This window comes from Janthinobacterium rivuli, assembly GCF_009208735.1.
Classification (GTDB): Bacteria; Pseudomonadota; Gammaproteobacteria; order Burkholderiales; family Burkholderiaceae_D; genus Janthinobacterium.
The window spans coordinates 1-57,671 of the sequence record NZ_WFLJ01000027.1 but is presented as its reverse complement, the minus strand read 5'-3'; the positions used below and the strand labels follow the sequence as shown (position 1 = coordinate 57,671).

Annotated in this window: 39 protein-coding genes, 1 tRNA gene and 1 riboswitch (1 of these 41 running past the window's edge); of the genes, 19 read left to right on the top strand and 21 right to left on the bottom strand. The window is 62.9% G+C overall.

The genetic code is table 11. The features are described from left to right. On the top strand, positions 1 to 1,683 hold the 3' portion of the coding sequence (locus GCN78_RS27275) for a phosphoethanolamine transferase (RefSeq protein WP_152254491.1). Its footprint begins 243 nt before the window's first position; 1,683 of the gene's 1,926 nt are visible here — the last part of the coding sequence; its start codon lies beyond the left edge, outside the window; its stop codon occupies positions 1,681 to 1,683. A gap of 9 nt (positions 1,684 to 1,692) precedes the next feature. On the opposite strand, the gene GCN78_RS27270 is transcribed toward GCN78_RS27275, so the two are convergent. Further along, the gene (locus GCN78_RS27270) at positions 1,693 to 3,285 is read right to left on the bottom strand and encodes a MutS-related protein (RefSeq protein WP_152254490.1); all 1,593 of its coding nucleotides are present in this window, start codon (positions 3,283 to 3,285) and stop codon (positions 1,693 to 1,695) included. A gap of 235 nt (positions 3,286 to 3,520) precedes the next feature. Between GCN78_RS27270 and GCN78_RS27265 the strand changes: the two genes are divergently transcribed. The 8 genes from GCN78_RS27265 (at position 3,521) to GCN78_RS27230 (ending at position 12,460) form a co-directional block, all read left to right on the top strand. Beyond that, on the top strand, positions 3,521 to 4,795 hold the full coding sequence (locus GCN78_RS27265) for an efflux RND transporter periplasmic adaptor subunit (protein WP_226939849.1): 1,275 nt from the start codon (positions 3,521 to 3,523) through the stop codon (positions 4,793 to 4,795). A 37-nt stretch (positions 4,796 to 4,832) separates the two neighbouring features. Continuing rightward, positions 4,833 to 5,561: an ABC transporter ATP-binding protein gene (locus GCN78_RS27260; protein ID WP_152254489.1), complete on the top strand. Its 729-nt coding sequence runs from the start codon at positions 4,833 to 4,835 to the stop codon at positions 5,559 to 5,561. A gap of 9 nt (positions 5,562 to 5,570) precedes the next feature. Beyond that, positions 5,571 to 6,881 carry an ABC transporter permease gene (locus GCN78_RS27255; protein WP_152254488.1) on the top strand — a complete coding sequence of 437 codons (1,311 nt, stop codon included), beginning with the start codon at positions 5,571 to 5,573 and terminating at the stop codon, positions 6,879 to 6,881. Positions 6,882 to 6,911: 30 nt separating this feature from the next. Then, positions 6,912 to 8,147, top strand: a complete 1,236-nt coding sequence (locus GCN78_RS27250; RefSeq protein ID WP_152254487.1) for an ABC transporter permease — start codon at positions 6,912 to 6,914, stop codon at positions 8,145 to 8,147. A 28-nt stretch (positions 8,148 to 8,175) separates the two neighbouring features. After that, positions 8,176 to 9,528: a sigma-54-dependent transcriptional regulator gene (locus GCN78_RS27245; RefSeq protein WP_152254486.1), complete on the top strand. Its 1,353-nt coding sequence runs from the start codon at positions 8,176 to 8,178 to the stop codon at positions 9,526 to 9,528. Next, the gene (locus GCN78_RS27240; RefSeq protein WP_152254485.1) at positions 9,528 to 10,859 is read left to right on the top strand and encodes a sensor histidine kinase; all 1,332 of its coding nucleotides are present in this window, start codon (positions 9,528 to 9,530) and stop codon (positions 10,857 to 10,859) included. The genes GCN78_RS27245 and GCN78_RS27240 overlap by 1 nt, the downstream gene beginning before the upstream one ends. A 238-nt stretch (positions 10,860 to 11,097) precedes the next feature. Continuing rightward, positions 11,098 to 11,622 (top strand): FxDxF family PEP-CTERM protein, encoded by a 525-nt coding sequence (locus tag GCN78_RS27235; protein WP_152254484.1) that lies wholly within the window; start codon positions 11,098 to 11,100, stop codon positions 11,620 to 11,622. Positions 11,623 to 11,680: 58 nt separating this feature from the next. Beyond that, positions 11,681 to 12,460 carry a spermine/spermidine synthase domain-containing protein gene (locus tag GCN78_RS27230; protein ID WP_152254483.1) on the top strand — a complete coding sequence of 260 codons (780 nt, stop codon included), beginning with the start codon at positions 11,681 to 11,683 and terminating at the stop codon, positions 12,458 to 12,460. Between the two features lie 11 nt (positions 12,461 to 12,471). On the opposite strand, the gene GCN78_RS27225 is transcribed toward GCN78_RS27230, so the two are convergent. Together GCN78_RS27225 and pdxR are read right to left on the bottom strand one after the other, a co-directional pair. After that, positions 12,472 to 13,077 carry a hypothetical protein gene (locus GCN78_RS27225; RefSeq protein ID WP_152254482.1) on the bottom strand — a complete coding sequence of 202 codons (606 nt, stop codon included), beginning with the start codon at positions 13,075 to 13,077 and terminating at the stop codon, positions 12,472 to 12,474. A 31-nt stretch (positions 13,078 to 13,108) separates the two neighbouring features. After that, positions 13,109 to 14,614 carry a MocR-like pyridoxine biosynthesis transcription factor PdxR gene (gene pdxR / locus GCN78_RS27220; protein ID WP_152254481.1) on the bottom strand — a complete coding sequence of 502 codons (1,506 nt, stop codon included), beginning with the start codon at positions 14,612 to 14,614 and terminating at the stop codon, positions 13,109 to 13,111. 109 nt (positions 14,615 to 14,723) lie between these two features. Between pdxR and GCN78_RS27215 the strand changes: the two genes are divergently transcribed. After that, positions 14,724 to 15,383: a pyridoxamine 5'-phosphate oxidase family protein gene (locus tag GCN78_RS27215; protein WP_152254480.1), complete on the top strand. Its 660-nt coding sequence runs from the start codon at positions 14,724 to 14,726 to the stop codon at positions 15,381 to 15,383. 85 nt (positions 15,384 to 15,468) lie between these two features. After that, complete coding sequence (locus GCN78_RS27210) at positions 15,469 to 16,299, top strand: class I SAM-dependent methyltransferase (RefSeq protein WP_152254479.1); 831 nt, start codon at positions 15,469 to 15,471, stop codon at positions 16,297 to 16,299. 41 nt (positions 16,300 to 16,340) lie between these two features. Here GCN78_RS27210 and GCN78_RS27205 read toward each other — a convergent pair whose 3' ends face one another. From GCN78_RS27205 to GCN78_RS27195, 3 genes are all read right to left on the bottom strand, one after another. After that, positions 16,341 to 17,978 (bottom strand): serine hydrolase, encoded by a 1,638-nt coding sequence (locus GCN78_RS27205; RefSeq protein WP_152254478.1) that lies wholly within the window; start codon positions 17,976 to 17,978, stop codon positions 16,341 to 16,343. 22 nt (positions 17,979 to 18,000) lie between these two features. After that, positions 18,001 to 19,860 carry a M1 family metallopeptidase gene (locus GCN78_RS27200; RefSeq protein ID WP_152254477.1) on the bottom strand — a complete coding sequence of 620 codons (1,860 nt, stop codon included), beginning with the start codon at positions 19,858 to 19,860 and terminating at the stop codon, positions 18,001 to 18,003. Between the two features lie 118 nt (positions 19,861 to 19,978). Continuing rightward, positions 19,979 to 22,372 (bottom strand): M1 family aminopeptidase, encoded by a 2,394-nt coding sequence (locus tag GCN78_RS27195; RefSeq protein ID WP_152254476.1) that lies wholly within the window; start codon positions 22,370 to 22,372, stop codon positions 19,979 to 19,981. A gap of 145 nt (positions 22,373 to 22,517) precedes the next feature. Then, positions 22,518 to 22,687: riboswitch (yybP-ykoY riboswitch) on the top strand. A gap of 21 nt (positions 22,688 to 22,708) precedes the next feature. Between GCN78_RS27195 and GCN78_RS27190 the strand changes: the two genes are divergently transcribed. Both GCN78_RS27190 and GCN78_RS27185 read left to right on the top strand, forming a co-directional pair. Beyond that, on the top strand, positions 22,709 to 23,284 hold the full coding sequence (locus tag GCN78_RS27190) for a TMEM165/GDT1 family protein (protein WP_152254475.1): 576 nt from the start codon (positions 22,709 to 22,711) through the stop codon (positions 23,282 to 23,284). A 113-nt stretch (positions 23,285 to 23,397) separates the two neighbouring features. Then, positions 23,398 to 23,628 carry a hypothetical protein gene (locus tag GCN78_RS27185; protein ID WP_152254474.1) on the top strand — a complete coding sequence of 77 codons (231 nt, stop codon included), beginning with the start codon at positions 23,398 to 23,400 and terminating at the stop codon, positions 23,626 to 23,628. On the opposite strand, the gene GCN78_RS27180 is transcribed toward GCN78_RS27185, so the two are convergent. Both GCN78_RS27180 and GCN78_RS27175 read right to left on the bottom strand, forming a co-directional pair. Next, positions 23,614 to 32,241 (bottom strand): GH36-type glycosyl hydrolase domain-containing protein, encoded by an 8,628-nt coding sequence (locus tag GCN78_RS27180; RefSeq protein ID WP_193316888.1) that lies wholly within the window; start codon positions 32,239 to 32,241, stop codon positions 23,614 to 23,616. The two genes, GCN78_RS27185 and GCN78_RS27180, sit on opposite strands and share 15 nt — an antisense overlap. A gap of 404 nt (positions 32,242 to 32,645) precedes the next feature. Next, entirely contained in the window at positions 32,646 to 34,673 is a 2,028-nt protein-coding gene (locus tag GCN78_RS27175) for an aminotransferase class V-fold PLP-dependent enzyme (RefSeq protein WP_152254473.1), read from the bottom strand. Positions 34,674 to 34,826: 153 nt separating this feature from the next. Here GCN78_RS27175 and GCN78_RS27170 point away from each other — a divergent pair, with 153 nt between their 5' ends. Both GCN78_RS27170 and GCN78_RS27165 read left to right on the top strand, forming a co-directional pair. Then, complete coding sequence (locus GCN78_RS27170; protein ID WP_046682091.1) at positions 34,827 to 35,324, top strand: Lrp/AsnC family transcriptional regulator; 498 nt, start codon at positions 34,827 to 34,829, stop codon at positions 35,322 to 35,324. 196 nt (positions 35,325 to 35,520) lie between these two features. Then, positions 35,521 to 37,428, top strand: coding sequence for a methyl-accepting chemotaxis protein (locus GCN78_RS27165; RefSeq protein WP_152254472.1), 1,908 nt, complete (start codon positions 35,521 to 35,523; stop codon positions 37,426 to 37,428). Here the strand turns inward: GCN78_RS27165 and GCN78_RS27160 are convergent. Beyond that, the gene (locus GCN78_RS27160) at positions 37,391 to 37,903 is read right to left on the bottom strand and encodes a thioredoxin family protein (protein WP_226939847.1); all 513 of its coding nucleotides are present in this window, start codon (positions 37,901 to 37,903) and stop codon (positions 37,391 to 37,393) included. The genes GCN78_RS27165 and GCN78_RS27160 overlap by 38 nt on opposite strands. Positions 37,904 to 38,080: 177 nt before the next feature. Here GCN78_RS27160 and GCN78_RS27155 point away from each other — a divergent pair, with 177 nt between their 5' ends. The 4 genes from GCN78_RS27155 (at position 38,081) to GCN78_RS27140 (ending at position 42,797) form a co-directional block, all read left to right on the top strand. Continuing rightward, the gene (locus tag GCN78_RS27155) at positions 38,081 to 38,371 is read left to right on the top strand and encodes a DUF3349 domain-containing protein (RefSeq protein WP_152254471.1); all 291 of its coding nucleotides are present in this window, start codon (positions 38,081 to 38,083) and stop codon (positions 38,369 to 38,371) included. A gap of 80 nt (positions 38,372 to 38,451) precedes the next feature. Next, positions 38,452 to 39,618 (top strand): HPP family protein, encoded by a 1,167-nt coding sequence (locus tag GCN78_RS27150; protein ID WP_152254470.1) that lies wholly within the window; start codon positions 38,452 to 38,454, stop codon positions 39,616 to 39,618. Continuing rightward, the gene (locus GCN78_RS27145; RefSeq protein WP_152254469.1) at positions 39,615 to 40,718 is read left to right on the top strand and encodes a M48 family metallopeptidase; all 1,104 of its coding nucleotides are present in this window, start codon (positions 39,615 to 39,617) and stop codon (positions 40,716 to 40,718) included. Before GCN78_RS27150 ends, GCN78_RS27145 begins: the two co-directional genes overlap by 4 nt. A 261-nt stretch (positions 40,719 to 40,979) precedes the next feature. After that, on the top strand, positions 40,980 to 42,797 hold the full coding sequence (locus GCN78_RS27140) for a DUF885 domain-containing protein (protein WP_152254468.1): 1,818 nt from the start codon (positions 40,980 to 40,982) through the stop codon (positions 42,795 to 42,797). A gap of 72 nt (positions 42,798 to 42,869) precedes the next feature. Here the strand turns inward: GCN78_RS27140 and GCN78_RS27135 are convergent, their stop codons facing one another. The 12 genes from GCN78_RS27135 to GCN78_RS27075 all read right to left on the bottom strand — a co-directional run. Further along, a complete protein-coding gene (locus GCN78_RS27135) occupies positions 42,870 to 43,709 on the bottom strand; it encodes an HDOD domain-containing protein (protein WP_152254492.1) in 840 nt (279 codons plus the stop codon). A 76-nt stretch (positions 43,710 to 43,785) separates the two neighbouring features. Beyond that, positions 43,786 to 44,658 (bottom strand): ArsR family transcriptional regulator, encoded by an 873-nt coding sequence (locus GCN78_RS27130; RefSeq protein ID WP_226939846.1) that lies wholly within the window; start codon positions 44,656 to 44,658, stop codon positions 43,786 to 43,788. 350 nt (positions 44,659 to 45,008) lie between these two features. Beyond that, positions 45,009 to 49,250, bottom strand: coding sequence for a DNA-directed RNA polymerase subunit beta' (gene rpoC / locus GCN78_RS27120; RefSeq protein ID WP_034753138.1), 4,242 nt, complete (start codon positions 49,248 to 49,250; stop codon positions 45,009 to 45,011). A 122-nt stretch (positions 49,251 to 49,372) separates the two neighbouring features. Next, on the bottom strand, positions 49,373 to 53,479 hold the full coding sequence (gene rpoB / locus GCN78_RS27115; RefSeq protein WP_152254465.1) for a DNA-directed RNA polymerase subunit beta: 4,107 nt from the start codon (positions 53,477 to 53,479) through the stop codon (positions 49,373 to 49,375). Between the two features lie 244 nt (positions 53,480 to 53,723). Next, positions 53,724 to 54,095: a 50S ribosomal protein L7/L12 gene (gene rplL / locus GCN78_RS27110; protein WP_034753136.1), complete on the bottom strand. Its 372-nt coding sequence runs from the start codon at positions 54,093 to 54,095 to the stop codon at positions 53,724 to 53,726. 67 nt (positions 54,096 to 54,162) lie between these two features. Continuing rightward, complete coding sequence (gene rplJ, locus GCN78_RS27105) at positions 54,163 to 54,702, bottom strand: 50S ribosomal protein L10 (RefSeq protein ID WP_034753621.1); 540 nt, start codon at positions 54,700 to 54,702, stop codon at positions 54,163 to 54,165. Between the two features lie 319 nt (positions 54,703 to 55,021). Continuing rightward, positions 55,022 to 55,717 (bottom strand): 50S ribosomal protein L1, encoded by a 696-nt coding sequence (gene rplA, locus GCN78_RS27100; protein ID WP_034753134.1) that lies wholly within the window; start codon positions 55,715 to 55,717, stop codon positions 55,022 to 55,024. After that, positions 55,717 to 56,151, bottom strand: coding sequence for a 50S ribosomal protein L11 (gene rplK, locus GCN78_RS27095; RefSeq protein WP_034783246.1), 435 nt, complete (start codon positions 56,149 to 56,151; stop codon positions 55,717 to 55,719). Before rplK ends, rplA begins: the two co-directional genes overlap by 1 nt. Before the next feature lie 115 nt (positions 56,152 to 56,266). After that, positions 56,267 to 56,893, bottom strand: coding sequence for a transcription termination/antitermination protein NusG (gene nusG, locus GCN78_RS27090; RefSeq protein ID WP_034753130.1), 627 nt, complete (start codon positions 56,891 to 56,893; stop codon positions 56,267 to 56,269). Next, a complete protein-coding gene (gene secE, locus GCN78_RS27085; RefSeq protein ID WP_010394308.1) occupies positions 56,893 to 57,276 on the bottom strand; it encodes a preprotein translocase subunit SecE in 384 nt (127 codons plus the stop codon). The genes nusG and secE overlap by 1 nt, the downstream gene beginning before the upstream one ends. Before the next feature lie 32 nt (positions 57,277 to 57,308). Further along, positions 57,309 to 57,384: transfer RNA gene (locus GCN78_RS27080), tRNA-Trp, on the bottom strand. A 66-nt stretch (positions 57,385 to 57,450) separates the two neighbouring features. Next, positions 57,451 to 57,671 (bottom strand): EF-Tu C-terminal domain-related protein (locus tag GCN78_RS27075; RefSeq protein WP_461419038.1); only part of this gene is annotated, 221 nt, incomplete at its 5' end.

Below are 57,671 nucleotides of genomic sequence, written 5' to 3'. Positions count from 1 at the left end.
GGCCAGGGCATTTCCACGCACCACCTGGGCATCATCTTCGAAACCAGCCCCAAGGAAGCGATGGAATTCCTCGGGCAGAAAGTGTGGCTGATGGGCGCGGTCATGCTGGGCGTGATCGTCTGGTGCCTGCTCGGCTGGTTTGCGGCCACGCGCACGCGCGACCTGGACTGGCGCGGCAAGACGCGCCCGGCCGCCTTCATATCGCTGATCCTGCTGGGCGGCTTCTGGTGGTACGGCTACGAATTCGGCTTCGACGCCAAGGTCCTGCACAGCGCTCCCGCGTCCGCCAAGGCCAGCCTACCGGCGGCCAGCGCCAAGGCGGGCGCCTCCGGCTTCGGCGACGCCAGCTCGGCCGACGACGAGACGGCCGAGGAAGACGAGGAAAGCAGCAAGCCGGAGAACGCCAGCATCGCCGGCGCCGATGAAACGGGCCTGGGCTGGCCCAGCCTGCCCCACTGGGCGCGCCTGCCCTACGCCTTCGATACCGTCAGCAATTCCTGGCCCTTCGGCCTGGCCGCGCGCGGCTTCGATTTCTACAAGGAGCGCAAGTACCTGGCCGAGCTGGGGCAGAAAAGCAGCAGCTTCCGTTTCGGCGCGCACCAGCAACAGCCCGATCCCCATCCTGAAGTGGTGGTCATGGTGATCGGCGAATCGTCGCGCTACGACCGCTGGAGCCTGAACGGCTACGAGCGCGACACCAATCCCCTGCTGAAACAGGAAAGCAACCTGGTGCCGCTGGCCGACGTCATCACGGCCGTTTCCGCCACGCGCCTGTCCGTGCCCGTCATCATCTCGCGCAAGCCGGCCACGCAAAGCCTCAAGGATGGCTTCTCGGAAAAATCCTTCCTCACCGCCTACAAGGAAGCGGGCTTCAAGACGTACTGGCTGTCGAACCAGATCTCGTTCGGCCAGTTCGACACGCCCGTGTCCGTGTTTGCCAAGGAAGCGGACGTGGTGCAATTTTTGAACCTGGGCGGCTTTACCAACAATTCGAACTTCGACCAGATCCTGTTCGACCCGTTCAGGAACGCGCTGGCCGACCCGGCGCCGAAAAAACTCATCGTGCTGCACACCCTGGGCAGCCACTGGAACTACAGCCAGCGCTATCCGAAATCGTTCGACAAGTGGCAGCCGTCGCTGTTCGGCGTCGACAAACCCGTCTACACGGATACGGCCATCAAGCCACAGCTCAACAACAGCTACGACAGCTCCATCCTGTACACGGACTGGTTCCTGTCGAACGTGATCGGCATGCTGAAGGACGATGGCCAGCGCACCGCCCTGCGCAGTTCGCTCGTCTACGTGGCCGACCACGGCCAGACCCTGTACGACGGCACCTGCCGCCTGGCCTTCCACGGGCATAACACGCAGTTCGAATTCCACGTGCCCGCCTTCGTCTGGTATTCGCCGCAATTCCAGCAGCACTATCCGGACAAGGTGACGCAGCTGCAGCGCCATCAGAAGGCGCGCCTGTCGACGGAAAACATGTTCCACACCCTGCTCGACCTGGGCGACATCCGCTTCGCCGGCGAACAGCCCGAATGGAGCATCGCCAGCCCCCGCTTCAAGCAGCACAAGCGCTACGTCGACAGCTACGGCTGGACCAACTACGACAACGCCATCATCCGCGGCGACTGCCGCGAAGTGATCGACAAGAGCACGCCGGAGAAACAGGAAAAGTAAGCGCGGCCATCAGGCCCGTTCGAGCACGCCGCCGCAATCGGCCGGTTGCGCCATGTGCGTGCTGAGCCAGTCGAACACGCGCCCCGCCTTGTCCGCGATGCCGGCATCAAAACCGCGCTGCGCCAGCAGGGCGATGCCGTTCGTGGCCCGCAGCACGCCGGGCGCCAGCTGCAGCGCGCCGGCGTCATCGCGGCGCACGCACCACGGCGCCAGGCAGTCTTCCAGCAAGGGTCCCAGCACCAGGTTGTGCGACGAGACGATCACCAGGTGCTGCGCGGCCAGGCTATGCAGCACGGCGGCCGCCGCCGCCACCGATTCCAGATGGTTCGTGCCGCGGAAAATCTCGTCGATCAGAAACAACGCCGGCGCGCCGCCCTCGGCCAGCGCCAGCAATTCGCGCGCGCGCCGCAATTCGGCGATATATAAACTTTCGCCGCCATCGAGCGAGTCTTCGTTCTGCATGCTCGAATACAGGGGCAGCAGCGGCACGCGTGCCGCCTGCGCATAGCAAAAGCCGAAGGCGCGCGCACTGATCAGATTGAGCCCGACGCCGCGCAACAGGGTACTTTTTCCCACCGCATTCTGCCCCGAAATGAAGGCGCCGCGGCCATCGAGCCGCAGCGACAACGGCATGGCGCCATCGAGCAGCGGATGCACCATGGCGTCGAGCGACAATTGCCGCGCATCGGCTTCATGCACCCAGCAAAACTGCGCGCGAGCGCGCAGGTGGCGCGCCAGGGCCAGGTCCGCCTCCAAGTCGGCCAGCAGCAGGAAGCTCTGGCGCAGGAAGGCGCGTTCGCGCCGCACCACGCGCAGGCTGTGAAAGTAGCGCCGGATATTGCCCAGCATGAGCCAGTCGTCATATTCGCTCAGCAGGGGAATCATCTTGATCCAGCGCACTGGCGTGATCTGGCGGTTGATCACGCCTGCCATGCGGCCGCCTTCGCGCAGGTCCGCCGTGAACGGCGACTCGAGCGCGGCCAGGCGGCCATGCACCAGCAGTATCCGCTGCAAGGTAAAGACGCTGCGCTCCCACGGTTTGCAACGGTCGTAAAAACGCATCTGCAACGCCATCAGCAAGAGCCAGACGGGCACCGCGACGGCCCATGCCAGCGGCGCGAACAGCCATGCCGCCAGCAGCGACGCCACCAGCGCCAGGGTCGGCAGCAGCAGCCAGCGGCTCCACCACGGTGGTGCTGGCGGCGCTGCGCCGCACAGCAGCGCCGCCACTTCCATGTCTGCCGTGCGCAGCGGCTGCATCGCTTGCTCGATCACGGCCTGCCGTGCCGGCGCGGCCAGCAAGGCCGCGATGCGCGCCCGCGAGGCGGCGCCCGCCGTGCCGCTGGCCAGGCGCTGATGCAAACGCTGCTGGCCAAGAATGCTGGTCTGCGTGGCCAGCCGCACATGGTAGTCGTCGAGCAGCATTTCATCCCACGTCTGGCTATCGAGCTGGGGCAAACCATCCTCGAGCCGCTGCAGCATGGCGATGTCGCTGCGGGCAAACGGATAGTCGAACTCGGCCGGCTCGGGCAGGCTGGCGAACTGGCGCAGCCAGTGTTTCACACTGGCAAACGGTGAAGGCTTGGGGGGCGAGGCAGGCATCATGCTCCAGGAAGGTGGTCAGCATGGCGCCGCGCGCCATCACTGCCAGGCACAGATCAGGTCGATTGTCAGATTATCAAGATCGACTCGCGCGCATCCTGCCGGCCCGGCGCGCGCGGACACCTGGCGGACGGCGCGGACACGGCGGACAGCCGGACACTCAGAATTTCCCCCTTTAAAATCAACAACTTGAATCTGGCACGGAAGCTGCATACAGGATGGCATTGTCCACGAAATGTCCACCATGATCCGCGATACCTCTTCCCAAGACGCCGTACTGTCCGCCCCGCCGGGACAGCGCCACAAGCGACGCGCCCTGCTGCTGGCCGGTGCCGTCATCGTCATCGGCGCCGCCATCGCTGTCGTGGCCGGCTGGCGCAACAGCGAGCATTCCGTCAACAGCAGCCGCCTGCGCATCGCCGACGTCACGCGCGGCACCCTGATCCGCGACGCGGCCGTGAATGGCCGCGTGGTGGCCGCCATCAGCCCCACCCTGTATTCGACCACCGTGGCCACCGTCACGCTGAAGGCGAAGGCGGGCGACACGGTCAAGAAGGGCGACATCCTCGCCGTGCTGGAATCGCCCGACCTGTCCGACGCATTGAAGCGCGAACAATCGAGCGTGCAGCAACTGGAAGCGGAAGTGGCGCGCCAACAGATCCTCGCCAAGAAGCAGAAACTGCTGGCGCGCCGCGAAGCCGATACGGCCGAAATCGAGCGCCTGTCCGCGCAGCGCACGCTGGAGCGCTATGAAAGCGTGGCGCAGGTGGGCATCATCGCCAAGATCGATTACCAGAAGGCCAAGGATGCCTTGAATTCGGCCGATATCCGCAGCAAGCACGCCTCGCAGGCGGCGGGCCTGGAAAGCGAGGACGTGACCCTGGCGCTGAAGACGAAAGCCAATGAACTCGAACGCCAGCGCCTGAGCCGCGACAACGCCCAGCGCCGGGTCGACGAATTGACCGTGCGCGCGCCCGTCAATGGGTTCATCGGCACCCTGTCGGTAGCCAACCGCAGCGTGGTGCAAGCCAACACGGCCCTGATGACCCTGGTCGACCTGTCGCAACTGGAAGTCGAGCTCGAGGTGCCGGAAACCTATGTGGCCGATATCGGCCTGGGCATGCGCGCCGAGATCGAAACGGGCGCCATCCGCGCCACCGGCAAGCTGTCGGCGCTGTCGCCCGAAGTGGTGAAAAACCAGGTGCTGGCGCGCGTGCGTTTCGATGGCGCGCAGCCGGCCGGCCTGCGCCAGAACCAGCGTCTCACAGCACGCCTGCTGATCGATGAAAAACCGAATGTGCTGATGCTGGCGCGCGGCTCCTTCGTCGAAGCCGAAGGCGGCCGTTTCGCCTACGTCGTGCGCGACGGCGTGGCCATCCGCACGCCGATCAAACTGGGCGCCACCAGCGTCTCGGCCGTGGAAATCCTCGACGGTCTGAAGCTGGGCGACAAGGTGGTGATCGCCGGCACGGAAGCGTTCGAGAACGCGGCCCGCGTCTCCCTCAATTAATCAGCTGCACCCATTCCATCCCATCAAGAGGTCCACCATGCTGCGCATGCAAAATCTGAACAAAGTCTATCGCACCCACATGATCGAAACCCACGCGCTGCGCGGCTTCGACATCCATGTGCAGCAAGGTGAATTCGTCACCGTCACGGGGCCGTCCGGCTCGGGCAAGACGAGCTTCCTGAACATCGCCGGCCTGCTGGAAGAATTCACCGATGGCGAATACATCCTCGACGGCGTCAACGTGAAAGGCATGAACGACAATGCCCGCTCGCGCCTGCGCAATGAAAAACTCGGCTTCATCTTCCAGGGTTTTAATCTGATTCCCGACCTGTCGCTGTTCGACAACGTCGACGTGCCGTTGCGCTACCGGGGCTTCAACCGCGCCGAACGCAAGGAGCGCATCGAGGATGCGCTGGCCAAGGTCGGCCTGGCGTCGCGCATGAAGCATTATCCGGCCGAACTGTCGGGCGGCCAGCAGCAGCGCGTGGCGATCGCGCGCGCGCTGGCCGGCTCGCCCAAGCTGCTGCTGGCCGATGAACCGACGGGCAACCTGGATACGCAGATGGCGCGCGGCGTGATGGAACTGCTCGAGGACATCAACGCGCAGGGCACCACCATCCTGATGGTCACGCACGATCCGGAACTGGCGCTGCGCAGCCAGCGCAACGTGCACATCATCGACGGCCAGGTGTCGGACCTGGTGCACAAGGGGCCGTCGCTGGCCAGCAGTCCGGCCAAGGCCGGCAACGCCGCCGCCACTGTCTGAGGATCGCCCATGTTCCAGTATTACTTCCTGCTCGGCCTGCGCAGCCTGCGCCGCAACCCTGCCCTGACGGCGCTGATGGTGCTGACGCTGGCCATCGGCGTGGCTGCCAGCATCTCCACCCTGACCATCCTGCACGTCATGTCGGGTAATCCCCTGCCGCACAAGAATGGCCGCATGTTCGTGCCGCTGGTCGACAATGGTTCTCTCTCCGGCTACACGCCGGGCAACGGGTCGGGCGACAACCAGCTCAGCTACCGCGACGCCGTCAATTTTCAGAACAGCAAAATCGGCGAACGCCGCAGCGTCATGTACGGCGTGGGCGGCGCCATCGAGCCGCAGCGCAAGGACATCGGCGCCTTCAGCTCGCAGGGACTGGCCGCCTATCGTGACTTCTTCCCCATGTTCGAGACGCCGTTCCTGTATGGCCAGCCGTGGAGCGCCGCCGACGACGCGGCCGGCGCCGACGTCATCGTCCTGTCGCGCAAGCTGGCGGAAAAACTCTATGGTGACAACAACCCGGTCGGCCAGCGCATGACACTCATGGGCTTTCAGTACCAGATCACGGGCGTGCTCGACAAATGGGAACCCGTGCCGCGCATCCACCGCATCATCGGCAGCGGCGCCTTCGGCAGCGAAGACAGCTACTTCATCCCATTTACCAGTGCGATCCGCCACCAGACCAGCCATAACGGCAGCATGAGCTGCAGCGGCAACCGCGAACCGGGCTTCCAGGGCACGCTCGATTCGGAATGCACGTGGATGCAGTTCTGGTTCGAGATGGCCAGCGACGACCAGCGCGGCGCACTGCAAAACTACCTGGACAGCTATGCGCAGGAACAACGCAAGCTCGGCCGCCTGAAACGCGCCGCGCCGAACCGCCTGTTCAGCATCGATGAATGGCTGGTGCACCTGCGTGTGGTCGGCAATGACAACAAACTGTCGGCCTGGCTGGCCTTCGGCTTCCTGGCCCTGTGCCTGGTCAACACCATCGGCCTGCTGCTGGCGAAGTTTTCCGTGCGCGCTTCCGAAGTGGGCATCCGCCGTGCGCTGGGCGCCTCGCGCAGCGATATCTTCCGCCAGTTCCTCATCGAGACGACCGTCATCGGCCTGGCCGGCGGCGTGCTGGGTCTGCTGCTGTCCTTCGGCGCGCTGGCACTCATCGGCATGCAGTCGAAACAGCTGACCGTCGCCGCGCACATGGATTGGGTGATGCTGGCCATGACCTTCGTCATCTCGGTCAGCGCGGCGATCCTGGCGGGCCTGCTGCCGACCTGGCGCGCCTGCCAGGTGATGCCGGCCATCCAGCTCAAATCCCAATGACAGCCCACATCGCACACGAATAGGACCACCATGGAAATCCGACCCATCCTGTCTGCGCTGATGCGCAGCAAAACCGGCGCCATCCTGGTTGCCCTGCAGGTAGCACTGAGCCTGGCCATCCTCGCCAACGCCCTGCACATCGTCAACGTGCGCCAGGAAGTGGCGGCGCGGCCCAGCGGCGTGGCAGCCGAGGGCGAGGTATTCCACCTGCTGGCGCGCAATCTGCGTCCGCAGGGGCACAACGAGGAACTGGCGCTGCAAAAACGCTTGGCGGCCGCCGCACGCGCCGTACCGGGCGTGGTATCGGTGGCGCAAGTGAGCCAGGCACCGCTGTCGCGCAACGGCAGTACCAGCGGCTTCGCCGCCAACCGCCTGCAAAGCAACAGCGCCATCAGCGCCGCCGTGTATGCCACGCCCGACTCGCTGGTCAAGACCTGGGGCCTGCAACTGCTGGAAGGACGCGATTTCACGCCGGCCGAAATCACCGAGATCGACCAGAATGTGACGGAGGTATTTCCGCCGCAAGTGATCATCACGCGGGCGCTGGCGAACAAGCTGCATCCGGAAGGCGGCAGCGCGCTCGGCATGCCCCTGTTCCTGGGGACGGGGGAAGATGCCCAGAAATTGCAAGTCGTCGGCGTCATCGAGCGGCTGCAGACTCAGGGCGCGGAGGTAGGCGACCGTGGCGAATATTCGGTCCTGTTTCCCGTACGCCTGACGGGTGACGGCGATGCCCTGCTGACCATCCGCGCCGAACCGGGCCAGCGCGACCGCGTGATGAAAGAAACCGAGCAAGCCATCCGCGCAGCCACGCCGGACAAGCTGATCGTACGCATACGCAGCCTCGACGAAGACCGCGATGTTCGTTACCGAACCGACCGCGCGATGTCCTGGATGCTCATCGCCGTGTCGACCCTGCTGCTGCTGGTGACGGCCAGCGGCATCGTCGGCATTGCCAGCCTGTGGGTGACGCAGCGCCGCAAGCAGATCGGCGTGCGGCGCGCCTTGGGCGCGCGCCGCATCGATATCCTGCGCTACTTCCTGACCGAGAATTTCATGATCACCAGCGTCGGCGTGGCGGGCGGCGTGCTGCTGGCCCTGGGCTTGAACCAGCTGCTGGTCAGCCAGCTGGAAATGGCGCGCCTGCCGCCCGGCTACCTGCTGGCCGGCGCGCTCGTGTTCTGGCTGCTGGGCGTGGGCGCCGTGTACGGCCCGGCATGGCGCGCGGCCAGCATTTCGCCGGCCACGGCCACCCGCAGTACCTGAGCCGCCACCTGAGTGATATGCTGCGCGCATGCCTACCGTACTGATTATTGACGACAATGCCGCCGTGGCCATCGCGCTCGACGTGCTGTTCTCCCTGCACGAGATCGACGCCGTGCGCGCCGCCTCGCCCGAGGAGGGCCTGCAGCTGCTCGAGCGCCACGCCATCGACCTGGTGGTGCAGGACATGAACTTCACGGCCGACACCACGTCGGGCGAGGAAGGCAGCGCGCTGTTCCACGCGATCCGCGCGCGCTACCCCGACCTGCCCGTCATCCTGCTGACGGCATGGACCCAGCTCGACGCGGCCGTCGACCTGATCAAGTCCGGCGCGGCCGACTACCTGGCCAAGCCATGGGATGACCGGCGCCTGATCGCCAGCGTGCGGAATCTGCTGGAACTGGGACAGGCCAACCGCGCGCTGCGCCAGCGCGTGGTGGCCGAGCAGCGCCAGCGCCACGCGCTGGAACACGACTTCGACTTGCGTGGCATGGTGTGGCAAGACCCGGCCACGGAAAGAGTGGTGCACCTGGCGTGCCAGGTGGCGCGCGCCGACGTGCCCGTGCTCATTTCAGGGCCGAACGGCAGCGGCAAGGAACGCATCGCCGCCATCGTGCAAGCCAATTCCCAGGTCGCCAGCGGCCCCTTCGTCGTGCTCAATTGCGGCGCCGTTCCCGTGGAGCTGATCGAGGCGGAACTGTTCGGCGCCGAGGCGGGCGCCTACACCGGCATCACGCGCGCGCGCGACGGCAAATTCGACGCGGCCGACGGCGGCACGCTGTTCCTCGACGAGATCGGCAACCTGCCGCTGGCCGGACAAATGAAACTGCTGCGCGTGCTGGAAACGGGACGCTTCGAGCGCCTCGGTTCAAACCGCGAACGGCAAGTGAAAGTGCGCGTCATCAGCGCCAGCAACGCCGACCTGCCGGCGATGATTAAGGCCGGCACGTTTCGCGAAGACCTGTTCTACCGCCTGAACGTGATCGAACTGCGCCTGCCGCCTCTGGCCCAGCGCCCGCTGGACATCCTGGTGCTGGCACAGCATTTCCTGGGCAATGAAAAAACCCTCGACGCGCAGGCGCAAGCCACCCTGCTGGCCCACGGCTGGCCGGGCAATGTGCGCGAACTGAAAAACGTCATGCAGCGCGCCAGCCTGCTGACGGCCGGTGCCGTGATCCGCGCGCAGGAAACGGGCTTGCCGCTGGCGGGCGTGCCGTCGCTACGCGCGCCGCAGGATGCCGCCGCGACGGAACCGGACCGCGACAGCGTCACCGCGGCGCTCGCGCGCGCGCACGGCGTGGTGGCGCAGGCGGCGCAGGAACTGGGGCTGTCGCGCCAGGCGCTGTACCGGCGCATGGAGCGCCTGGGCATCGCGCGCGGCTGATGGCCTACCGTCCCATGCGCCTTTCCCTGCTCACGCGCTGGACGGCGCTGATCGTCACCTTGCTGGTACTGGGCATCGTCATCGCCCTGCTGCTCGCGCATTTTTTACCCGGCCAGCCGCTGCTGGTGCTGGCCGGTACCCTGCTGTGCGTGCTGCCGGTGGCCGTCATCACCATCCGCGCGCAGCTGCAAGCGATGCTGTCGCTGTTTCGCGCCTTGAGCGGCACGGTCGCCAGCTACCAGGACGGCGATTTCGGCTTCAGCTTGCGCTGGCCGCAAAACGATGAACTGGCCGACCTGGTGGCGGCCCACAATGCGCTGGGCGACGTGCTGCGCAAGCAGCGCCTGGACCTGGTGCAGCGCGAACTGCTGCTCGACACCATGGTGCAAAACACGCCGGTGGCCATGCTGCTGGTGGCCGAGGGCAGCGCCATCGTCTACGCCAACCTGGCGGCGCGCCAACTGCTGCACCACGGCCGCCGGCTCGAAGGGCATCACCTGGCCGACATCGTGCGCGAGGCATCACCGGCCCTGGCCGAGGCGCTGGCGCGCCGCAACGACGGCTTGTTTACCAGCGGCGAAGGGGAGCAGGAAGAGGTATATCATCTGGCGCGGCGCAGCTTCAGCCTGAACGGGCGCAAGCACGAACTGCTGCTGTTGCGCCAGCTGACCCTGGAACTGCGCCGCCAGGAAGTGCAGACCTGGAAAAAAGTCATCCGCGTCATCAGCCATGAACTCAACAACTCGCTGGCGCCGCTGGCCTCGCTGGCCCATTCCGGCGCCGAGCTGGTGCGCCGCGGCCAGACGGAGCGCCTGCCGCAGATCCTTGCCACCATCGAGGAGCGCACGCGCCACCTGGAAACCTTCATCCTCGGCTATGCGCGCTTTGCCAAGCTGCCCGCGCCGCGCCTGGCGCCGTGCGAATGGCAATCTTTCCTCGACAGTCTGGCCTCGCAAGCGGCCTTCACGCTGGACGGCCCGCCGCCCGCGCAGGCGGCCGTGTTCGATGCGGCGCAAATGCAGCAGGCGCTGCTGAACCTGCTGAAGAATGCGCTGGAATCGGGCTCGCGGGAAGAACATATCGGCCTGCACGTGAGCCAGGCGCATGGCCAGCTGCGCATCGAAGTGCGCGACCGCGGGCCGGGCATGAGCGGCGCCGTGCTGGAAAACGCGCTGGTGCCGTTTTATTCCACCAAGCGCAGCGGCACGGGACTTGGTCTGGCCCTGGCGCGCGAGATCGCCGAAGCCCATGGCGGGCGCATCACCCTGGCCAACCGCGAGGGCGGCGGCCTGGCCGTGACCTTGATTCTTCCTTTGCTGGACAGAAACTAGTTCCTCGGGTAACGATTTTTAAAGCACACTCTCGGCAATTATTTTACGGTGCAATATTGACAATTAGAGTTTTTAATTACTTAACTATTTGCGACGCATGCCCGTATGTTAGAAATAAGCTATTTAAGTTTGCATAATGATATAAAAATAGCTGATTGACAATGAAATGTCTTGGCGATAATTTATCAACGCGGTACGGTTTTTTTGAAACATTAATCGTTTTTTCGCGGGGATAAACATGAAACTAAAATCACTCATCGCAGCGGCGGTACTGAGCGCTGCTTCCATCGGCAGCGCCAGCGCCGCCGCCTACACCGTCAACCTCGTCAATACCACCGGCAATCTGTGGACCAGCGGCTTCAACGCCGTGCCCAGCCCGCTTGGCGACTTCACGGATACCTTCACGTTCACACCCAATGCGACGTTCGGTTCCACCGCGCAAGCCTTCCTGGCCAACCTGTCCGTCACGGGCTCGGACGGTTCCTCCATCAGCTTCAGCAGCGCCGACCTGAACGGCATAGGACTGACCGGCTTTGGCGGGCCCACCGTCTTTGGCTATGCCCAAGGCGAAGTCCTGGCACCCACGAGCATTCTGTTCAATGGCCCGCTGGTCCTCACCGTCATGGGCAACACCAAGGGCGGCAGCTATGGCGGCGTCTTCAACCTGAACCTGGCTCCCGTTCCTGAACCGGAAACCTATGGCATGCTGCTGGCCGGCCTGGGCGTACTGGGCTTCCTGGCACGACGCCGCAAGCAAGCTTGAGCGCACCACCCAAAAGACGCCACGGCGTCTTTTTTCATGTGGCTGCTACACTGGCGGCATGACGACCGATTTTATCTCCACCAGCCATACCGCTTTCAGCCACCCTGGCCACCCGCCCGCCACCACCACCGAACACCGCGGCATCCGCTACCTGCACCTGGGCACCAAGTGGGTACAGGGCGCCATGCGCCTGGACAAGCCCGACGCCATCGAACTCGAATACGTGCAGATGATGATGATGTGGATGCTGTTCAAGACGCAGCCCAAACGCATCGTGCAACTGGGCCTGGGCAGCGCCGCGCTGACCAAGTTCAGCTACCGCCGCTTCCCCGACGCCACGGTCACGGCCATCGAACTCAATCCGAACGTGATCGCCATCTGCGGCGCCCAGTTCGCGCTGCCGCCGAACGATGCGCGCCTCGACGTGCGCGAAATGAACGCGCTCGACTTCGTGCTCGACCCGGCCAACCATGGCACGGTCGACGCGCTGCAAGTGGACCTGTACGACGAGGACGCGCGCGGCCCCGTGCTCGACACGCCCGAGTTCTACCAGGCTTGCTTCGACTGCCTGACGGACGACGGCATCATGTGCACGAATGTCTTCGGCGACTTTCCCAACTACGACAAGAATTTGCAGGCGATGGAACTGGTCTTCGACGCCGTCGTCTGGGTGCCGGAAATGGAAGATGAAAACATCGTCGTCCTGGCCTTCAAGAAATCGCCATCGCTCGACTTCAGCGATTTATACGAACGCGCCGCCACCATCAAGAAGCAGTTCAACCTGCCCGCCAAGAACTGGGTCAACGGTTTGAAGCAGTGGATGCAGGACCAGCAGTAAGCCATGCGATCTCATTCCAGGACGGGCTGCCAGTTTCCTGCGGCGCGATAAAACCCCAGACTCTTGGCGCCGTTGAAGCGCGCGGCCGTCATCAGGCCAGCGAGCTCGCTGGCGATCAGCAGGTCGCCCGATTGCGCATCCCTGGCGATCTGCCTGGGCGCCAGTTCCACGTCGCGCAAAAACGTCCGCGTGAAGTAGATGATGTTGCCCTTGTCATCTTTTTCCGCGATTGAACGTTCGAGGTCCACCGTCTGTACGTGTTGCGCCGCATTCACGATGTAAAACGGCTGCTCCACCGCTTCACCGCCCGCCATGATGCAGGCGGGGACGAGCAATTCCACGTCCTGCCCGGCGGCGCCGGCGAGGAACCCGGCCAGGCGGGCCGAGACCAGCGGCACCTCACCGAGCAACCACAGGCAGTCATGCTTCAGTAGCCTTTCCCTGGTGCAGACGAAATGCACGGGGGGCCGGTCCATGCCGGGCGGGAAAGGCGCCCCCTGCAGCAGCGCCAGATAGTCGAAGTTCGATCCAGCCGTCTCATACGATCCACGCTCCTTGTCGTAGGAGCCGGCCAGTTTGTCATGGTAGTCAACCGGGGCTTTCCAGCTCAGTATCATGGGCAATCCTCTTCCTCGTCCTGGCAAAGGCCTATTGTGCCCGCTTCGCCTGTCCAGCCGCGCCAGCTTGCGCAAGCAGCGCGCCCAGGCGGCGCGCCAGGCCATCCATGTGCTCGGCCGGCACCTGCGCATAACCGAGCAGGAAGCCGTTCCAGCCGGCGCCCTCGCCCGTGCCATGCGCGGACAGCGCCAGCGCCACGATGCCGTCCTGCGCGGCGCGCCGGCTCAGCGCCAGATCATCCCATGCGCCATCGTGAAAACGCAGCGCCAGGTGCATGCCGGCCGTGCCGCCATGGATGGCCGCGCCGCCGCACGCATGGCGCTGCAAGGCCTCGCTCAAGGCGTCACGGCGCTGCCGGTACAGGCGGCGCATGCGGCGCACGTGACGCGCAAACAGGCCGCTGCGCAGGAACTCGGCCAGCGCCAGCTGCTCGGCCACGCGGCCCCGTGCGGCGCCCTGCGCCTGCATCTGCGCGAAGGCCCCCGCCAGCGCGGCCGGCACGACGATAAAAGCCAGGCGCAAGGCGGGAAACATGGTCTTGCTGAAGGTCCCCAGATACACGACGGGCGCGTCGGCCACCAGGCCCTGCATGGCGGCCAGCGGCGGGCCGCCATGGCGAAATTCGCTGTCGTAATCGTCTTCGATGATCAGAGCGCCCGCGGCACGCGCGCGTTCGAGCAGCGCCATGCGGCGCGCGGGACTGAGCACGCTGCCCGTCGGATACTGGTGCGACGGCGTCGTGTAGATCAGGCGCGGCGGCGTCACGCGCCAGTCGTCATCCGTCGGCGCGATGCCATCCATGTCGACGGCGATGCCGGTGACCTGCAGGCCGGCGCCACGGCCCGCCGCCAGCGCGCCGCCATAGCCGGGATGCTCGATCCACAAGGTATCGCCCTGGTCGGCAAAGGCGCGCAGGCAGATATCGAGGCTGCTTTGCGTGCCATCCGTGATGAACACCTGGCCCGCATCGCAGACGACGCCGCGCGCGGCGCGCAAATGCTCGGCGATGGCCATGCGCAGCTGCGGCTCGCCTGCCGGATCGCCGTAATTGAGCTGGCGCGGCGTCAGCGCGCGCCACGCGCGGTCCAGCATGCGCCGCCACTGCGCCAGCGGAAATTCGTCGAGCGCCGGCACGCCAGGCGCGAACGCACCCATCGCGTCGGCGGGAAACACCAGCGCCGCATTCACATCCTGGCCCGCCACGCCGCGCAGATGCCGGGCGCGACGCGACAAGCCATCCTGAGCGCCGCTCACCGGCGATGCCACCGCAACGCCGGCGCTGCCGGCGACGACGGTGCCGCGCCGGTCCGGCAAGACAAACCCTTCGCTGGCCAATTGCTCATAGGCGTACAGCACGGTATTGCGCGCCAGTCCCAGTTCCGCGGCCAGCACGCGCGTGGCGGCCAGCCGCGTGCCGGGCGCCAGCTGGCCGCTGCGGATCGCCGCGCGCAGGCATTCGTGCAGCAGGCGCTGGCGCGGCCAGCCCCGTTCGCGGTGCGTGCGCTCGAATGCATTCAGCAGCAAAGCGAAATCCATGCGCCTTCCTTCATCGTGGCTCTATATTATTTATCAGTTCTGGATCTTTTTTCAGGGCCAGATGCCGATTATAGTGCGGCCTGTCTCTTCAACCAACCGGATTTCCGCCATGACCGCTACCGCCCTGCCTCCCAGCCCCCGTACCCGTGTGCGCCGCCTCGCCGAACTGGCCAGCTACGAGCAAGCCGCCCTGTACGCCATCGTCGACGCGGCTTATCTGTGCCATATCGCCTTCCGCGACGAGCATGGCAGCCATTGCATCCCGACCGCCTGCTGGCGCATCGGCGGTCACCTGTACATCCATGGCTCGAACGGCAGCCGCATGCTCAAGCAGCTGCTGCGCGATACGGACGTGTGCGTGACGGTGACCCATCTCGACGGCCTGGTATTGGCGCGCTCCGCCTTCAACCACACCATGAACTACCGCTCGGCGATGGTGTACGGGCAGTTTGAAAAAGTAAGCGACATCGGCCAGCAGCATGCGGCCATGGACGCCCTGATGGAAAAGCTGGCGCCGGGACGCCTGGCGCACGTGCGCGGCGGCAGCGCCAAGGAATACGCGGCCACCACCGTGCTGCGCATCGCGCTCGACGAATGCGCCGTCAAGCAGCGCAAGGGCGGCCCACTGGACGACGCGGGCGACATGGCGCACGTCGTCTGGACGGGCGAACTGCCGTTTACGCACGGCCGTGGCGCGGCCATCGCCGATGCGCTCAATACCAGCGCCATGCCTGCGTATGCCGCCGCATGGGGGACGGAATCCGCTTGACCGGTCGGCGTGCTTGCCCGATGATCGGCATTGATGGCGATCGCCACCAAGTTACCAACCGATCCAATCACGCATGGAGCATATGATGATGAAGCGAGTATCCCTGGCCGCGGCCCTGACGGTCATGCTGGCCTGTGGCGGCAGCGGCGCGGCACTGGCCGCCGACACGGGCGACGCGGCCCTGAAGGCGGCCATCGCCGGCAGTGCGCGCACGCCGGCCAACGCGCTGCGCGACAGCGCACGCCACCCGTATGAAACGCTGACGTTCTTCGGCATCAAGCCGACCATGACGGTGGTGGAACTGGCGCCCGGCGGCGGCTGGTACACGGAGATCCTGGCGCCCTACCTGCGCGAGCACGGCAAGCTGATCGCCGCCGGCAACGACCCGCAGTCCGCCAGCGAAGGCGCACGCCGCGGCGCGGCGCGCTTCCAGCAAAAACTCGACGCCAATCCGGCCGCATTCGGCAAGGTGGAAATCGGCGCCTTCGCACCGCCCACCACCTACCGCATCGCGCCCAAGGGCACGGCCGACATGGTGCTCACCTTCCGCAATATTCACAACTGGATACCGATCGGCGAAGCAGGCATGCAGACCCTGTTCAAGGAAGTGTATGACAGCCTGAAACCGGGTGGCGTATTCGGCGTCGTCGAGCATCGCCTGCCGGCGAACAAGGCGCAGGACGCCACGGCCAGCAGTGGCTACATGCACGAAGCGTATGTGATCAAGCTGGCCGAAGGCGCGGGTTTCAAACTGGCGGCCAAGTCGGACATCAATGCCAATCCGAAAGACACGGCAGACCATCAGGGCGGCGTCTGGGCGCTGCCGCCCACCTACGCCAACAAGGATGTGGAACGGGCCAAATACACGGCCATCGGCGAGAGCGACCGCATGACCCTGAAGTTCGTCAAGCCATAATGTGCAGAAGGCCACCTCACGGTGGCCTTCTGATTCCTGCTTTACTTCTTGCCTTCCTTCGGATTCACCGGCACCAGGCTCAGGTCCTGGAAGTCATAGCTGAAATCCGTCTCGGCCGACACGGGCGCCATCTTGACCCGGTCAATGCTGCCATCGGGATTGAGCGAGAACGTCACGTAGGCGTCGGCGTTGAAATTGCGCTCTTTCCAGCGCACGATGAAGGTGTCGTGCTGCCAGTGTTCCAGCTCGCCCGTCAGGTCCGGCGTGCGCGTGAAGCTGAGGAGGTGTTTTTTCCCCTCCGGCTTGATCACGACCTTGCCATACCAGGCGTCTTCATATTCGCCGTCATACGCCGCCAGCGGCAGCGAAGGCTGCGATTTGGCCGCGCGCGCGCTCGACGCCTTGCCCTGCTTTTTCACCTCTTCCGCATGCTGGTCCTGCTCCACCTTGGCCACCAGCGCCAGCCAGTCCGACGGCGCGGCCTGCAGGTAATGGTCGAGGATGCGCCATTGCAGCGCCGTCATGGAACCGCCATTTTCCGCATTGGTCAGGATGGCCACGCCCAGTTTCGCTTCCGGCACCATCACCACGCGCGAATAAAATCCCTGCAGCGCGCCGCCGTGCATGGCGACCTTCATGCCCTTGTAGTCGCGCAGCTGGAAGCCCAGTCCATACGCGCTGAAGTTCGGTTTCGTCGCGGCCAGCGCCGGCTTCGGCTCGGGGATATTGATCGGCGTTTGCGCCGTCCACATTTCGCGGCCCTGCTTTTCGCTGAACAGGCGCGCTTCCTTGCCCTCCTTGTCCTTCACGCCGGCGATCTTGCCGCCGTCGAGCAGCACCATCATCCACTTGGCGATATCTTCCGCATTCGTGTTGATGCCGACGGCGCCCACGGCGTTCGGCACGGGCATGGACTTGACGGCGGCGATCTTGCCGTCGATCTTGCTGTGCGCGCTGGCGACGTCGGACTTGCCTGCATTTTCCGCCAGGCTGGTGGTGGTGCCCGTCATGCCCAGCGGCGCCAGGATGCGTTCATGCATGGCCTCGCCCCAGCTTTTCCCCGCCTTGTCGGCGATGATCTTGCCGGCCACGATATACAGCAGGTTATCGTAGGCATAGCTGTTGCGAAAACTCGTGGCCGGACGGATGTAGCGCAGCTTCTCGATGATCTCGTCGGTGGAAAACGTGGTGGTCGGCCACCACAGCAAGTCGCCGGCGCCCAGTCCCAGGCCGCTGCGGTGCGTCAGCAGGTCGCGCACGGTCATGGCGCCCGTCACGTAGGAATCGTGCATCTGGAAGCCGGGCAGGTGCTTGGTGACGGGATCGTCCCAGGCCAGCTTGCCATCGTCGACCAGCATGGCCAGCGCGGCGGCCGTGAAGCCTTTCGAGTTCGATGCCACTTCAAACAAGGTCTGCGCATCGACGGCGGCCGGCTCGCCCAGCTTGCGTACGCCAAAGCCCCTGGCGGTGACGACCTTGCCATCCTTGACGATGGCGATCGCCATGCCGGGCACGTCGAACACTTTCAGGGCGGTGGCGACGTCGCGGTCAAGATCGAAGGCGGGCGCGGGTGCCGGTGCGGCGGCAGCAACGGGGGCGGCGTCAACGGCCAGCGCCGGCACGGCGATGCTGGAAAACGCCAGCACGATGGCGGCGGCGAGGCGGTTCATGGTATGCATGGTCAGGATGTCCAAGGAAGGTTCAATGCGCTTGCGCGGCCATCAGTTTATCGACGCTTTCCTGCGTCACCGGGTGGTAGCGTTCGCGCGCCTGCGCATACACATCCTTGGCCCAGGCATGGCCTTGCGGCGTCTTCATCAAGGCGCCGTACAGGGGCACGACGAACTTCTGGCGACCCACGCTCAGCAGGAATGCCTGCAAGGGCTGGCGCACGTCGTAGCCGGCATTCACGGAAGCCAGATAGAAGCGGTAGGCCACTTCATTGTTGCCACTCTTGCCCACGCCGTAGACCTGGTCCAGTTCGCGCAATTGCGCCGCGCTGGCCTTGTTGTTGATGTCGTTCAGGAAGTGCATCGATTCGATGGCGATCCACTTGTCCATGCCCAGGTCTTTGGTGGACAGCTCGCCCTTGAGCCAGGCGTCGCGGTGCTGGTCGAGCAGCGCCAGGCGCGGCGAGACGACGCGCTGCGCGCTGGCCGGCACGCCCGTGCCATACAGCCATTCATCGAGTTCCGCCGGCGGCATCACGTCCGGGTGCTGCGCCAGCAGGTTCTTGCGCAGGTAGGCGATGAACTGCTCCGTCGTCACGCTCTGGAACGCGTGCTGGTCGAACCAGCCGCGCAGGAAAGGATCGAATACGGCGCGGCCGGCACGGCGCTCCATGGTGGCCAGGAACCACGCGCCTTTCGGGTAGATGATGCCGTCGTCCGTGTACGTTTCGGCCGGATTGGCATCCGCATCGCGCGTGATCAGCGCCGTTTTCGCCGCCGGCAGTTCCTTGATCGAGGCGGCCAGTTCTTCCTGGTCGACCTGCACGCCCATCTGCGCCACGTCGCTGCCATACAGCTGTTCGACGATGCGCGTGGTGACGTAGGTGGTGAAACCTTCGTTGAGCCACATGTGCTTCCATGACGCGTTGGTGACCAGATTGCCCGACCACGAGTGGGCCAGTTCATGCGCGATCAGGTCGACCAGGCTGCGGTCGCCCGCGATCATGGTCGGCGTGAGGAAGGTCAGGCGCGGGTTTTCCATGCCGCCGTAGGGGAACGATGGCGGCAGCACGATCATGTCGTAGCGCCCCCAGCCATACGGGCCGTACAGCGCCTCGGCCGCCTGGATCATCTTTTCCGTGTCGGCCAGCTCGTACTCGGCCGCCTTGATGCGCGGCGGTTCCGCATACACGGCCGAACGGGGACCGAGCTTGCGCACTTCCAGTTCGCCGATGGCGATGGCCAGCAGGTACGAGGGAATCGGCTGCGGCATCCTGAATTTCCAGCCGCCCTTGCCCGTCGCCTTTTCGTCATTCTCGGCGCTCATCACGACGCGCATGCCGCTTGGCGCCTCGATGCGCGCGCTATACGTAAAACGCACGGCTGGCGTATCCTGCGACGGCACCCACGAGCGGGCGTTAATGCTTTGCGACTGGCTGAACATGAAAGGCAGCTTGCCCGACATGGTTTGCTGCGGCGTGAGCCACTGCAGCGCGATGGCGTTCGGGGCCGTGTGATAGTAGACGCGCACCTTGCCCGGCTGGCCGGTGGTGGTGATGCGCAACGCCTGGCCCTTTTCCGGGTCGGCCTTGTCCAGCTGGTATGGCGCCATCTGCCACGTGCCGCGCTTGTCCTGTACCTGCACCTTGGCGATCGACAAATCGCGCGTGTCGAGCACCAGAGTGCGCGCCGCCGGATCGATCCAGTTCAAGGACAGCTCGGCATAGCCGGACAGGGTCTTTTGCTTGAAATCGGCTTTCAGGTCCAGCTGCAGGTCGCGCGTGCGCACCTGGTCGTAGCGCGCATAGCTGAGGGGGTCGGCGTGCGCGGCCAGGGTCACCTGGCAAAGTAGCGCACAGCCCAGCGCGCGCAGGAAGGTCAAAGTTTGCATGGTCGTCTTTTGAATGATTTGCGAAAGCCCCGGTCCGTGTGCGCCGGGGCGTCGCGCAGAATAGCACTTCCGGCGCAGGCCGGCAGAAAAAAGCGCCGGACTGGCCGGCGCTGTTTCCCTATTTTGCTTCCGGCCTGACCTCGGTCTTGGCCTCGGGCGTTTTCAGCGGCGTATTGAAATCCTTCATCAGGTTGTTCTTGTCGCGGTCCAGCTTGAACAATTCCAGGCGCGATGGCGTGATTTTTCTCGGCCAGGCGTTGTTGCTGGTGTCGATGTCGGCCGTCTCCCAGTACGGGTCCTGCACCAGGCCCACCATCGGCTCGTCCGTGATGATGACCTTGCTGATCTTGTGCGGCGCATAGCGCCACACCTCGGCCGGCACGCGCTCGATGATCTTCTTGCCGCTTTTGAGTTCGATTTCCAGGATCAGCGGCATCACCAGGCCGCCCAGATTCGAAAAGTCGACCAGGTACAGGTGCTTGCCCATGTTGCGCTGTTCCAGCAGCTTTCTCTCCCACGGCTCCAGCGTTTCCTGCTCTTCCGCATAGCTGTTGCGGTCCTTGTTGGTGACCGTGAATTCATCGTGGCGGTTATAGAAATCCTTCAGCGCCGGATCGACGTCGACCTTCTTCGGCAGCGCCTTGTTGCGCTGGTCCGAGATCGAGATGGGCTGCGCCGCCTTCTGCGCCTTCTTCCACGCTTTCTCGACTTCCGGATTCTTCGTGCTCACGCCATATTCGCTGATGCCGTCGATGCTGATGTCGACCGCGTCGGTGGTATAGAACCAGCCGCGCCAGAACCAGTCCAGGTCCGTGCCGGAAGCGTCTTCCATGGTGCGGAAAAAGTCGGCGGGCGTGGGGCGCTTGAACTTCCAGCGCAAGGCGTACTGCTTGAAGGCGAAGTCGAACAGTTCGCGACCGAGGATGGTTTCGCGCAGGATGTTGAGCGCCGTGGCCGGCTTGTCGTAGGCGTTCGCCGTGAACTGCAGCAAGGATTCGGAATTGGTCATGATGGGCACCTGGTTCTGGCTGCGCATGTAGTCGACGATCTTGCGCGGTTCGCCATTCCAGGAAGGGAAATGCTCTTCCCACGCCTGCTCGGCCAGGTACTGCAGGAAGGAATTGAGGCCTTCGTCCATCCACGTCCACTGGCGCTCGTCCGAGTTGACGATCATGGGAAAATAATTGTGGCCCACTTCGTGGATGATCACGCCGATCAGGTCGTATTTGGTCGTCTTTGAATACGTGCGTTCGCCCGTCTTCTTGTCCTTCACGGGGCGCCCGCCATTGAACGCAATCATCGGATACTCCATGCCGCCCACGGCGCCATTGACGGAAATCGCGTTCGGATACGGATAGTCGAAACTGTACTTGTTGTATTGCTCGATGGCGTGCACGACGGCGCGCGTGCTGTACTGCTGCCACAGCGGATTGCCCTCGTTCGGATAATACGACATGGCCATCACGCGCTTGCCGCCGCTGTTCAGCCCCTGCGCATCCCAGATGAACTTGCGGCTCGACGCCCACGCCACGTCGCGCACATTGGCCGCCTTGAAGTGCCAGGTTTTCATGCCCGCCGCTTTACCCTTTTCCGCCGCCAGCGCCTCTTCCGGCGTGATCACCAGCAGCGGCGTATCGCTGCTCTTCGCCCGCGCCAGGCGCTCGCGCTGCGCCGCGCTCAGCACGGCGGCAGGATTTTGCAGCTCGCCCGTGGCGGCCACCACGTGGTCACCCGGCACCGTCAGGTACAGCTCGTAGTCGCCAAACTCCAGCGTGAATTCACCGGAGCCGAGGAACTGCTTGTGCTGCCAGCCGACGGCGTCGTAATACGCTGCCATGCGGGGAAACCACTGCGCGATCTGGAAAATCGCGTTCTTGTCGTCTTCAAAATATTCATAGCCGGAGCGTTCGACCAGCACCTTCTGGTCATTGATCTGATACGACCAGTCGATGTTGAAGGTGATGCTCTGGCCGGGCGCCAGCGCCACCGGCAAATCGATGCGCAACATGGTCTGGTTGACGACATACGGCAGCGGCTTGCCGCTGGCCGCTTTCACGGCGGTGAGCTTGAAGCCGCCGTCGAATTCGCGGCCCGCATGGATGGCGCGCAAGTCCTCGAATTTCAGCGCCTCGTCTTCGCTGCCGCTCAACCAGGCCTGGCGCGAGGGGGCACTCAGCACGCGGCGCTGGTCGGCATCCTGGCGCAAGCCATTCTGATCCAGTTGCAGCCACAGATATGCGAGGCTGTCGGGCGAGCGGTTGTGGTAGGTGATCTGCTCGCTGGCCGTGATGGCCCGCCGTGCCTCGTCGAGCGTGGCGCGGATCACGTAATCGGCGCGCTGCTGCCAGTAGGCGTGGCCCGGCGCGCCGGACGCGGTGCGGTAGCTATTCGGCGTGGGCAGCAATTCTTCGAGCTGGCGGAACTTGTCGTCGAAGGGCGCGGCGGCGCACAGGCCGGGCAAGGGAGACAACAAGGTCAAACACAGGGCAAGCAAGCGGACGAGGACCGGCATGGCGCATTCCATCGGGGAGTCGTGAACAGACTGCATTCTAAGTCGAGTCTGTTTGCAGATCGATCATTGTTGTCGAAGTCCCACACACCAGGCCGCGCCGTGCCCCGGCGGTACTGGCGCCGGCGCGGGCATTGGCGTATGATGCGCCTCGAACATTGGGGAGTAGTCGTCCCGCGGTCCTGCCGCGGGAACCTGTATCAACATAATTGGCCCGCAGGCCATGGTGCAGGTGGTTGCAGAACTTGACGAGACCATTGATCCAGGGCGGCCGCACGGGCCGGAGTCGCCCGTGGATCATTGGTTAATTCGTCCGGCCCGCGTACCTCTTGCAATCTCATGGAAGCATTCCTCATCTCCACCGGCATCGTCGGTCTCGCTGAAATCGGCGACAAAACCCAACTCCTGGCCTTTCTGCTGGCCGCCAAATTCCGCAAGCCCGTGCCCATCGTGCTGGCGATTCTCGTTGCCACCGTCGCCAACCACGCGTTCGCCGCCGCCGTCGGCGCCTGGATCACCAGCATGCTGGGGCCCGATGTATTGCGCTGGGTGCTGGGCGTCTCCTTCCTGGCGATGGCCGCCTGGACCCTGATCCCCGACAAGCTCGATGAAGACGAGACGAAGCTGGCCAAATACGGCGTCTTCCTGACCACCCTGATCGCCTTCTTCATGGCGGAAATGGGAGACAAGACGCAGGTGGCGACAGTGGCGCTTGCGGCGCGCTACCACGACATTGTTTCCGTTGTGCTGGGCACCACCCTCGGCATGATGCTGGCCAACGTGCCGGCCGTCTACCTTGGCGACAAGATCGCCAACCGCGTTCCCTTGCGGCTCGTGCACGGCATCGCGGCGCTGGTGTTTGCCGTGCTGGGCGTGGCCACCCTGCTCGGTGCCGGCGCGGCGCTGGGATTTTGAGGCAGCACCACATAATTACTCATTTACAATATTCATGCTCATAATTACAATGTCGGCGACATGAATACCGGCGCGCCGATCCCGAACGGCCGGCGCGCTTTCTTGAGGAATGTATGCATTTGAATGGAAAGATGGCGGCACTGTGTCTGGCCGCCTGCGCCAGCCAGGTCCCCGCCGCCATGGCGGCACCCTTGCACCAGCGCCAGACGGCAACGCCGGCCGCGCCCGAAGTACGCACGCGCGACCTGCTGCTGTTCGGCGCCGGCCTGATCCTGCTGGCGGGCCGGCGCCGGCCCGAACACGATGCGTGGCAAGACCCGGCGCCAGGTTTACACCAGCAATAACACCGCATACGCGCGGCCCTCGTCGCGCAGGGCGATGCTGTCGCCCGCCTGCGCCACGCCATCGAGCGACAGGCCCGCAGGCCGTCCCTGCGCCCGCTCCACCGTGATGGCGTAGCTGCTGGCGCCGAAGCGGTACTGCATCTTGAAGCCGCCCCATTCGACCGGCATGGTCGGCGCCACGCGCAGCACGTTCGCTTCGCGCGTCAAGCCGAGCAGGGATTCGACGATCAGGCGGTACAGCCAGCCCGACGATCCCGTGTACCAGCTCCAGCCGCCGCGCCCCACGTGCGGCGCCACGGCATACACGTCGGCCGTCACCACGTACGGTTCCACCTTGTAGCGCGCCACCGCCTGCGCATCGACGCCATGGCGCACGGGATTGATCATGCGCAGCAATTCCCACGCTTTTTCGCCATCGCCCATGCGCGCAAACGCCATCGCCGTCCAGATGGCCGCATGCGTGTACTGGCCGCCGTTCTCGCGCACGCCCGGCACATAGCCGCGGATGTAGCCGGGATTGAGGTCGGCTTTGTCGAACGGCGGATCGAGCAGCTGGATCACGCCCGAATCGCGGCGCACCAGGCGCGCATCGACCTGGCGCATGGCACCGGCGACGCGCTCCTTGTTGGCGGCGCCCGACAGCACGCCCCAGCTTTGCGAAATCGAATCGATCTGGCATTCCTCGTTGGTGTGCGAACCCAAGGGCGTGCCGTCGTCGAAGTAGGCGCGCCGGTACCACTCGCCATCCCACGCATGTTCCTCGACGCTGGCCGCCAGCTTCACGGCTTCGTCGCGGCAGAACCGGGCAAACGCCGCGTCGCCACGCAGCAGGGCCACCTCGGCGAAGCGCTGCAGCACTTCGTACAGGAAGAAGGCCAGCCAGACGCTCTCGCCCTTGCCATGCTCGCCCACCTTGTCCATGCCGTCGTTCCAGTCGCAGGAACCGATCAGGGGCAAGCCGTGCACGCCCAGGCGCAGGCCATGGCGGATGGCGCGCACGCAATGTTCGTACAGGTCGGCCGACTCGCCCGAGCGCACGGGCAAGTCATAGTAGGAATCTTCTTCCGGCTTGACGGCCCGGCCCTCGATGAAGGGCGCCACTTCCGACAGCACATTGACGTCGCCCGTGGCGATCACATAGCGACAGGCGGCCAGCGGCAGCCACAGATAATCATCGGAGCAATGCGTGCGCACGCCCCGGTCCGATGGCGGATGCCACCAGTGCTGCACGTCGCCCTCGACGAACTGGTGCGCCGCGCACAGCAGCAGGTGGCCGCGCAGCAGTTGCGGCGCCGTGTGGATCATCGCCATCGCGTCTTGCAGCTGGTCGCGGAAACCGTAGGCGCCGCCCGACTGGTAATAGCCGCTGCGCGCCCACAAACGGCAGGCGATGGTCTGGTACATCAGCCAGCCATTGGCGATCACGTCGAGCGACGGGTCGGGCGTCTCGATGCGCACCGCGCCCAGGGTGGTTTTCCAGTGCGCGCGTACTTTTTCCAGGGTGGCGCGCGCCGCTTCCTTGCCCGCATGGCGCTGCACCATGGTGCTGGCGTCGGCATTGCGGCGCCCGCCCACGCCGAGCAGGAAGACGATTTCGCGCTCCTGTCCCGGTTGCAGCTCGAACGGCACCTGGATGGCGGCGCACTGGTCCAGCCCCGTGCCGGCCTTGCCGGACAGGCGCACGCGGCGCAAGGCGGCCGGCTGCGCCAGGCTGCCGTTGCGGCCGATGAATTCATTGCGGTCGCAGGTAATCGAACGGATGCTGGCGTCGGTATTGAAGAAGCCGACCCGGCCCGAAAACTCCGTGTTGTAGTTATTGCGCGCAAACAGCGCGCCGCTGATCGTGTCGACCTCGGTGGCCACGTGCATGCCGGACTTGGCGCGCAGGTCGGCCATCACCCATTCCACGTAACCGGTGACGGACAGGCGGCGCGGCACGCCGCTGTCGTTGCGCACCTTGATGACGGAGTATTTGACGGCCGCATCGAGCGCCACATAGGTGCACAATTCCGTGGCGATACCGCCCTCGCTGTGTTCAAACACGCTGTAGCCGAAGCCATGGCGCGTGACGTAGTCGCCGCTGCCGCGCGCGGGCAGGGACGAGGGCGACCAGAACTGGCCGGTTTGCTCGTCGCGCACATAAAACGCTTCGCCGGACAGGTCGGACACGGGGTCGTTCTGCCATGGCGTGAGACGGAATTCATGCGCATTCTCGCTCCACGTGTACGCCTGGCCGGCTTCCGACACCACCGTGCCGAATTGCGCATTGGCCAGCACGTTCGACCAGGGCGCCGGCGTCTGCTTGCCTTCTCCCGTGGTGATCACATATTCGCGGCCATCGGGCGTGAAACCGCCCAGGTCATTTTCCAGGATCAGCTCGCGCCTTGGCGCCCGGTGCGGCACGCCGCCATGCTCGCGCGCCGGGTCCTGCAGCAGCGGCGGCATGCGCAGCACGGGGCTGGGCGGACGCTTGACCTGCTCGGCCAGGGTGCCGCGCAAGTCGCTGATGATGGCGCGCGCCACCGATTGCAGCAAGATGCGGTCTTCGTTGGCGATCTGCTCGGCCAGGCGCACGAAGATGCCGCCCGGGCGGTCGATCGCCTGCGCATCGATGCCCGAGGCGATCAAGCCCATGATCTGGTCGTGCAGCAGCTGGCGGTAGCCCGACTGCTCTTCGTACCAGATCACCAGATCCACCACCAGGCCTTTCAGGCGCCAGTAGGCATGCGCCTGCACCATCTGGCGCGCCAGCTCGATATTGGCCACGTCGCGTATCTGCAGCAGCACGATGGGCAGGTCGCCGGAAATGGCATACGCCCACAGGCCGGACTGGCCGCGCTGGTTCTTGATCAGGATGCTGGCCTCGGCGCGCAGGGCCGCGTTCGGATAGATCACGGCGTTGGCAAGGCGCGCATACAGCTGCGCGTCCGCTTCGCTGGCATTGAGCTGACGCAGCACCACCTGGCTGTGCGTCCATGCCAGTTCGAACACGCGGTCGGCCAGGTGGCGGTCCTGGTATTTGTCGATCAGGTGCAGCGCCGCCTCGCGCTGCTCCACCATGCCGGTAACGCTGTCGACCGTCACGGCCTGATCGGGTTCGAGCGTGATGACGTAGCGGATGGCCACGATCGGGTCGAGCACGGAACCTTGGCCGCCGCTGAGCGGCCCGCTGTCCTGCAGCGCCTGCGGCAGCTGCGCCGTGTTGCCGCGGCCGATGAAACGCGCGCGGTCCGTCTCGAACGAAACAGCATAGTGCTCGATATCGTGCACGGTCATCACGTGCAGCAGCCACGGCATCTGCTCGTCTTTCGAGCGGGGCCGGCGCGTACACAGGATCGCATTTTCATGCGCGAGGATTTCCGTCTGCACGAACAGCTTGCTGAACGCGGGGTGGGCCGCGTCGGCCGCCGCCGGCGCCATCACCACTTCGGCAAAACTGGTGATCTCGATGCGCCGCTGGCGGTTCGAATTATTGCTGATGCGCGTGCGGCGGATTTCGATGTCGTCCTCGGGCGAGACGACGATTTCCGTGTACAGGTCCAGGCCATGGTCGGCGCGGCGGAACTCCGCGCGGCCCTCGGAAAAGATCACTTCGTATTTCTTCGGCTCGGCCAACGTCGGCTGGTACATGGTGGACCAGACGGCGCCGTCGTCGAGGTCGCGCAAATAGCAGAAATTGCCCCAGTTGTCGCGCGTGCTGTCCTCGCGCCAGCGCGTCACGGACAGGTCTTTCCAGCGGCTGTAGCTGCCGCCCGCATTGCTCACCATGACGTGGTAGCGGCCATTCGACAGCAGCTGCGTTTCCGGCACGGCGCTGTTGGCCTGCGTGAGGATGCGCATCGGCATGGCCTGCTCGGGCACGCCGCTGCGCAGCTCCGCCAGTTCGGCCGTGTTCGAGTAAAACGCGCCGGCCTGCGGCGTGCGTTCCTGCAGCACCAGCAAGGCCGATTGCAGCAGCGGATCGGACTCGAAACGGCGCTGCATCGGGCGGTCGTGCAGCAGGTAGCTGAGGGCCAGGAAACCCATGCCCTGGTGGTGCACCATGAAGGAACGGATGATGGCGCTGCCCTGCCCGCGCGGCAGGCGCGCGGTGGTGAAATCGATGGCTTCAAAGAAGCCGTAGCGGCCCATGTAGCCGGCCGCCTGCATGCGCTGCAGGTTCTGGCACGACGCTTCCGGCTGCACCATCAGGCCCATCATGCTGGCATACGGCGCCACCACCAGGTCGTCGGCCAGGCCCCGTTTCAGGCCCAGTCCCGGCACGCCAAAGGCGCGGTACTGGTAATTCAGGCTGGCGTCGACCGTGTTGTAGCCAGACTCGGAAATCCCCCATGGCACGTCGCGCTGGCGGCCATAGTCGATCTGCGCCTCGATGACGGAGTGGTAGGTCTGGTCCAGCAAGGTATTCGGGTAGTTCGGCATCACCAACAGCGGCATCAGGTACTCGAACATCGAGCCGCTCCACGACAGCAGCACGGGCTGGCCGGCCACCATGCACAGCTGGCGGCCAAGGGCGAACCAGTGCTCCTGCGGCAGCTGGCCCTGGGCGATGGCGATGAAGCTGGCCAGGCGCACTTCGGAGGCCAGCAAATCGTAGTAGCTGGGGTCCAGGCGCCGTTCGCTGACGTTGTAGCCGATGGCCAGCAATTTTGTCGATGGGTTGTACAGGAAGCCGTATTCGACCTGCGCGAAGTCGCGCGCCAGCCCCGCCGCGTGGGCGATGTCGCGCATGTGGCGGCCCGCCTGTTCGCGGCCCTGCGCCAGCATGGCGGCCAGCTCGGAAGGCAAGCCTTCCGGCGCTTCCAGGTTGGCCAGTTCGCGCAGGGTCGGCACGCGCAGCCACGCCGCATCGACGCCCGCCTGCGCCGCCCATGGCGCCAGGTGCTGCAACTCGGCCAGCGCCGCGCGGCATTGGCGCGCCAGCGCGCCTGCCCACATGGCCAGCTCGCCATCCTCGCCTTGCAGGGTCAGCGACAGCAGCGCATCGGCCGCGCCATTCACGGCGCTCAGGTAGGCATGCCATTCGGCCAGGCTGGCGGGCGCGGCCTGCATCTGCAGCAGGCTCATGTTGTCGCGCACGGCCTTGCCTTCGCCTTCGGCGGCGATGAATTCCTGCAGCACCTGCGCCGTTGTGCGGATGCCCTGCACCACCTGCGCACCGATGATCGGGGCGTCATACAGTTCCACCAGTCCCGGCTGCAAGGTCAGCAGATGGCCGGCCAGGTTGCCGCTGTCGACCGTCGAGATATACATCGGCTGCAGCGCCTTCAGGGTCTGCGTGTCGTACCAGTTATAGAAGTGGCCCTGGAAGCGTTCCAGCTCGCCCATGCTGTGCAGGGTGGCGCCGCTGCGCTCGATCAACTGGCCCATGGTGATATAGCCGAAATCGTAGGCCGTCACATTGGCCAGCAGCGCCAGGCCGATGTTCGTCGGCGAGGTGCGGTGCGCCACGACGAGGTTCGGATGCTCCTGCATGTTATCGGGCGGCAGCCAGTGGTCGTCCGGCCCGACGAAGGTGTCGAAATACGCCCAGGTCTTGCGCGCCACGCCGTGCAGGAAACGTCCCTGCTCGGCCGACAGGCGCGCCACGGCGCGCTCGATGGGGCGGCTGATCCACCAGGCGATGGCGGGTGCGGCCAGCCACAGCAGCAGCACCACGGCCGCCGCTGGCAAGGCTTCCGGGCGCCAGGTCAGCAAGGCGCCAAAGGTGGCCAGCGCCAGCGCGGGCGAGCACCACATGGCGCGCCAGCTGTCGGCCTGCGAACCGGAAGAATTGTGCAGGTTCGAGGCGCGCCAGTCGAGCAAATGCTTGTGCGACACGCCCAGGCGCCACAGGGTGCGCGCGATGGCGTCCAGGCTGATCCACGCTTCGTACGGCAGGAAGACAAGGGTCAGCATGGCGTGCGAAAACTGCACGCCGCAGCGCCGCTCGAAGGCGGCCAGGTGCTGGCGCCACAGGGTGTCGCGCGGTTTGCGCAGCAAATCGTACAGGGCCGAAAACACGGGCGGCAGGAAGATGATGGCCAGCACGGCCGCGCTCCAGAAGGCCACGTGCGGCAGGAAGCCCCACACCAGCAGCAGCGACAGGGTGGTGGCCGGCGCCACGACGCTGCGTCGCAGGTTGTCGAACAGCTTCCAGCGCGACAGCATCGACAGGGGATTGCGTTCGCGCTTGCCGGCGCGGCCCGGCACCCTGCCCAGCAGCCAGCCGATCAGTTGCCAGTCGCCGCGGGTCCAGCGCTGGCGGCGGCTCACGTCGGCGTCGTAGCGGGCCGGATATTCCTCGTACAGTTGCGAGTCGCTGAGCAGGCCGGCGCGCAGGTAGCAGCCTTCGAGCAGATCGTGGCTGAGGATTTTATTGTCGGGCAGGCGCTGGCCCAGCACGCGCTCGAACATGTCGAGGTCGTAGATGCCCTTGCCGATGAAGGAGCCTTCATAGAACACGTCCTGGTACAGGTCGGAGACGGTGCGCGTATAGGGGTCGATGCCTGGCTCTCCGCCGCACAGCAGTTCGTAGCGCGAGGCGTTCGCGCTGGGCAGCGCCACGGCCACGCGCGGCTGCAGGATGCCATAGCCGGCCACCACGCGCGTGCCGGCCGCGTCCAGCACGGGACGGTTCAGCGGGTGCATCATGGTGGCGATGAATTCGCGCGCCGCGTCGCGCGGCAGCTGCGTATCGGTGTCGAGCGTGATCACGTATTTGATCGTGCGCAGGCCGCGCAACTCGCCTTCTACCAGCGAGAATTTGTCGCGCGCGCCGCCGCGCAAGAACGCGTGCAGGTCCGACAGTTTGCCGCGCTTGCGCTCCTGCCCCATCCACGCATTCTGCTGCGAATTCCACAGGCGCGGACGGTGCAGCAGCAGGAACGGCCCCGCCTGGCCCAGCTCTTCGGGGTCGGCCGGCTCGCCGTTCTCCTGGGCCGCCGCGCCCTCGACGCGGTATTTCTCGTTCAAGCCGCGAATGGTCTCCTGCGCCTGGCGCAGCAAGGCGTCGTCGCCGGGCATCGTTTGCGCCTCCGCGTCGACGAAATCCGTCAGCAGGCAAAAGCGCAGGTTTGGATCGCGGTTGGCCAGATAACGCACTTCCAGCGCCTCGCACAGGGCCGCCACGTTGTCCTGGCTGTAGATCAGGGTCGGCACCACGACGATGCCGCGCGCATCGGACGGAATGCCTGCCTGGTAATCCATGCGCGGCAGCGGGTGCGGCGACGTCATCAGGGTCGCCAGCCAATTCACCACGGCCACGGCCAGCTGGCTGCTGCCCAGCAGCGCCAGCGCGCCCAGCGCCGCCAGGGGCCAGCCCTGCACGCCATGGCGCACGGCGCGTTCGAGCAGCAGCGCGCTCGTCGCCAGGGTCAGGAACGCAATGGCGCCCAGATAGCTGGCCAGCGGCGCGGCGCGCGCCGTATGCTGCAGCGCCTCGATGAAGGGCAGCTTCGCGCCGGTCTGCTTTTCCAGCACCAGCACGCCGCGTCCCACCAGATAAAAGCCGATGTGGCCGCGGCGCGCATCATTGCCGTTGCCGTGCGTATGCGCCAGCTGCACCGCCATCTCGGCCACCGCCACTTCGCTGCGCGCGCTGCGCTTGGCGATGCGTTCGATGGCGTGGCGGTAGCTGTCTCGCGTGGCGAAATCCATCAAGCCATACGTGCCGGCCGGGTCCAGGCGCAAAGTCTGCTCGACCACGCTCATGGTCTCGACGAATTCCTGCCAATCCATGGTGCCGAGAAAGCGCAGGCTGCCGATGCTGTTGGCGATCGATACCTGGTCGGCCGCCTGCTGCCCGATCTCGGACTGGATCTGCTGCTCGATGGTGAGGCCCGACTCGGCCAGCTTGTGCGTCAGCCACGACAGCGCCAGGGTCAGCGACGAACTTTGTCCCTGCAGACGGCGCGACAGTTCGGCCACGAAGGCGCTGGTGATGGGCGGATTCGAACGGGCCATGTCGGCCACCAGCAGGATCAAGCCGCTGGGATTGCGTTCGGCGATCTCCGTCATCTGGTCGGCCCAGGTATTGGCCAGGTCGCGCTGCATGCGGTCGTCGGCCACGCGCACGGCGACGCGGCGCAGGTTTTCGATCAGGGCCAGGCGCAGCATGATGGGCACGGCCCACAGTTCGCCCAGGGTCAAGGTGGCCACGTCCTGGTAAGCCTCGATGAAGTGGCACAGGTTTTCCAGGTCGACGCGGCCATCGCCGTGCGAGATGATTTCCAGCGCGATCTTGTACACGCGCGGGCAACCGGCGTCGGGGCCCGACGTCAGCCGCGGCAGCTCCTTGCTGTAGTTCTTCGGCAGGTGGCGCCGCGTGGTGCGGATCTGCTCTTCGATCAGATAAAAATTATCGAGCAACCATTCCGACGCGGGCGTGACCTGGCGCCCGCTTTTCACCGTGGCCGTCAACTCGTTGACGGTGGCCGTGATCAGGGCCGCATTGTCGGCCAGGCGCGCCAACAGGCGGTCGCGGCCGTGATGCCGCCCTACCGCATGGCCGGCGGCCACGTGCTTGCCGTGGGCGGCCATCTGCATGGCGCTGAATAATTCGGAACGCAGGGGCAAGGCGTCGTCGCGCGCGGCGTCGAAGGTGTCCGGTGCAAGGGAATGGTCGCGGAAGATTTCCTTGACTTTGGAAATCCGTTCCTTGATCTGCTGCGTGACAACTGCTGTGTACTCTTTCAACTTGGGCCTCGCTAGGTGCGCGCAGGCAACCAGCGGCCACCGTCACGCTGGCCCAGTCTGGAAGAACACGATCGGACACTGGCGAAGACGGAAAGCGAAGCGCCGGAGCGTTGCGATGAATCTCAGGGTGCAGGGAGATTTTCTGAACTTCATCGTAGGTGCGCCCTGTACGCAAGACCGTGCGCTAGCGTACATACAGCACGTTTTAGGGCGGTTTCAGCAAAGAAATCAGCGCCTTGAATGGCGGAAAAATGCCGGCAGGAAATGAACGGAGGAACTACGCGACGGGCACCGTGCCGATGATGGCACGGTGCAATATTTCAAGGAGGAAACGTAAGCCCTCAGGCGGCGATGGCCAGCGCGTGGCGCGTCGCATCCGCCATCGCCATGCCGCCGTTGAGTTGCCATGCAGCACCATGGCCGAGGCGGCGCAGGCAGGCGGCGGCGCGCGCGCTGCGGTTGCCGCTGCGGCAGAAAAAGACCAGCGGGCGCTGCGGCTGCTGCAGCCATGCGGCCACCTGTCCGGCCAGGCGGCTCAGCGGTACGCTGCGCACTTCGCAGCCTTCACACACCGTGCCGGCGCAAGCCGCATGTTCATACGCTTCGCGCACGTCGACGAGGATGGCGTCGGGATGCTGGCGCAGGAAGGCGGGCAGAGCTGCCGCGTCGAGCTGCAGTTCGCTGGCGGCAGCCTCGCCTTCGCGTGCGGCGCGCAGCGTGCCGCAGATGCCGCCGTCGTCACCGGATGCGCACAGCACGGTGTCTGGCGTCACCAGCGCCGCCTCCAGCAAGGGCGTCAGCGCCTCGGGCGCCAGGCTGCCGATGAAGGCGAAGCGCTGCCCCAGCAGATACACATGGCTGGCGCCGCACTCGACGCGTCGCAGGCGCTGCTGGCCCAGCGCCAGCTCACCGTCGATATCGACGCGACCCACCTGTTCGATGGCGAGTTCCTGCAGCAAGGCCAGGCGCGCCACGCCATGGTCGGCTGGTGGCGCCGTGTGCACGATGGCGCGCAGGGCCAGGTGCTGGCAGCGGATGAAGGCGGCCAGGCGCGGCACGAGCGCGGCGACAGGATCGATGACGACGCAACTGGCGCTGGCGGCGTCGCTGAGCAGCCAGGTGCACTGGCCGTCGACGCTCAGCTGAATCACGCCGTCCTGCGGCGATGGCGCCAGCGCCGACGGCAGCAGGCAGCTGCTGCGCAGCGCTGCGCCGCAGCGCTCGATGCGCGCGCAGGCAGCGGCAATGGTCGCCGCGTCGATCAGGGGACCGAACGACAGACGGATGGCCGAACTGGCGCGCCATTGCGGCACGTGCATCGCTTCCAGCACATAGCTGGGCAGCGCCTTGGCGGCGGAACAGGCGCTGCCCGAGCTGACGCGCACGCGCGCCGCGTCGAACAGGTCGAGCAATTCCTTCGACGACAGGCCCGGCACGGAAAAATTGAGCGTCGTCGGCATGGACAAGTCGAACGGCATATTGAACACGATGCCGGGGAAAGCGCGCTCCAGGCTGGCCACCAGCTGTTCACGGAACGAGGCCAGGTCGGCGTGGCTGCGGAAGGTCTTGCCATCGTCGAGCGCGGCCAGCACGGCGCCCAGGGCGGCGATGCCGGCCATGTTTTCCGTGCCCGAGCGCAGGCCCGCTTCCTGGCCGCCGCCCATCATCAGCGGCGTAAACGGCGCGCCGGCGCGCACGTACAGCATGCCGATGCCCTTGGGCGCATACAGCTTGTGGCCGGAAAACGGCGCGTAGTCGATGCGCGTGGCGGCCAGGTTCAGCTTCAGCTTGCCCAGCGCCTGCACGCAATCGACCATCCAGTAGGCATCGGCGCCGCGTTCCTGCAGCAGTTGCGCGATGGCGGACAAGTCGCTGACGACGCCCGTCTCATTATTCGCCGCCATCGTGCACAGCATGGCCGCGTCACCGATCAGCGCATCGAGCGCCTGCAGATCGTGGCGCCCCTGCGCATCGACCGGCAGCTTGCGCACTTCCAGGTTCAGGCCCAATAGCCGGTTCCAGTGCGCCAGGCTTTCCGGCACGGCCTTGTGCTCGGTCGCGCCATACAGCAGCAGGCTGCCGATGCGCTTGCCCGCATCGCGCCGCTCGCGCAACGCGCACAGGGCCGACAGTACGGCCGTCTGGATGCCTTCGGTGGCGCCGCTATTGAACATCAATCGGCCGTCGCCCACGCCCAGCAGACGGCTGGCGCGCTGGCGCACGCCATCCATCATGGCCTTGGCCTGCAATCCCGTGGCGTGAGTGCTGCTGGGATTGCCATAGCCCTGCTCCATCGCTTGCCGGGCTGCGGCAACGGCGGCGGGCAGCACGCAAGTGGTGGCATTGCTGTCGAGGTAGATTTCTTTCATGATGGCGGTCTGGGCATTCTATAAAGGGGGGGCAGCGCTAGCGGCTGGAACATGTGGATAGTCTAGCGGCCTGCGCCCGTGAAGATATGCCAAAACACACTGCAACTACGCTACTATGCAGCATGTTCATGCTACAAAAACAGGAATCGTAAAATGAATTCACCAAACGCTTCGCTCGACAAATTCGACTGCGCCATCCTGGCCGCCCTGCAGCAGGATGGCACCTTGTCGATCGCCGCCCTCAGCGAGAAGATCGGCCTGTCCAGCACCCCGTGCTGGAAGCGGGTCAAGCGCCTGGAGGAAGAGGGTTATATCGAGAGCCGCGTGGCCATCGTCAACCGGCAAAAAGTGGGCTTGCCCGTGACCGTTTTCGTCAGCGTGCGCACGGGCCAGCACGATGAAAAATGGCTGCGCCGCTTCGCCGCCGCCGTCATCGTCCTGCCCGAGGTACAGGAATTCCACCGCATGAGCGGCGACATCGACTACTTGCTGAAAGTCGTCACCACCGACATCAAGGGTTATGACACTTTCTATAAAAAGCTCATCAAGGCGGTACAGCTGACGGGCGTGTCGTCCGCCTTTTCCATGGAACAAATCAAGTGCAGCACGGAATTGCCGCTGGAATTGATCGCCCACGGCTTGCCTGCCTGAACGTTTTTCCGCGCCGCACGGGGGCACATGAAAACTGCGCATGTTGACACCCCGCCATCGTTGCCATAAGGCAACACATCCACATTAAACACGCCATTCCTCCCCTATATCCTCCCTATCCGTCGCTATACTGCGCACTGCCTGTGCCTGTTTGGCAAGCTCTGCCAGTCGCGCAGGCCCATTCCCAGGGTCGTCCATGCATCTGCTTCGCCACCTTTCCATCCAGAAAAAATTGATGTTCAGCATGGGTTTCTGCCTGTTGCTGTTCATGGGCATTTCCTCATTCCTCAGCGTGCGCATGAGCAGCGATTATGTGCGCGAGCGCGTCGTCGGCCAGGAACTACCGGCCCAGGTGGGCGAAATCCGCAACGACGTGCTGCGCCAGATCAGCCAGCCGCTGTCCGTGGTGCAGACGATGGCCAACGACATCTTCCTGCAGGACTGGGAAGACGCGGAGCTGACCGACAGCGGCATGGCCACTTTCCAGCGCTATGCCAGGACGCTCAAGGAAAAAAACAAGGCGGCCGTCGTCAGCTGGAGTTCCCAAGCCGCATCCAGGTACATGACCGATGCGGGCCTGATCCGCACGCTGGACAAGCAGCAGCCAGCCGATCACTGGTTCTTCAGCATGCTCGATGAAAACAAGCAGCACACGATCAATCTGGATCGCGATCCGGCCTCGGGCAGTTTCATGCTGTTCCTGAATGCGCGCGGCCAGACGGCCGGCGGCAAGGCCGTCATCGCAGGCATGGGCTTGAGCGTCGACGCGATGGCCGAGACCATCCGCAGCTACAAGGTTGGCCAGACGGGCCATGTCTACCTGGTACGCGCCGACGGCAACCTGCTGATCCACCGCGATCCGGCCCTGGCCGACGGCAAACATCAATTGAAGGACTTGCCCGGCTTTAGCGCGGCACTGAGCAAGGCTCTGCTGACCGGGAATACATACACCTATGCCAGTTATGCGGCGCCGACCGGCAAGCAGCTCGTCGCCGCCTCCTTCGTGCCGGAACTCAATCTGTATGTGATGGCCGAAGTGCCGGAAGCGGAAGTGCTGGGCAATGTCACGCGGTCGGCCCTGATTGCCGCCCTGATCGCCGGCCTGGTCGGCGGCGGCATCGCCCTGCTCATCATTTATGTCATCAGCCGCGCCATCGCCGCCCCCGTCGCGCGGGCGGCCGACATGCTCAGCGAGATCGCCAGCGGGAATGGCGATCTGAGCCGCCGCATGCCCGTCGAATCGGAAGACGAGGTTGGTGCGCTGGCCGCCGCCTTCAACCGTTTCGTCGCCTCGCTGAACGTGACGATACGCGAAGTTCGCGACAGTACCGGGTCCATCGCCAGCGCATCGAGCCAGATCGCGTCGGGCAACCTGGATCTGTCGGCGCGTACGGAAACCCAGGCGTCAAGCCTGGAAGAGACGGCGGCGGCGATGGAAGAGCTGACGTCGACCGTGAAACAGAACGCGGACAATGCGCGCCAGGCGAACCAGCTGGTGGTGTCCGCTTCAAGTCACGCCGTCAAGGGCGGCGAGGTGGTCGGACAAGTGGTGCAGACCATGGGGGCGATTACGGAAAGTTCGCGCAAGATCGCGGATATTATCGGCGTGATCGACAGCATTGCCTTTCAAACCAACATCCTCGCGCTGAACGCGGCGGTCGAGGCGGCGCGCGCGGGCGAACAGGGCCGCGGCTTTGCCGTGGTGGCGACCGAGGTGCGCAACCTGGCACAACGCTCGGCGGCGGCAGCGAAGGAAATCAAGGACTTGATCGTCGACTCGGGCAGCAAGGTGGAAGCGGGCAGCAAGCTGGTCGACTCGGCCGGTGCCACCATGCAGGACATCGTCGTGTCCGTGCAGCGAGTGGCCGACCTGATGGGGGAAATCGCCTCGGCCAGCCAGGAGCAAAGCCAGGGCATCGCGCAAGTCAATGCCACCGTCACGCAGATGGATGACGCCACCCAGCAAAACGCGGCCCTGGTGGAAGAAGCGGCGGCGGCGGCACAGTCCTTGCAGGATCAGGCCGGCCGGCTGGCGCAGGTGGTCAGCGTCTTCAAGCTAGAAGAGATTACAGCGCCGGCGCCTTCACGCTTGCCGCTTGCTTGAAGAAATCATAAATGCCGCTCTCGCTCATGCGGCGCGCATTCGCCAGTTCGCCGCCCTTGGTGGCGTACAGCACCTGATTGTAGTCACTCGAGACCAGCACGGCGGCCGGGATGCCTTTCTTGAGTGGATTGCCATAGGCTTGCGCCACATCGAGGTTATGGTCGAAGTTGCCCACGTCGACCTTGACGACCTTGAACTGCTGCTGCATCAGCTCGGCATTCTTGCCTTCCTTCAAGGCCTTGTCGAGCGCGCGGCAATCTTCGCACCAGTTGGCGCCAAAGATCAGCAAGACCGGCACGTGGGCCGCCTTGGCCTCGGCCAGCGCGCGGGCCACGTCGGCCTTGGCGTCGGCCGCCGCGTTGTACGGCAAATGCGGCGTAGCGACCGGGTTGCTTGGCGTCGGGGCGGCGGCAACGGCGGTGCCGGCAAGCAGCAGGCTGGCAAAGAAAAGGGAAGCGAAACGGGAAACGCGCATGCGGGGCTCCTGAGAGAAATCGTGAGGCCAGCTGAACAGCTGCCAGCGGGCGTGATTGTCTAGAATATGCCTGCTTGTAGGAAATATCCACCATTTAATTGCACTGTGCTTATGCGGAAAACGTATAAGCACGTATAAGCACATATAAGAGCGCCACCAAGGAGAAGTCGCTTGCGCATGCCAGATACCCAGCACCCAACGCTGTCCGGCGCCGCGCGCATGCTGCGCAGCGCCTATCCGGGCGGCATGCCGGACACGGCGTATTTCGCCGTGCTGGCCCTGCTGTATGAACACTTTTCCGACCGCCACCTGAGCGAGCTGATGGCCGCTGTCACGGGCAAGGCTGCGGCGCTGGTCCTCAATGACATCTATGCCTGCGCCAGCAGCAAGCCGGCGCCGTCCGCCATCGCGGCCGCCTGGAACTTGCTGGTGCGACATGGCTTGCAAGCGGTCTGCGCCGAGGATTAACCCCCGCCGGCAGCGAAATGGAACGCATGGGATAATATCGGGCTCACACAGAGCAACGCGGCCCGAACGCGCCCTCCCCCATGACGACTTCTTTCCTGGCACGCTGGCTGCCGCAACCGAACAACGGCAGCCGCCGCGAACAGGCGCGCGCCTGCGCGGGCGCCATCTGCGGCCTGCTGCTCACTGGCCTCATCTGTCACTTCCTGCTGGCTCCCGACAGCGCCAGCGTCTACCTGATCGCGCCCATGGGCGCCTCGGCCGTGCTGCTGTTCTGCCTGCCGGCCAGCCCGCTGGCGCAACCATGGTCCGTGGTGGGCGGCAACGTCGTCTCCGGCCTGGTCGGCATGGCATGCGTGAAATGGCTGGGGTCCAGCGTGGGCGTGGCGGCGCTGGCCGCCTGCCTGGCCATCGGCGCCATGTTTGCCCTGCGCTGCCTGCATCCGCCGGGCGGCGCCGTGGCCCTGACCACCGTCGTCGGCGGCGCCAGCGTGCATGCGGCCGGCTTTGAATTCGTCTTCATCACCGTACTGTTCAATTCCGCCGTGCTGGTCGCCTGCGCCGTGCTGTACAACAACCTGACGGGGCGCCGCTACCCGCACATCCAGCAACTGGTCGCGCCGCATCCGCACGCCACCCGGGACGACGTGCCCAGCAACCGCCTGGGCTTTTCGCCCGATGACCTCGATGCCGTGCTGCGCCAGCACAGCGAGGTACTCGACATCAGCCGCGACGATTTGCAGGCGATTTTCCTGCAAACGGAAATGCGCGCCTACCAGCGCCGCTTCGGCGTCGTCACCTGCGCCGACATCATGTCGAAGGACGTGCTCAGCGTGGAATTCGGCACGCCACTCGATGTTGCCTGGCGCACCATGCGCGAGCACCAGGTGGGCGCCCTGCCCGTGCTGAACCGGGCGCGTCGCGTCATCGGCATCATCACGCAGACGGATTTCCTGCGCCATGGCGGCCTCGACGATTATCAGGGCATGCGCCAGCGCCTGCGCGGCCTGCTGCAGCGCAGCGGCCTGTCCCACAGCGACAAGCCGGAAGTGGTCGGCCAGCTGATGACGCCGTCGCCGCACACGGCCCGCCTGGGCACGCCCATCATCGACCTCGTGCCCCTGATGGCCGACGCCGGCTACCACCATATTCCCATCCTCGACGACGACGAACGCCTGGCCGGCATCATCAGCCAGTCCGACCTGATGGCGGCCCTGTACGAAAGCCGCTTTGCCGAGGCCGCCGCATGACGGCATTCCAGGCACTGCTGACCGGCGCCGACGGCGGGCCGTCCGGCACGGCCGTCAGCGCGCATTTTTTTGGCACGCAACTAGCCATCGACCCTCTCGGTTCCAGCGTCGACGTGGCGCAGCTGATCGTCAGCGTGGGCGGTGTCGATGGCCCCGAACTGTTCCTGAACTGGCTCGATGAACAAGGGCGGCAAGCGTCGCTGAAACCGCTCGGGACGGAAGACATCGCCATCGTCTTGAAGGAAGCGCCAGCCGCGCTGCAGCCGCAACTGCAGCGTTTGTGGGGCGAACGCCAGCGCAACCGGCGGCAAGTATCGGGCTGGCTGGCCGGCTTGACAGGCGCGGCCGTGGTCGCGGCCGCCCTGTTGTGGTGGCAAGGCGGCCATGCCGTCGGCGTGCTGGCGGGATTAATCCCCCTGTCAACGGAAAAGCAGCTGGGCGAACTGGCCCTGTCGCAAGTGCGCGCGCAAGGCGGCATCAGCGAGAGCGGCGTGGCGCAGCAGACGGTGCAGGACATCGGCCGCAAGCTGACGGCCGGGTCGCGCTACCCCTACCGCTGGCTGGTCAAGCAGGATGACACGGTCAATGCGTTTGCCATGCCGGGCGGCATCATCGTCGTGCATACGGGCTTGCTGCGCCAGGCGGGGGACCCGGGCGAGCTGGCCGGCGTGCTCGCGCATGAGGTACAGCACGTGGAGCAGCGCCATTCGCTGCGGCAAATGATCAGCAGCCTGGGCTGGGGCGCCCTGGTGGGCGTGACCCTCGGCGACATCAGCGCCGTGGCCGCCATGCTGGCGCACCAGGCTGGCACCCTGTATTTCAGCCGCGACATGGAAGAGGAAGCGGACCACCTGGGTTTGCTCGCCCTGCAGCGCGCGCACATCCGTCCCGACGGCATGCTGCGCTTCTTCCAGAAGCTCGATGACCAGGACAAGGCCAAGGCCAGCGTACCGGGATGGATTTCCTCGCACCCGCAGACGGCGGCGCGCGCCCAGCAGATCCGCAGCCTGATCGCCGCCACGCCCTGCCCCGCCTGCGTCCCACTGAGCAGCCAGCACTGGCAGGCGATGAAAGCCGCCCTGCCGCCTACGGCAAAATAGCAACATTCCTCCCGCACAATTTATTCAAACGCACCGGGCAATGGCGTATGCTTACGCCCCGGCTGCTCCTTTGCGACCGGCCACCCCGACCCCGCCAAGAACGCCTATCAAAACCTACTGCGCGTCGTAATTTGCGGTCTGCGATGCTCACTGTACCTTCGTACAGTTGCGCTTCTCGACCACAACTTCCTTCCGCTCGCTACGGTTTTATTAGGCGTTGTAAGCCTCCGTTCATTCCCTTCCTTACAAAGGACATTGCGCATGAAGCATCGTTTTGCCGCCGGCACCCTCGGCACCCTGGCCATCTCCCTCTTGCTCGCCTACGCGCCCATGGCGCAAGCGGCCCAGCCCGCAGCCAAAGCCGCAGCCCCGGCCGTCAGCGCGCCGCAAGCCAAGCAGCGATTGCAGGTCGTGGCCGATCAGTACTACGATGCGCTGGCCCGTTTCGAGCCGATCAACGCCACCGAGAGCGGCGACAACCGTTTTGACGACCAGCTCGGTTCAGCCATCGTGCCCGCCGCGCGCGTAAAACAGTTCGCCCTGTACCGCCAGTACCAGAAGAGCCTGCGCGCCATCGCCCGCGCGCAGCTGTCGCACCAGGACCAGATCAACTACGATATCCTCGACTATGAACTGGCGACAGCGCTGAGCTTCGAGCGCTTCCCCGAATACCTGCTGCCCTTGAACCAGATGGACAGCATGCCCGTCATCCTGGCCAACTATGCGGGCGGCGAGGCATCGCAGCCGTTGACCACGGTCAAGGAGTATGACGCTTACCTGAGCCGTATCGGCCAGCTGCCGGGCTGGATAGACCAGGCCATCGCCAACATGCGCGTCGGCATGCAAAAAGGCATCGTGCTGCCGAAGGCGCTGACGGAATCGGCCCTGCCGCAATTCAAGAAACTCGTCAGCGCCACGCCGCAGGACAGCGTCTATTACACGCCCATCAAGAATTTGCCGGCCAGCTTTTCCGCCGCCGACAAGGCGCGCCTGACGCAAACGTACACCGTCATCATCGAAGCCAAGCTGATGCCAGCGCTGCAGCGCCTGTCCACCTTCATGGAACGCGATTACCTGCCGGCCAGCCGCACCAGCAGCGGCTGGAGCGCCCTGCCCGACGGCGCCAGCTGGTACCAGGCGCGCGTGGCCAGCAGCACCACCACGGATTTGCAACCGGAGCAGATCCACGCCATCGGCTTGAAGGAAGTGGCGCGCATCCAGGAACAGTACGCGATCGTCGGTCCGAAGATGGGCTACAACGGCCCGGCCGCCGGCTTGCCCGTGTGGGTCTCGCAGCAGGCGAAATTCCGCCCGTTCAAGACGGAGCAGGAAGTGCTCGACGTCTACCGCAAGCTGAACGTACTGCTGGACAGCAAATTGCCCGCCCTGTTCACTCTGGTGCCGAAGGCGCCGCTGGACTTGCGCCTGGAACCTGAACTGAGCCGCGACACGGCCGCCGACCACTACACGGCGCCGGCCGCCGACGGTTCGCGCCCGGGCGTGTTCTGGTCCGTCGTCACGGATCCGAAACAGTATGGCGACACGGGTATGACCACCTTGTTCCTGCACGAAGGCAAGCCTGGCCACCATTTCCACCTGGCGCTGGTGCAAGAGATGGACTTGCCGAACTTCCGCCGTTTCGGCGGCAACAATGCCTTTACGGAAGGCTGGGCCCTGTATGCGGAAACGCTGGGCAAGGAAATGGGCCTGTTCGACGATCCGGCCCAGTATTTCGGCCACCTGAACGACGAAATGCTGCGCGCCGTGCGCCTGGTGGTCGACACGGGCTTGCACACCAAGGGCTGGACGCGCGAGCAGACGATCAAGTACATGCGCGACACCCTCGGCTATGACGCCGTGGCGAAAAGCGAAACGGAACGCTACATGGCCTGGCCGGGCCAGGCGCTGGGCTACAAGATCGGTTCGCTGAAGATCGTCGAACTGCGCCAGCGCGCGCAGCAGGCATTGGGAGACAAGTTCAGCCTGCCGAAGTTCCACGAAGTGGTGCTCAGCGACGGCACCCTGCCGCTGAAACTGCTGGAAGCCAAGGTCGACCGGTGGATCGCGCAACAGAAGTAAGACGCGGCGCCTGAAGGCACAACGGCAGCACCTTGATGGCGCTGCCGTTTTTTTTCGCCCGAGCGTTCGAGACTACACCAGCAGCGCCGCACTCATCGAGCGCACTTCCTCGTTTGACTCGGCCAGGATGCTTTGCAAGGTCTCGTTATCGATGATGAAATCGATGACGGAATCGGAGGGGGTGAGCATTTCCACGTACGTCACCTGCAACGGCGACGGCACGGGCGACAGTTGCTTGGCCAACAATAAGGTGTCGAGCAGGGAGTCGGGCGGGATCGATAGCAAGCCGTCGCGCAAGCCTTCGATGGCGTCGCTCACGGCCAGCGGGATCAGCAGCTTCTTCATGACTTCGCGGGAAATGATCTCTTCGGCGGACTCCATCCAGTGATCCGTATCGTCGTCGAGCAGGCCGGGAAATTCATCGGCACGCGACAACAGGTAAAAGCCGCCCACCTCATGCACGATGCCGGCGAACAACGCCGTGTCGGCATCGACGTGCGTGACGCGGCGGGCGAGCACGTGCGCCAGCGCCGCCACGTGCGCCGTGTGCTCCCATAGCTGGGTCGCCTTCAGGCGCAGGACGGGGTCGACGATCTTGCTGCCGAACTGGCGCACCACCATGGCCGCCACCAGCGCATACAGATTGCGGTAACCCATGCGCATGACGGCGGCGCGCACGCTGGTCACGGGCGCCGCATCGCCGCGGCTGTACACGGCCGAATTGGCCAAGGCCACGGTGCGCGCCGCCAGCAGCGGTTCGCCCAGGACCAGCTTGATCGCATGGTCGATATGGCAATCCGGTTCAGCCAGGGCCAATTGCAATTGCAGTGCGGAATTAACACTCGTGGGAAACGTCAATTCTCCGCGCACTGCCTGTGAAACAATTAAACCGAAAGCCTGTAGTTTATTCATCATACGATCAATCCGCCTCAGATATTTTTCTAGCCAACAATTTCATACGTCAGAAATTGAATGCCAGGCCCGGCCTTTATAATACGGATGGCATGTCATTCGCTTGTATTGAAGAATCCGATAATGCCGGCGCATGCAATAGCGCTTCATCGCCGATGACAAACAATTTCGGCTGCTGTAATACCTGCAGCAAAAATGGCTGGCCTTCACGCAGGCGTCGGCGATAATCGGCCAGCGTATATAAGTTGGGATTGATTTTACGCCTCAAGGTTCGCTCGGCGGGGGCTAATCTTGTCAACAGATCGCCATAATTGGCTTCTTCCCCTACCAGCAACAAATCGATGGCGCTGCCTGGCATGTCCTGTCCCTTCGCCGTGGCACCCGACACGAATGCCAGGTGCAACTGGGCACGCAAGGGCGCCAGGGTCGCGCTGAGCACGCCGACAATGCCGAAGGTTTTCTGCACCAGTCCGCTCAATTCCGGATACACGAGGCTTTCCTTGTTGGGCCAGAAGCGCCGCACATTGCCGATCCGCTCCGATGTGATCAATCCGGAATCATGCAGGCGACGCAGTTCCCGCTGCGCCGACGCGCTGCCCAGGCCCGTCAGGCGCATGATCTCGTTCAAGTGAAAACCTTCATTCACGCGGACAAACAGCAATCCCAGCAGTTTCTGCTGAGCGGGAGTAAACAGGGCTTGGGCAATCATGCGCCAGATATTAGCATGAGTACGCCGGAAATTGGCGTGGCACGCGTGCTTTGCACCGCTACAACAGAGTGTGGCCGCTTGACGGCATCGTGCATATTTCTGGGGCAACTCACGGTGGACGGCTATTTTCATGACGAGGCCGCCGTCTATGTGTTTTACGATACAAGCAAGAACGAATGCCGATCGATACTGCAGACTTGCTGACGCCATGGAGCCATGGATGCTGCTTTCTGTTTGCATGCGCGCTGGAAGGCCGTAGTAACGGACATAAAAAAACGGCACCAGGATATTTCTCCCTGGTGCCGTTCTGATCAGCTAACAGCGCCTTGAACATATTAAATAAATTAAATAATGAACGAATGACCGGCAAATGCATACGCAATAACTTTTTCAGATTAACTGGAATTTTTATAAATTATATGACTTCGGTAGTTTCACCGGCCAGGGTGGCTTTATCGGCCGGCAGCAGCTCTTGACGCTCTTCCACTTCCCACGCTTGTTTCTCTTTGCGTGCACGGTGGAAGGCCGCAGCAGCGGGCATAAAAAAAGGCACCCGAAGGTGCCTTTTTTAAATCAGCTAGCAGCGCAGATTACGCTTCGTCGCCGTGGTGTTGCTGGGTTTCGATGTCTTGCAGCGCTTCGGCAGCTTCGCCAGCCATCGAGGCTTTCTCGGCCAGCAGCAGCGCTTGACGCTCTTCCACTTCCCACGCTTCTTTCTCTTTGCGTGCGCGGTGGAAGGCCAGGCCCGTACCGCCAGGAATCAGACGGCCGACGATGACGTTCTCTTTCAGGCCGCGCAGACCATCGCGCTTGCCCATGATCGCCGCTTCGGTCAGCACGCGGGTGGTTTCCTGGAACGATGCGGCCGAGATGAACGAATCGGTCGACAGCGATGCCTTGGTAATACCCAACAAGACGTTTTCGTAGGTCGCTGGAATCTTGTTCTCAACGGCCATGCGATCGTTCTCGTCCAGCAGTTCCGAACGCTCCACCTGCTCGCCAACGATGTAGTTGGTGTCGCCGGCATTGACGATCTGCACGCGGCGCAGCATCTGACGCACGATCACTTCGATGTGCTTGTCATTGATCTTCACGCCTTGCAGACGGTACACGTCTTGCACTTCGTCGACGATGTAACGTGCCAGCGCTTCGATACCCAGCAGACGCAGGATGTCTTGCGGATCGGCCGGGCCGTCCACGATCATCTCGCCCTTGTTCACGACTTGGCCGTCATGCACCAGCACTTGTTTGTCCTTGGTGATCAAGAACTCATGCTTGTTGCCGTCCATGTCCGTGATTTCCAGACGCTGCTTGCCCTTGGTTTCTTTACCGAACGCAACCGTACCCGTGACTTCCGCCAGCATACCGGCATCTTTCGGCGAGCGTGCTTCGAACAGTTCCGCAACGCGTGGCAGACCACCGGTAATATCGCGCGTTTTTTGCGATTCGGTCGGGATACGTGCCAGCACTTCACCCACCGATACCTGTTGACCGTCCTTGACCATGATCAGCGCGCCGACCTGGAAGCCGATCGCCACCGAGTGTTCGGTGCCGGCGATCTTGACTTCTTCGTTCGCGTCGTTGATCAGCTTGACTTGCGGACGCAACGTTTTCGTCAGCGAACCGCGACGTTTCGCATCGATCGCCACCAGGGTGGACAGACCGGTCACTTCGTCGACCTGACGGGCTACGGTGACGCCTTCTTCGACGTTCTCGAAACGCACTTGACCGGCGTATTCGGTAATGATCGGACGGGTCAGCGGATCCCACGTTGCCAGGGCCGTACCGGCCTTGATGACCATGCCGTCCTTGACGATCAGGGTCGCACCGTACGGTACTTTATGACGCTCACGCTCACGGCCATGGTCGTCGGTGATCAGCACTTCGCCGGAACGGGAAATGACGATTTGCGCGCCCTTGCCGTTCGTCACGTAACGCATGGTTGCCGTGAAGCGGATGGTACCGTTCGATTTGGCTTCGACCGACGATGCCACTGCCGCACGCGATGCCGCACCACCAATGTGGAACGTACGCATGGTCAGCTGGGTACCCGGCTCACCAATCGACTGCGCTGCCACCACACCGACGGCTTCGCCGGCGTTGACCAGCATGCCGCGGCCCAGATCGCGGCCATAGCACTTGGCGCACAGGCCGAAGCGCGTGTCGCAAGTCAGTGGCGTGCGAACCTTGACTTCATCGATGGACAGACGCTCGATCTCTTCGACCATGTCTTCGTCCATCAGGGTGCCGGCTTCGTACAGCGTTTCCTGGGTTTCAGGATTGACGACGTCATGCACCACCACGCGGCCGAGGATACGGTCACGCAACGGTTCGATGACTTCACCACCTTCGACCAGTGCCTTCATGACGGCGCCGTTCATGGTGCCGCAATCGTCCTCGATCACCACCAAGTCTTGCGTCACGTCAACCAGACGACGCGTCAGGTAACCGGAGTTAGCCGTTTTCAGCGCCGTATCGGCCAGACCTTTACGCGCGCCGTGGGTCGAAATGAAGTACTGCAAAACGTTCAGACCTTCGCGGAAGTTCGCGGTAATCGGCGTTTCGATAATCGAGCCATCCGGTTTGGCCATCAGACCACGCATACCGGCCAACTGGCGAATCTGGGCTGCGGAACCGCGCGCGCCGGAGTCGGCCATCATGTAAATGGCGTTGAACGATTCTTGCGTCGACTTGGTGCCGTCGCGGCGGATCACGTCTTCGACTTTGAGCTGGTCCATCATGGCCTTGCCGACTTCATCCGAGGTTTTGCCCCAGATATCGACTACCTTGTTGTAACGCTCGCCGGCGGTCACGAGACCCGAGGCGTATTGCTGTTCGATCTGCTTGACTTCCGATTCGGCCGTCGCGATCAGGGTCACTTTTTGAGGCGGTACCAGCATGTCGTCGACGCAGATCGAGATACCGGCGCGTGTCGCCAGGCGGAAACCCGATTGCATCAGTTTGTCTGCGAACACCACGGTGGCGCGCAGGCCGCACTTGCGGAACGACGTGTTGATCAGCTTGGAAATTTCTTTCTTTTTCAGCGCGCGGTTCAGGACGGAGAACGGCAAGCCTTTTGGCAGAATTTCCGACAGGATCGCACGGCCGATCGTCGTTTCGTAGCGGGTTACCGTTTTCTCGAATTCGCCCGTTTCGGCGTTTTTCGGGTATTCGGTAATACGCACGGTGACGCGGGTCGTCAGTTCGACTTCCTTGTTGTCGTAGGCGCGGATCACTTCCGACACGTCAGGGAACATCATCCCTTCGTTCTTCGCATTGATCGCTTCGCGGGTCGCGTAGTACAGACCCAACACGATATCCTGCGATGGCACGATCGACGGTTCGCCGTTCGATGGGAACAGGATGTTGTTCGATGCCAGCATCAGGGTGCGTGCTTCCATCTGCGCTTCGATCGACAGAGGAACGTGGACCGCCATTTGGTCGCCGTCAAAGTCGGCGTTGAATGCGGCGCAGACGAGCGGGTGCAACTGGATGGCCTTGCCTTCAATCAGGACTGGCTCGAACGCCTGGATACCCAGACGGTGCAAGGTCGGGGCGCGGTTCAACATGATCGGATGTTCACGGATCACGTCTTCCAGGATGTCCCACACGACCGGCTCTTGAATCTCGACCAGCTTCTTCGCCGCCTTGATCGTGGTCGCCAGACCCATCAGTTCCAGTTTATTGAAAATGAATGGCTTGAACAGTTCCAGCGCCATCAGTTTCGGCAAGCCGCACTGATGCAGTTTCAATTGCGGGCCCACGACGATGACCGAACGACCGGAGTAATCGACGCGTTTGCCCAGCAAGTTTTGACGGAAACGGCCGCCCTTGCCCTTGATCATCTCTGCCAGCGACTTCAGCGGACGCTTGTTGGCGCCGGTCATCGCTTTGCCGCGACGGCCGTTGTCCAGCAGCGAATCGACCGCTTCTTGCAGCATGCGCTTTTCGTTGCGCGTGATGATCTCTGGAGCGCGCAGCTCCATCAGGCGTTTCAGACGGTTGTTACGGTTGATGACGCGGCGATACAGATCGTTCAGATCCGAGGTCGCGAAACGGCCACCGTCCAGCGGTACCAGCGGACGCAGTTCCGGCGGCAGCACCGGCAGCACTTCCATGATCATCCAGTCAGGCTTGATGCCCGAACGTTGGAACGCTTCCAGCACTTTCAGGCGCTTGGCGTATTTCTTGATCTTGGCTTCGGATTTCGATTCCTTCAGTTCCACGCGCAGGGTTTCGGCATCGCGGTGGATGTCGATCGAGCGCAGCAGTTCACGGATACCTTCGGCGCCCATGAAGGCGGTGAAGTCGTCGCCGTACTCTTCGTACTTGGCGGCGTAGTCGTCTTCCGACATGATCTGGCATTTTTTCAGCGGGGTCATGCCTGGATCGGTCACGACGTATGCTTCAAAGTACAGCACGCGTTCGATGTCCCGCAGGGTCATGTCCAGGACCATGCCCAGACGCGACGGCAGCGACTTCAGGAACCAGATGTGCGCGGTCGGCGAGGCCAGCTCGATGTGGCCCATGCGCTCGCGGCGCACCTTGGCCAGCGTGACTTCGACGCCGCACTTTTCGCAGATCACGCCGCGGTGTTTCAGGCGCTTGTACTTGCCGCACAGGCATTCGTAATCCTTGATCGGGCCAAAGATCTTGGCGCAGAACAGGCCGTCGCGCTCAGGCTTGAAGGTACGGTAGTTGATGGTTTCCGGCTTCTTGACTTCGCCGTAGGACCACGAACGGATTTTCTCAGGCGAAGCGAGACCGATCTTGATTGCATCGAAGGTCTCGTTGGTCTGTACTTGCTTGAATAGATCGAGCAGTGCTTTCATGTATCACTCCAGAGGTGATTAAATTTCTATATTCCTGAGACTACATTGCCCGGCATGGTTTCCCAGCCGGGCTTTGTGTTTCCCAAACCAAATGACGCTTATTGGGTCAATAAGCCTGTCGTTTAGTTGCGTTCGAGGTCGATATCGATACCCAGCGAACGGATTTCCTTGACTAGCACGTTGAACGATTCCGGCATGCCGGCGTCGATCACGTGATCGCCCTTGACGAGGTTCTCGTACACTTTGGTACGGCCATTCACGTCATCGGACTTGACGGTCAACATCTCTTGCAAGACATACGACGCGCCATACGCTTCCAGTGCCCAGACTTCCATCTCACCGAAACGCTGACCACCGAACTGGGCTTTACCGCCCAGTGGCTGTTGCGTCACCAGCGAGTAAGGACCGGTCGAACGCGCATGCATCTTGTCATCGACCAAGTGATGCAGTTTCAGCATGTGCATGACGCCGACAGTGACCTTGCGCTCGAACGCTTCACCGGTGCGACCGTCATACATGGTCACCTGGTTTTTCGAAGCGGTCATGCCCAGGTTCTTGGCGATGTCGTCCGGATACGCCAGGTCCAGCATGCGGCGGATCTCTTCTTCATTGGCGCCGTCGAACACTGGCGTGGCGAATGGAACACCTTTTTTCAGGTTTTCCGCCAGCTTCATGATCTCTTCGTCGTCGAAGTTATCCAGCTCTTCGGCACGGCCGTTGTCGTTGTAGATCGTCGTCAGGTACTTGCGCACTTGCTCGACCTTGGTTTGCGCCTTCAGCATTTCGCCGATGCGGATACCCAGACCCTTGGCAGCCCAGCCCAAGTGGGTCTCGAGAATCTGACCAACGTTCATCCGCGAAGGAACGCCCAGCGGGTTCAGCACAACGTCGGCTGGCGTGCCGTCGGCCATGTATGGCATGTCTTCCACAGGAACAATACGGGAAACCACACCCTTGTTACCGTGGCGACCTGCCATCTTGTCGCCCGACTGCAGGCGGCGTTTCACAGCCAGGTACACCTTGACCATTTTTTGCACGCCTGGTTGCAGCTCATCGCCTTGCGTCAGTTTCTTGCGCTTCTCTTCGAAGGCCAGATCGAACTGGTGACGCTTCTCGTTGATCGATTCCTTGATCGCTTCCAGCGCTACCGCTGCATCGTCGTCCGCAGGGCGGATGTCGAACCAGTGGTATTTGTCCAGATCGGCCAGGTATTCCTTGGTGATCTTGGCGCCTTTGGCCAGCTTTTTAGGGCCACCGTTGACAACTTTGCCGATCAGCATTTTTTCCAGACGCTGGAAGGCATCGCCTTCCACGATACGCATCTGGTCATTCAGATCCAGACGGAAGCGTTTCAGTTCGTCATCGATAATTTGCTGGGCGCGTTTGTCGCGCACGATGCCTTCACGGGTGAAGACTTGCACGTCGATCACGGTACCGATCATGCCCGAAGGCACGCGCAGCGACGTGTCTTTCACGTCCGAAGCTTTTTCGCCGAAGATCGCGCGCAGCAGCTTCTCTTCCGGGGTCAGCTGGGTTTCGCCTTTTGGCGTCACTTTACCGACCAGGGTGTCGCCCGCTTGCACTTCCGCGCCGATGTAGACGATACCGGACTCATCCAGACGAGCCAGCTGATTTTCAGCCAGGTTCGAGATGTCGCGGGTGATTTCTTCCGCGCCCAGTTTCGTGTCACGGGCCACCACCGACAACTCTTCGATGTGAATCGAGGTGTAGCGGTCGTCCTTGACGACGTTTTCCGAGATCAGGATCGAATCTTCGAAGTTCAGACCATTCCATGGCATGAAGGCCACGGTCATGTTCTGGCCCAGCGCCAATTCACCCAGGTCGGTCGATGCGCCGTCGGCGATCACGTCGCGCTTGGCAACACGGTCGCCCACTTGCACGATAGGACGCTGGTTGATGTTGGTGTTCTGGTTCGAACGGGTGTACTTGATCAGGTTGTAGATGTCGACGCCCACTTCACCAGCTTGCGCTTCGTCATCGTTCACACGAATCACGACGCGGCCCGCATCGATGTAATCGACGATACCGCCACGCAGCGCTTGCACGGTGGTGCCCGAGTCGACCGCAACGGTGCGTTCGATACCGGTACCGACCAGCGCTTTTTCCGGACGCAAGCAAGGCACAGCCTGGCGTTGCATGTTGGCGCCCATCAATGCACGGTTCGCATCATCGTGTTCGAGGAACGGAATCAGCGAGGCAGCGACGGAAACGATCTGGCCTGGCGCCACGTCCATGTACTGGATGCGCTCTGGCGAGACCAGGATGGTTTCGCCGGCTTCACGGGCCGAGACCAGTTCATCGGACAGCATGCCTTCGTCGTTGATGGTCGCATTCGCCTGAGCGATGATGTAGCGGCCTTCTTCGATGGCGGACAGGTAGTCGATCTGATCGGTAATCTTGGAGCCTTCGACCTTGCGGTACGGGGTTTCCAGGAAGCCATATTCATTCAGGCGGGCATACAGAGCCAGCGAGTTGATCAGACCAATGTTCGGACCTTCCGGTGTCTCGATCGGGCAGACGCGGCCGTAGTGGGTCGGATGCACGTCGCGCACTTCAAAGCCGGCGCGTTCGCGTGTCAGACCGCCGGGTCCCAGAGCCGATACGCGGCGCTTGTGGGTAATTTCCGACAGAGGATTGGTTTGGTCCATGAACTGCGACAGCTGGGACGAACCGAAGAACTCGCGAATCGCGGCCGAAATCGGCTTCGAGTTGATCAGGTCGTGCGGCATCAGGTTGTCCGCTTCGGCTTGGCCGAGGCGTTCCTTGACGGCGCGCTCAACACGCACCAGGCCGGCGCGGAATTGATTCTCGGCCAGTTCGCCCACGCAACGTACGCGACGGTTACCCAGGTGATCGATATCGTCGACTTCGCCGCGGCCATTGCGCAGTTCCACCAGGATCTTGATCACGGCCAGCACGTCTTCGTTCGACAGGGTCATGGCGCCGGTCAGTTCATCGCGGCCAATGCGGCGGTTGAACTTCATGCGGCCCACGGCCGACAGGTCGTAGCGGTCCGAGTTGTAGAACAGGCCATTGAACAGCGCTTCAACGGAGTCTTCCGTTGGCGGTTCGCCTGGACGCATCATGCGGTAGATCGCCACTTTCGCCGCCATCTGGTCGGCGGTGTCGTCGATACGCAGGGTTTGCGAGATGTAGGCGCCCTGATCCAGGTCGTTGGTGTACAAGGTCTGGATTTCGGAAATGTTGGCATCGCGCAAGCGACCCAACAGGTCTTCGGTCAGCTCATCGTTCGCGGAAGCGACGACTTCACCGGTGTCGCCATCGACGATGTTCTTCGCCAATACGCGGCCCAGCAGGTAGTCTTCCGGTACGGAAATGTGCTTGATGCCGGCAGCTTCGATATCACGCACGTGTTTGGCGTTGATACGCTTGTCTTTCAGCACCAGGGTCTTGCCCGACTTGTCGACGATGTCGAAACGCGCCACTTCGCCGCGCAGACGCTCGGAGACGAATTCCATTTCCGCGCCTTCGGAGCGCAGGTTGAAATTGTCGAAGACGAAGAAGTTCGCCAGGATTTGCTCGTGCGACATGCCGATGGCTTTGAGCAAGATCGTGACGGGCATCTTGCGGCGGCGGTCGACGCGGAAGAACAGGATGTCTTTCGGGTCGAACTCGAAGTCCAGCCACGAACCGCGGTAAGGAATGATACGCGCGGAGAACAGCAGTTTACCGGACGAGTGAGTCTTGCCGCGGTCGTGCTCGAAGAACACGCCAGGCGAACGGTGCAGCTGGGAAACGATCACCCGCTCCGTGCCGTTGATCACGAACGAACCGGTGGTCGTCATGAGCGGCAATTCGCCCATGTAGACTTCCTGTTCCTTCATCTCTTTGACGACGGGCTTGGTTGGCGATTCCTTGTCCAGGATCACCAGGCGCACTTTCGCGCGCAGCGGCGACGCGAACGTCAGGCCACGTTGTTGACATTCTTTGACGTCAAAGGCAGGATCGCCCAGAACGTACGACAAGAATTCGAGACGCGCAAAACCATTGTGCGACACGATAGGGAAAATCGAGGTGAAAGCCGACTGCAGGCCATCATTCTTGCGGCCGGACGGTGCTATGTCCTCTTGCAAGAAGCTATGATAAGACTCGAGCTGGGTCGCCAGCAGGAACGGAACGTGGTGAACGTTGGCGCGCTTCGCGAATGATTTGCGAATGCGTTTCTTCTCAGTAAATGAGTAGTGCATGGACACTCCGTGAGTGACAGAAAGGATAGAAAATTCAGGTTTTGCAAGTGTTCGTTTGCACCGCTGCGTGTGACACAGACGAAACCTCAAGGCTCTGCTTTCCGGCTTGAATCGAATAAAAACTGCTGCTACAACGACATGACAAATACGATGCAGACGACAAAGGAGCCAAAGTCGGATTCCCCCCCTTGCGAGGGGGAACCTCAGACTTTGACTCGGGCGCTAACTGCCGCCGGTACAGATATTACTTGATCGAAGCGGTTGCGCCGGCTTCTACCAGTTTCTTCTGTGCTGCTTCAGCGTCAGCTTTCGACACTGCTTCTTTCACAGTTTTTGGTGCGCCATCGACCAGGTCTTTAGCTTCTTTCAAGCCCAGGCCGGTGATTTCGCGAACTGCTTTAATAACGCCAACTTTGTTTGCGCCGAAGGTGTCAAGGATGACGTTGAATTCGGTTTGTTCTTCAGCAGCTGCTGCTGGGCCTGCTGCAGGACCGGCCGAAGCCATTGCTGCTGCGGACACGCCGAATTTTTCTTCGAATGCTTTAACCAGGTCGTTCAGGTCCATTACGGACATGGCGCTAACTGCTTCCAGGATATCGTCTTTGCTAATTGCCATTTTGAAACTCCTAAATTTATTACGTTAGTTACATCAGATTGGTACTGAGAGAAAAAAGCGCGCGCAATTAAGCGGCTGCTGGGGCTTCTTCTGCTGCTGCTTCTGCAGGAGCTTCGGCGCCTTCGCCTTTTTTCGCTGCCAGGGCAGCCAGACCACGTGCAAAGCCCGAAACCGGAGCCAGCATAACGCCCAACAACTGCGAAATGAGGACTTCACGGCTAGGAATGCTCGCCAACGCGGTGACAGCAGCTGTATCCAGCGGCTTGCCTGCGTAGTTACCTGCTTTGATGACCAGTTTGTCGTTGGTTTTAGCGAAGTCAGCGATGACTTTAGCTGCTGCAACGGCATCGGCCGAGATCGAGTAGATCAACGGGCCGGTCATGGCATCTGCCAGGCTGGCGAATGCGGTACCTTCAACGGAGCGACGAGCCAGAGTGTTTTTCAACACACGCAGGTACACGCCTTGGGCACGCGCTTTAGCACGCAGTTGCGTCAAGTGACCAACCTGGATGCCACGATATTCGGCCACGACGATCGTTTGCGCATTTGCTACTTGTGCGGAAACTTCGGCGACGACGGCCTTTTTGTCATTCAGATTGAGACTCACGGTCAACCTCCTTAAATGATGTTCGGCAATCACAACCGAGTGGTTGAGCGCCTTGCATCGGTTCGAACACGGCGTCCGAAGTCAAGAAGTACTAAACTGAGCGGATGGATTCACGCAGCATGAGGACTACAAAACTTGTTCGGGTACACCATCTGCGTTGGGCACTTGCCGTTGCCGGCAAGCCTATTAACCTTCTGCATGTGCGATCGCAGTCGGCCCAACGGTCTTTGATTGTCTGCCGGCCTGGTGCGAACACCGGACCGACAGCCCAAAGATGCGCCCGCAGCGCCCGAAGGCGCCACAGGACTTGATTCTTTACTTAAGCTGCCAGGCTAGCCTGGTCAACACGGACGCCAGCGCCCATGGTCGACGACAGCGAAACTTTGCGCAGGTACACGCCTTTGCTCGATGCTGGCTTGGCTTTGTTCAGTGCGTCGATCAGTGCGACCAGATTCGACTTCAGATCTGCGTCAGCGAACGATTTACGGCCGATGGTAGCGTGGATGATACCGGATTTGTCGGTACGGTACTGAACTTGACCGGCTTTCGCGTTTTTCACGGCGGTAGCGACGTCAGGAGTAACAGTGCCAACTTTCGGGTTAGGCATCATGCCGCGTGGGCCCAGGATCTGACCCAGGGTACCAACGATACGCATGGTATCTGGCGAAGCGATGACGATGTCGAAAGGCATGTCGCCGGCTTTGATCTGCTCAGCCAGGTCTTCCATACCAACGATGTCGGCGCCAGCTGCTTTGGCAGCTTCCGCTTTTTCGCCCGACGCGAATACTGCCACGCGTACGGTTTTGCCGGTACCAGCTGGCAGCACGACGGAGCCGCGCACCACTTGGTCGGATTTCTTAGGATCAACACCCAGTTGTACCGATACGTCGATCGATTCATTGAACTTGGCCGTTGCGCACTCTTTGATCAGAGCGACAGCGTTGTCGAAAGCGTACACTTTGGTACGGTCGACTTTGGCTTTCAAAGCCTTGATACGTTTGGATAACTTAGCCATTATACAACACCTTCCACCGTGATACCAATCGAACGAGCGGAACCAGCGATGGTGCGTACAGCAGCATCCATGTCGGCAGCGGTCAGATCAGGGGTTTTCAATTTAGCGATTTCTTCAGCTTGTGCGCGGGTCAGCGTACCGACTTTGTCGGTATGTGGCTTCGGCGAACCTTTGGTGATCGCAGCAGCTTTTTTGATCAGGTAGGTTGCTGGAGGCGTCTTCATCACGAAGGTGAAGGACTTGTCCGCAAACGCGGTGATCACGACTGGGATCGGCATGCCTGGTTCCATACCTTGGGTCTGCGCGTTGAACGCTTTGCAGAATTCCATGATGTTCAGACCGCGTTGACCCAGAGCTGGACCGATTGGTGGGGATGGGTTTGCTTTACCAGCTGGCACTTGCAGCTTGATAAAACCAATGATTTTCTTTGCCATGATGGCTCCTATCTTGGATTGAGTAGTAGCGCCCCGCCGATCCTACCCTGGCGGGGCTCCTCTGACCGGATTTCGCTGAGACTGCCGCGACGCTCCTGGTGGCGCTTGATAATACTTAGACTTTTTCGACCTGGCCGAATTCGAGTTCCACCGGAGTGGCGCGACCGAAAATGGTGACCGAGACGCGCACTTTGGATTTCTCGTAATTGACTTCTTCGACATTGCCGTTGAAATCGGTGAACGGACCATCCTTGATGCGGACTTGCTCGCCCACCTCGTACAAGGTTTTTGGACGGGGCTTCTCGACACCCTCTTGCATCTGCTTCATGATGCCGTCGATTTCGCGCGCGGAGATCGGCGTCGGCTTGTTCGACTTGCCACCAATGAAACCGGTAACCTTGCTGGTGTTCTTGACCAAGTGCCAGCTCTCGTCCGTCATTTCCATTTCAACCAGCACATAGCCAGGATAGAAACGACGTTCGGTGACGGACTTCACACCATTCTTGACTTCAACCACTTCTTCGATCGGCACCAGGATCTGGCCGAACTGGTCTTGCATGCCCGCGCGCTCGATGCGCTCGGTCAGTGCGCGCATGACGCTTTTTTCCATGCCGGAATAAGCATGCACGACATACCAGCGCTTGCTGCTGACTGGCACGCTCAGCGCTGCACCAGTGTCCGCTACCGGAGCGTCGCCCGGAACGGACTCGTCCGCCGCTTCATCATGCACATTTTCGCTCATTATTTTTTCCAACCCAGAATTACGTCATACAACAAAAACTCGAGCAATTTATCCGTGCCCCACAGGAAAATCGCCATGACCAGCACAAAGGCAAACACGATCGCAGTAATCTGCGTGGCTTCTTTGCGGGTAGGCCAAACGACTTTCTTGGTTTCGCGCACAGCTTCTTTGGCGAAATTGAGAAATTCACGGCCGGTCGTCGAGACATACAAGAGCGCAACAGCAATAACCAAACCAGCCACAAGCGCGCTTGCACGCACCAGAGCTGGTTGGCCTGCCAGGTAATAAAACCCGACTACTCCTGCAATCGCAGCCACTATTGCCAGCGCGACTTTTATCTTGTCACTCGACGTGCTAACGGTTTGCACGGATTGATTTGACATTTTTCTACTTTCGGTGCCCTGCACCTTGACGGTGGCAGGGACGGAGGGCATCGAACCCCCAACCTTCGGTTTTGGAGACCGACGCTCTGCCAATTGAGCTACGTCCCTACGTAAAACTTTCGAGGAGTGCTATTCTACCACCCAGGACGCCCCGGGTGGAAGCATAACATTTCCTTATGCGAGGATTTTTGCAACCACGCCGGCGCCGACGGTACGGCCGCCTTCGCGGATAGCGAAGCGCAGACCTTCTTCCATCGCGATCGGGTTAATCAGCTTGACGGTGATCGACACGTTATCGCCTGGCATGACCATTTCTTTGTCTGCTGGCAACTCGATCGAACCAGTCACGTCCGTCGTACGGAAGTAGAACTGTGGACGATAGTTGTTGAAGAATG

Excerpts from the sequence above, each read along its gene's own strand:
- GCN78_RS27245 (WP_152254486.1), top strand. The coding sequence starts at position 8,176 with ATGCCTACCGTACTGATTATTGACGACAATGCCGCCGTGGCCATCGCG.
- GCN78_RS27165 (WP_152254472.1), top strand. The coding sequence starts at position 35,521 with ATGCATCTGCTTCGCCACCTTTCCATCCAGAAAAAATTGATGTTCAGC.
- GCN78_RS27160 (WP_226939847.1), bottom strand. The coding sequence starts at position 37,903 with ATGCGCGTTTCCCGTTTCGCTTCCCTTTTCTTTGCCAGCCTGCTGCTT.
- rpoB (WP_152254465.1), bottom strand. The coding sequence starts at position 53,479 with ATGCACTACTCATTTACTGAGAAGAAACGCATTCGCAAATCATTCGCG.
- GCN78_RS27130 (WP_226939846.1), bottom strand. The coding sequence starts at position 44,658 with ATGCAAACAGAAAGCAGCATCCATGGCTCCATGGCGTCAGCAAGTCTG.
- GCN78_RS27140 (WP_152254468.1), top strand. The coding sequence starts at position 40,980 with ATGAAGCATCGTTTTGCCGCCGGCACCCTCGGCACCCTGGCCATCTCC.
- GCN78_RS27150 (WP_152254470.1), top strand. The coding sequence starts at position 38,452 with ATGACGACTTCTTTCCTGGCACGCTGGCTGCCGCAACCGAACAACGGC.
- GCN78_RS27255 (WP_152254488.1), top strand. The coding sequence starts at position 5,571 with ATGTTCCAGTATTACTTCCTGCTCGGCCTGCGCAGCCTGCGCCGCAAC.
- rplK (WP_034783246.1), bottom strand. The coding sequence starts at position 56,151 with ATGGCAAAGAAAATCATTGGTTTTATCAAGCTGCAAGTGCCAGCTGGT.
- GCN78_RS27185 (WP_152254474.1), top strand. The coding sequence starts at position 23,398 with ATGCATTTGAATGGAAAGATGGCGGCACTGTGTCTGGCCGCCTGCGCC.
- GCN78_RS27200 (WP_152254477.1), bottom strand. The coding sequence starts at position 19,860 with ATGCAAACTTTGACCTTCCTGCGCGCGCTGGGCTGTGCGCTACTTTGC.
- rplA (WP_034753134.1), bottom strand. The coding sequence starts at position 55,717 with ATGGCTAAGTTATCCAAACGTATCAAGGCTTTGAAAGCCAAAGTCGAC.
- GCN78_RS27175 (WP_152254473.1), bottom strand. The coding sequence starts at position 34,673 with ATGAAAGAAATCTACCTCGACAGCAATGCCACCACTTGCGTGCTGCCC.
- GCN78_RS27235 (WP_152254484.1), top strand. The coding sequence starts at position 11,098 with ATGAAACTAAAATCACTCATCGCAGCGGCGGTACTGAGCGCTGCTTCC.
- GCN78_RS27190 (WP_152254475.1), top strand. The coding sequence starts at position 22,709 with ATGGAAGCATTCCTCATCTCCACCGGCATCGTCGGTCTCGCTGAAATC.
- GCN78_RS27170 (WP_046682091.1), top strand. The coding sequence starts at position 34,827 with ATGAATTCACCAAACGCTTCGCTCGACAAATTCGACTGCGCCATCCTG.
- pdxR (WP_152254481.1), bottom strand. The coding sequence starts at position 14,614 with ATGGATTTCGCTTTGCTGCTGAATGCATTCGAGCGCACGCACCGCGAA.
- GCN78_RS27225 (WP_152254482.1), bottom strand. The coding sequence starts at position 13,077 with ATGATACTGAGCTGGAAAGCCCCGGTTGACTACCATGACAAACTGGCC.
- GCN78_RS27215 (WP_152254480.1), top strand. The coding sequence starts at position 14,724 with ATGACCGCTACCGCCCTGCCTCCCAGCCCCCGTACCCGTGTGCGCCGC.
- GCN78_RS27230 (WP_152254483.1), top strand. The coding sequence starts at position 11,681 with ATGACGACCGATTTTATCTCCACCAGCCATACCGCTTTCAGCCACCCT.
- secE (WP_010394308.1), bottom strand. The coding sequence starts at position 57,276 with ATGTCAAATCAATCCGTGCAAACCGTTAGCACGTCGAGTGACAAGATA.
- GCN78_RS27240 (WP_152254485.1), top strand. The coding sequence starts at position 9,528 with ATGGCCTACCGTCCCATGCGCCTTTCCCTGCTCACGCGCTGGACGGCG.
- GCN78_RS27155 (WP_152254471.1), top strand. The coding sequence starts at position 38,081 with ATGCCAGATACCCAGCACCCAACGCTGTCCGGCGCCGCGCGCATGCTG.
- GCN78_RS27265 (WP_226939849.1), top strand. The coding sequence starts at position 3,521 with ATGTCCACCATGATCCGCGATACCTCTTCCCAAGACGCCGTACTGTCC.
- GCN78_RS27205 (WP_152254478.1), bottom strand. The coding sequence starts at position 17,978 with ATGCATACCATGAACCGCCTCGCCGCCGCCATCGTGCTGGCGTTTTCC.
- GCN78_RS27250 (WP_152254487.1), top strand. The coding sequence starts at position 6,912 with ATGGAAATCCGACCCATCCTGTCTGCGCTGATGCGCAGCAAAACCGGC.
- rpoC (WP_034753138.1), bottom strand. The coding sequence starts at position 49,250 with ATGAAAGCACTGCTCGATCTATTCAAGCAAGTACAGACCAACGAGACC.
- rplL (WP_034753136.1), bottom strand. The coding sequence starts at position 54,095 with ATGGCAATTAGCAAAGACGATATCCTGGAAGCAGTTAGCGCCATGTCC.
- GCN78_RS27195 (WP_152254476.1), bottom strand. The coding sequence starts at position 22,372 with ATGCCGGTCCTCGTCCGCTTGCTTGCCCTGTGTTTGACCTTGTTGTCT.
- GCN78_RS27135 (WP_152254492.1), bottom strand. The coding sequence starts at position 43,709 with ATGAATAAACTACAGGCTTTCGGTTTAATTGTTTCACAGGCAGTGCGC.
- GCN78_RS27210 (WP_152254479.1), top strand. The coding sequence starts at position 15,469 with ATGATGAAGCGAGTATCCCTGGCCGCGGCCCTGACGGTCATGCTGGCC.
- GCN78_RS27145 (WP_152254469.1), top strand. The coding sequence starts at position 39,615 with ATGACGGCATTCCAGGCACTGCTGACCGGCGCCGACGGCGGGCCGTCC.
- nusG (WP_034753130.1), bottom strand. The coding sequence starts at position 56,893 with ATGAGCGAAAATGTGCATGATGAAGCGGCGGACGAGTCCGTTCCGGGC.
- GCN78_RS27260 (WP_152254489.1), top strand. The coding sequence starts at position 4,833 with ATGCTGCGCATGCAAAATCTGAACAAAGTCTATCGCACCCACATGATC.
- GCN78_RS27270 (WP_152254490.1), bottom strand. The coding sequence starts at position 3,285 with ATGCCTGCCTCGCCCCCCAAGCCTTCACCGTTTGCCAGTGTGAAACAC.